Source organism: Streptomyces sp. IMTB 2501, from assembly GCF_001953885.1.
Taxonomy (GTDB): domain Bacteria; phylum Actinomycetota; class Actinomycetes; order Streptomycetales; family Streptomycetaceae; genus Streptomyces.
Window position 1 is genome coordinate 1 of the sequence record NZ_MQUS01000046.1, and the last position, 56,226, is coordinate 56,226.

Sequence of the window (56,226 nt, forward strand, 5' to 3'; positions counted from 1 at the left end):
CGATCCGATTTCCTCGGTGCTTTCCAGGCTCCCGCGTTTTTCTCACGGTTTCCTTTCCGGCGGTTCCGACTCTATCAGATCCTTTCGGCGTCTGACTCCCAGTCAGGGGGTTTGTCTTCCCGGCCGCTGGGCCGTTCCGACGAGTGAGACTTTAGCGGATTCCGCGCTCCCGAGCTAATCGGGGGCTGCGTCCTTTCGAACGCGGATTCCTCATTTCACAAAATACGTACGCCAAAGCAGCCGACGCCGCAGCATCGATTGCTGGTAGGTACTTGCGGAATGGCTGTCCGGGGACCGACCGAAGTCGGCGCTCACGTCGGACAACCCGGAGAACACTACGGATCGACGTGGGGTGTGTCAACTCTTGCCCTGGGGACGCCCCGAGGGCGTAGCCTGGTCCACATGACAACGCGTACGTGTACCCAGCTTTGGTGGGCCGCCTGACGGCGGCCGTACTCACGTATGCAACCAACGGCCGCCGCTTCGGCGGCCGTTCTCGTATCTCCTCCGGACTCCGGGGGCCGGCCGCAGGAGCGGCGGTCCCGACCAGGAGGTGGAGTGGAGATGACGCGGGTATTCAGTGGGATCCAGCCGACCGGGCACCTGACGTTGGGCAACTACCTGGGAGCCCTGCGGCGCTGGGTGGAGACGGACCAGCATCAGGCTGACGCGCTGTTCTGCGTCGTGGATCTGCACGCGCTGACCGTGGACCAGGATCCGGCGCGATTGCGCAGGCTCAGTCGGCAGACGGCGACGTTGATGCTGGCGGCCGGGCTCGATCCCGAGGTGTGCACCGTGTTCCTGCAGAGTCATGTCGACGAGCACACGAGGCTGTCGTACCTGCTGGAGTGTGTGGCGTCCGACGGTGAGATGCGGCGGATGATCCAGTACAAGGAGAAGGTCGCGCGGCAACAGGAGCGGGGCGCGAGCGTGCGGCTGTCGTTGCTGACGTATCCGGTGCTGATGGCGGCGGACATCCTGGCGTACGGCGCGGGCGAGGTGCCGGTCGGGGACGACCAGGTGCAGCATGTCGAGCTGGCGCGGGATCTGGCGGTGCGGTTCAACCAGCGGTACGGGCACACGTTCGTGGTGCCGAAGGCGACGCGGCCCGAGGTGGCGGCGCGGGTGATGAATCTCCAGAACCCGACGGCGAAGATGGGGAAGTCGGACGACTCCGGTCTGGGGGTCGTCTATCTGCTGGACGAGCCGGACGACGTGCGGAAGAAGGTCATGCGTGCCGTCACCGACAGCGGGCGGGACGTGGAGTACGACCGGGAGGCGCGGCCGGGGGTCGCCAATCTGCTGGAGATTCTCGCTGCGTGCACGGGCGGGAACCCTGAGTCACTGGCGGGCGTTTACCAGTCGTACGGCGCTTTGAAGAAGGACACCGCGGAGGCCGTGGTGGAGGTCCTCAGGCCCGTGCAGGCCAGGCACAGGGAGCTGTGCGCGGATCCTGCCTATGTGGAGGGGGTGCTGCGGGATGGTGCGGAGAAGGCGAGGGCGATGGCCCGGCCGACCGTCGATGCGGCGTATCGGGCGATCGGCCTGTTGCCGCCGGTGTTCGATACCGCGTTGAGCGCGGCCACCCGTTAGGGACTGTCCGTGCGGGCCCCGTTCGGGCGGGGCCGGGCGTGTGGGGGGGCGGCGGTCGGTGAGCCGTCGCCCCCGGCGCCGGGTCAGTCCTTCTTGCCGGAGGCGAGTTCGCGGCTGCGGTCGCGGGCGGCTTCGAGGGCGGCGATGAGGGCTGCTCGTACGCCGTGGTTCTCCAGTTCGCGGATGGCGTTGATGGTCGTGCCGGCGGGGGAGGTGACGTTCTCGCGGAGTTTGACGGGGTGTTCGCCGCTGTCGCGGAGCATCACGGCGGCGCCGATGGCGGACTGGACGATGAGGTCGTGGGCCTTGTCGCGGGGCAGGCCGAGCAGGATGCCGGCATCGGTCATGGCCTCGACGAGATAGAAGAAGTACGCGGGACCGGAGCCGGACAGGGCGGTGCAGGCGTCCTGCTGGCTCTCGGGGACGCGGAGCGTCTTGCCCACGGCACCGAAGATCTCTTCGGCGTGCGCGAGGTGCTGTTCGGTGGCGTGGCTGCCGGCGGAGATGACCGACATGGCCTCGTCGACGAGGGCCGGGGTGTTGGTCATGACCCGGACGACCGGGGTGCCTGCGGGCAGGCGCTCCTCGAAGAAGGAGGTGGGGATTCCGGCGGCGCCGCTGATGATCAGGCGGTCGGCGGGGACATGCGGGGCCAACTCGTCCAGGAGGGTGCCCATGTCCTGCGGTTTGACCGTGAGGATGAGGGTGTCGGCGGTCTTGGCTGCCTCGGGGTTGCTGACCGGGGTGACTCCATGGCGGGTGCGGAGTTCTTCGGCGCGTTCGGGGCGGCGGGCGGTGACCAGGAGGTCGGCGGGGGCCCAGCCGGCCCGGATCATTCCGCTGAGCAGGGCTTCGCCGATCTTGCCGGTGCCGAGGACTGCGACTTTCTGGCTCATGGGGTTCAGTTTCGCACCGGTGAGGAGGGGGGGCGGCTGGGTTGTCCGGTGGGCGGAACGGCGGCTAGGCCGTGCGCCGTCGTAGCGTCGCCGCCCCCACGCCCAGTACCAGCAGGGCGCAGCCGGCGACGATCAGGACGTCTCGTACGAACGTCGCCGTCATGTCGGTGTGGCGCAGGACCTCGTTCATGCCGTCGACGGCGTACGACATCGGCAGGACGTCGGAGATGGCCGTGAGGGCGGGGTGCATGTCTGACCGGGGAGTGAACAGGCCGCAGAGGAGGAGCTGGGGAAAGATCACCGCGGGCATGAACTGGACCGCCTGGAATTCCGAGGCCGCGAAGGCCGAGACGAAGAGGCCGAGGGCCGTACCGAGCAGGGCGTCGAGGAGGGCGACGAGGAGGAGCAGCCAGGGTGAGCCGGTGACGTCGAGGCCGAGCGCCCACAGCGCGAGTCCGGTGGCGAGGGCGGACTGGACGATGGCGAGGGTGCCGAAGGCGAGGGCGTAGCCGGCGATGAGGTCGGCCTTGCCGAGGGGCATGGCGAGGAGGCGTTCGAGGGTGCCGGAGGTGCGTTCGCGCAGGGTGGCGATGGAGGTGACGAGGAACATCGTGATCAGCGGGAAGATGCCGAGCAGGGATGCGCCGATGTTGTCGAAGGTGCGCGGGCTGCCGTCGAAGACGTAGCGCAGCAGGATCAGCATCAGGCACGGGACGACGATCATCAGCGCGATGGTGCGCGGGTCGTGGCGGAGTTGACGCAGGACCCGGGCCGCGGTGGCGGTGGTGCGGGAGGCGTTGAGCGCGCCGGTGGGGGCGACCGGGGCGGTCGTACTCATCGGGTCGTCTCCTGGGTGCGGTGTGCGGTGGCGGCTTCGTCGACGAGGCGGAGGAACGCTGCCTCGACGGTGTCGGTGCCGGTGCGGGTGCGCAGGGCGTCGGGGGTGTCGTCGGCAAGGATCTCGCCGTCGCGCATGAGGAGGAGGCGGTGGCAGCGCTCGGCCTCGTCCATGACATGGGAGGAGACGAGGAGGGTGGCGCCGCGGCCGGCGGCGAGGTCGTGGAAGAGGGCCCAAAGGTCGCGGCGCAGAACGGGGTCCAGGCCGACGGTGGGTTCGTCCAGGACGAGAAGTTCCGGGGTCCCGAGGAGGGCGACGGCGAGGGAGACCCGGCTGCGCTGGCCGCCGGAGAGGTTGCCGGCGAGGGCGTCGGCGTGGCTGGTGAGGTCGACGTCGGCGATGGCCCGGGTGACGTGTTCGTGGCGGCGCTCTGCAGCGGCGCGGCCGGGGTCGAGGATCGCGGCGAAGTAGTCGAGGTTCTGGCGAACGGTCAGGTCGTCGTAGACGGAGGGGGCCTGAGTGACGTAGCCGATGCGGCTGCGCAGGGTGGGGTGGCCGGCGGGGCGGCCGAGGACGTTCAGGGTGCCGGTGACCTTGGCCTGGGTGCCGACGATGGCGCGCATGAGGGTGGACTTGCCGCAGCCGGAGGGGCCGAGCAGGCCGGTGATCTGGCCGCGGGGGACGGTGAAGTGGAGGTGGTGCAGGACGGTCCGGGGGCCGCGGACGACGGTGAGGGCGTCGGCGTGGACGGCGATGGTGGCTGTGGTGGAGGGGTTGAGCGGCTCGGTCGGTGGATCCGACGGATAATTCATCACGCGCTGAATAATCCGCCGGGAGCATCGCGGACGTCAAGGGGTGCGTCCGGGTGCGCTGCCGGTGCGTGCGGGTGCCGATACGGCAGCGGCGGCCGGGAGGGCACCCGGCCGCCGCTTCGATGGAACTTCGCCCAGGTCAGGGCTTGGTGGCGACGAGGAGAAGCACGTCGTAGGTCTCCTCGACGATGCCGTCGGGGAAGACCTTGAGCAGATGGGCGCGCTCCTCTTCCAGGTGGGCGGTCCTGCGCTCCTGCGGCGCGACGAGGAAGGCCGAGTGGCTGCCGATGTTGGCGAGGTGGGTGTCGACCGGGACGCGGCGGCTCCAGCGGACGTCGCGGCGGACGAAGTTCAGGCGCCCGCTGGGGTCGGCCAGGTCGGTGCGCTCGCCGGCCTTGCGCTTCTTCGCGGCGACATCCACGCCGAGGAAGCGGCCCGTGCGGCCGGCGGCCTCGGCGATCCAGTCGACGTCGAGCGCCTCGGTGTTCCACCACACCGCCAGCGCGCCGCCCGGCCGCAGCACCCGCAGCGCCTCCGGCACCGAGCGGGCGGTGTCGGTCCAGTGCCAGGCCTGGGCGTAGGTGACGAAGTCGGCGGAGGCGTCGGCGACGGGAAGGGCGTTGCCGTCGCCGCGGACGATCGGGAGCTGCGGCAGCCCGCGGCGGAACTCGGCGGCCATACCCTCGCCGGGTTCGACGGCGAGGACATCGGCGCCGCGGTCGTGCAGGAGGGCGGTCGCGATGCCCGTACCGGCGCCGACGTCCACGACCCGGGCACCGGACAGGGACCGGCCGGCCAGTTCCTCGACGGTGTCGAAGAGGGCGGGCGGGTAGGAGGGACGGTTCGCCGCGTACTGGGCGGCGGCGGAGTTGAAGGAGTGCGCGCGGGCCGAGTCCGAGGGGGTGGGCGGGGTCGGTTGTGTCGTGGTCATACGGACATCCTGTGACGCCCTGGGACAGGACGACATCGGGATTTCCGGAGCGGGAGGCGGTTTTTCGGGGAGCGGTGCGGGCCTGAGGCCGGTGTCAGCGGTTGCGCTTCTTCTTCGACGGGTTGCCGGTGCGGCGGGAGGTTCGGCGGTCGTGGGCCTCGCGGGCCTGGTCGTACTCCTCGCGGTGGAGCTTCTCGCCGGGGGCCTCGGTGAGGGAGCGGAAGAAGTAGGCGAGGAGGGAGCCGACGAAGCCGATGGCGAGCAGGCCGCGCAGGGAGGCCTGGCGCTGCGGGTCGTGGCGCTTGCCGAAGCCCTCCCAGGTGTTGCGGAAGGCGAGCGCGCTGCAGATCGCGAACATGGCGATGATCAGCACGGTCACGAAGGAGCCGGTGTCCGCGATCTGGATGCCCTCGTAGGCGAAGCGCAGGACCAGACAGGAGGCGACGGCCGCGGCGAGCGAGCCGATGGCGACGCCGGCTCGGCGGGCGGTGTAGCCGTCTTCGTGGTTCACCCAGGTGGTGCCGAAGAAGCGGAGGGGCTCGGGGCGGGGGCCGCCGCTCGGGGCCGTGCCGCCGGAGGAGCCCGCCGGGGTGTCCGGGGTGCCGGTTTCGTCGCTCACGGAACGATTATGGCGCCGGACGGGGACGGGCTCCCGGTGGGGTCAGGCGCAGCGAGAGGCGACGTAGCCGTCGCTGCCGGTCTGGACGTAGGCGTCGGAGACGTACTCGCCGTTGTCGATGTTGTCCCAGATGTTGGAGGTGCCGTACGGGCCGGAGACCCACGTACCCGGCGTCTGGCAGAAGATCGGGACGCGGGTTCCCTCGGGCAGGACGCGCACGATGCCGTAGCCGGTGCCGGGGCCGTTGCGGACGTTCAGCCGGACGCCCGGGGCGACCGCGTACGTACGCACGTCCGCGGCGGCCGTCGTTGCCGTGGACTCGGTGCCGGTCTCGACGTCTTCGACATGGTCAACAGACATGTGATCCTCCCCCGTTGGACCCATGCGTCTCATGGGCCCCCTTGGTTCCCTGGGAACAAGTCGCGAAACACCCGTGCGCGACTCGCACGCGGAGGCTAGCAAGCCGCCTCTGTCTCGCACGAGTCATCGACTAGGCTCCGTGCGTCGCGCTCGCGGAGGAACAGCACGGGGGTGGTCGCATGACGCCACGCAGGAACACGGGAGCGGGCGCGGAAGCGGAACTTCCCGAGTACGCCGGTCACTATCGCCTGGACGCACGCCTGGGCTCGGGCGGCATGGGTGTCGTCCATCTGGCCCGGAGTACCTCGGGGATGAAGCTCGCGGTCAAGGTCGTACACGCCGAGTTCGCCAGAGACCCCGAGTTCAGGGGGCGTTTTCGGCAGGAGGTGGCCGCCGCCCGCAAGGTCAGCGGAGCCTTCACCGCGCCCGTCGTCGACGCCGATCCGGATGCCGAACGGCCCTGGATGGCCACACTGTTCATTCCCGGCCCGACCCTCTCCGACGAGGTGAAGCGGAACGGGTCCATGGCTCCTGCGCAGCTGCGCCGGCTGATGGCGGGGCTCGCCGAGGCGCTGCGCGACATCCACCGGGTCGGGGTCGTGCACCGGGATCTGAAGCCGAGCAATGTGCTGCTCGCCGAGGACGGGCCGAAAGTCATCGACTTCGGCATCTCCCGGCCGAAGGACAGCGAACTGCGCACCGAGACCGGCAAGTTGATCGGCACTCCGCCGTTCATGGCGCCGGAGCAGTTCCGGCGGCCGCGCGAAGTGGGGCCCGCCGCCGACATCTTCGCGCTCGGGTCGGTGATGGTGCACGCGGCGACCGGGCGCGGGCCGTTCGACTCCGACAGCCCGTACGTCGTGGCGTACCAGGTGGTGCATGACGAGCCGGACCTCACCGGTGTGCCGGACGATCTCGCGCCGCTGGTACTGCGGTGCCTCGCCAAGGAGCCGGACGGCCGGCCGACCCCCGATGAACTCATGCGGGAACTGCGGTCGGTGGCGGCCTCGTACGACACGCAGGCGTTCATACCGGCGCAGCGCTCCAGCGACGGGGCGGCCCAGCGGTCGGGCGACGAGCCGGCGCCGCGGCCGCGTGCCGGGCGGCCGGAGCCGTCGGCCGGGCGGCGCCTTCGCCGGAAGGCGGCGGTGAGCGCCGGAGCGCTCGGCCTCGTCGCGGCCGCCGCGCTGGTCGTCGTACAGCTGATGGGAAGCGACGGCCCCACGCCGGCCGGTACGACCCCGCACACCAAGGCCGCCGTGTTCAGCTCCTGGGAGGCCAAACCGGTATCCGGGGGGACGGGGATGCCCCAGTGTTCGTACGGGGCCGGCAGGTTGCTTTGTGCGCGGCCCGGTGCGGTCTTCGCGCTCTCCGCCGCCGACGGAAAGCTGCTGTGGCACCGCTCGGTCGCCGCCGGGCCGGTCAGCGGACCGCCGGTTCTCTCGGACTCGCTCGTGCAGCTCTCCACGAACGGCAGCTCACGGCTGGAGGCCTTCGACCTGCGCTCCGGCAACGAGGTGTGGAAGCGGCCGCTGCCACAGGGCGCGACGGACCGGTACGCCGGCGGCACGGCCCTGCTCAGCGGAGCCGACGGAACGATCAGCGGCGTGGACGGCACGTCGGGCCGGACGAAGTGGAGTCATCGGCTCCAGGGTTCCGGTACGCCGTTCCTCGCCTCGTTCGACGGGGACCCGCTGGTCTACGCGACCACCACGTCGCCGGACGGGACGCGCACCCACGTCGCCGCGGTGGATCCCGGTAGCGGCGCCGTGCGCTGGAACGCCTCGCTGAACGGGGTGTTGAAGCCGGTCGGCAGCCAGGGCGGCTCCCTGGCCTTCCTGTCCGTCGACCTGACCACCGGGGAGACGAACGCCGTGGTCCGCTACACGCCGGCCGCGAAGACGTCGCGCCGGGTGGCGCTGCCGGTCCCGCGTCTGACACCGCAGGCCACTGTGCACGGCGACACGGTCTACCTGCTGGCCACCGGCGGCTCGCTGGAGGCCGTCGACCTGAGCGCCGGCAAGCGGCTGTGGCACATCGAAACGTCCGTCAGCCGCGGTTCGGCCCCGGTCGGCGACGGTGCGCACGTCTACTTCACCGCGGCCGACGGACGCCTGCTGGCGTTCGACGCGCACGACGGACACCTCATCGGGCAGACCCGGCCGCGGCTCGGCGCCGACGCGGACAAGGTCACCGCCGAGCTGCCGGCACCGGTGGTCGTCGACGGCCATGTCTACGCCGCCGCTCCCGACGGGACGGTCTTCGGTGTCGGGGCGCGCAATCCGGCCGACTGGTGAGATGCAGAGGTGACCGACGAAGGTGGCCGACAGGGTGACCGGCAGAGGTGACTGGCAAGAGGGAATGACAAAAGGGGCCGCCCCACCGGAGGCGGCCCCTTCCATGTGCGGGTCGGGTCAGCCCAGCTTGGTCACGTCGCGGACCGCGCCCTTGTCGGCGCTGGTCGCCATCGCGGCGTAGGCGCGCAGGGCGGCCGAGACCTTGCGGTCGCGGTTCCTGGGGGCGTAGACGCCACCCAAGGCCTGCTCGCGGCGGGACAGTTCGGCCTCGTCGACCAGCAGCTCGATCGTGCGGTTCGGGATGTCGATGCGGATGCGGTCGCCGTCCTGGACCAGGGCGATGGTGCCGCCGGACGCCGCCTCGGGGGAGGCGTGGCCGATGGACAGGCCCGAGGTGCCGCCGGAGAAGCGGCCGTCGGTGATCAGGGCGCAGGTCTTGCCGAGGCCGCGGCCCTTCAGGTACGAGGTCGGGTAGAGCATCTCCTGCATGCCGGGGCCGCCCTTGGGGCCCTCGTAGCGGATGACGACGACATGGCCGTCCTTGACCTCCTGGGTGAGGATGCGCTGGACAGCCTCCTCCTGGGACTCGCAGACCACCGCCGGGCCCTCGAAGGTCCAGATGGACTCGTCGACACCGGCCGTCTTGACCACACAGCCGTCCACGGCCAGGTTGCCCTTGAGGACCGCGAGGCCGCCGTCCTTGGAGTAGGCGTGCTCGACGGAGCGGATGCAGCCGTTCTCGGCGTCGTCGTCCAGGGCCTCCCAGCGCTCGGACTGGGAGAAGGCCTCGGCGGAGCGGACACAGCCCGGGGCCGCGTGCCACAGCTCGACCGCCTCCGGGGACGGGGAGCCGCCGCGGACGTCCCAGGTCTTCAGCCAGTCGGCCAGGGACGGGCTGTGGACCGCGTGCACGTCCTCGTTGAGCAGGCCGGCGCGGTGCAGTTCGCCGAGCAGGGCCGGGATGCCGCCGGCGCGGTGCACGTCCTCCATGTAGTACGTGCGGTTCTTCGCGACGTTGGGCGCCACCTTCGCCAGGCACGGCACCCGGCGCGAGACGGCGTCGATCTGCTCCAGGCCGAAGGGGACGCCCGCCTCCTGGGCGGCGGCCAGCAAGTGCAGGATCGTGTTGGTGGAGCCGCCCATCGCGATGTCCAGGGCCATCGCGTTCTCGAAGGCCTGGAAGGTGGCGATGTTGAGCGGCAGGGCCGACTCGTCGTCCTGCTCGTAGTAGCGGCGGGTGAGGTCCATGACCGTGCGGGCCGCGTCGACGTAGAGCTGCTTGCGCGCGGTGTGGGTGGCGAGGACCGAGCCGTTGCCGGGCAGGGACAGGCCGATCGCCTCGGTCAGGCAGTTCATCGAGTTGGCCGTGAACATGCCGGAACAGCTGCCGCAGGTCGGGCAGGCGTTCTCCTCGATACGGAGGATGTCCTCGTCGGAGATCTTGTCGTTGACGGCGTCGGAGATCGCGTCGACCAGGTCGAGGGTGCGGACCGTGCCGTCCACGAGCGTGGCGCGGCCGGCCTCCATCGGGCCGCCGGAGACGAAGACCGTCGGGATGTTCAGGCGCAGCGCCGCCAGCAGCATGCCCGGCGTGATCTTGTCGCAGTTGGAGATGCAGACCAGGGCGTCGGCGCAGTGGGCCTCCACCATGTACTCCACGCTGTCCGCGATCAGGTCGCGGGAGGGCAGGGAGTAGAGCATGCCGCCGTGGCCCATGGCGATGCCGTCGTCCACGGCGATCGTGTTGAACTCGCGCGGGATGCCGCCCGCCTCCGTGATCGCCTCGCTGACGATCCGGCCGACCGGCTGCAGATGGGTGTGGCCCGGCACGAACTCGGTGAAGGAGTTCGCGACCGCGATGATCGGCTTCCGGCCGATGTCCGCACCGGGTACACCGGAGGCGCGCATAAGGGCGCGGGCGCCCGCCATGTTGCGGCCGTGGGTGACTGTGCGGGACCTCAGCTCGGGCATCGTCGCTCGCTCCTTCGAAGATCTACGAAGACCTACTGCCAAAGAGTTCTGACTGTACGGTCGAGCGTACGCCGGTGCTCCAAACGCTGGACACGGTTGTCCGGAATGCGGGACGTGCGTTTCACCTGTGCGTGGGATTTCGCCCGTCGTCGCGACCCCACCTGTCGACATCCCGTCTGCCGACATCCCGTCTGCCGACGAAACGTCATCTGTCCGTGAGGTGGTGCTGTACGACGGGGGCGACGCGCGCGATGATCTGCTCCAGGTCCGCCGACGCCAGCGGCTCCAGCTTGATCACGTAGCGCATCATCGCGGCACCCACCAACTGGGCGGCGGCCAGCTCGGCGCGCAGCTCGGGGTCCGGCAGATCCACCTGGGCCGCGATCCGGCGCAACAGCTGGGCGGCGATCAGGCGGCGGAAGACGGCGGCCGCGGTGTCGTTGTTGACCGCCGAGCGGACGATGGCCAGCAGCGGGGCACGGGTCCGGGGGTTCTCCCAGACGCCGAAGACGAAGCGGGTCATCCGCTCCCCCACCCCGTCCAGAGGGCCGTCGGCGATCGCTACCGGCGCGTCCAGCGCGGGCGCGAGGGCCACGGTGACGGCCGCCTCGAAGACCTGCTCCTTGGTGCCGAAGTAGTGGTGGACCAGCGCGGAGTCGACCCCGGCCGTCTTGGCGATGCCGCGGACGGACGCCTTGTCGTAGCCGCGCTCGGAGAACTCCTCGCGGGCCGCGGTGAGGATGCGGTCGCGGGTGTCGGCGGACTCGGTGCGCGGCGGCCTGCCCCTTCGGCGGACGGCCGGCTCGCCGGGCGACGGTGGCGTGTTCTCGGTCGGCGGCGTGTTCTTCGTCATCGGTGCTCGCTCATGGCCGGGGCACCCGGACCGCCGACGCCAGGTGCTTACGGGTGAAGGCAAGAGCCTCGGCGAGGTCGGCCTCGCGCTCCGCGGCGGACATCGCGCGCCGGGTGTTGACCTCGATGACGACATGGCCGTCGAAGCCGGAGAGGGTCAGGTGTTCCAGCAGCTCGGCGCAGGGCTGGGTGCCGCGGCCGGGCACCAGGTGCTCGTCCTTGGCCGAGCCCCGGCCGTCGGCGAGGTGCACATGGCCGAGGCGGTCGCCCATGCGGTCGATCATGTCCAGGGCGTCCGCGCGGGCGGTCGCGGTGTGGCTGAGGTCGATCGTGAAGTGCCGGTAGTCGTGCTGGGTGACGTCCCAGTCGGGGGCGTAGGCGAGCATCTCGCGGTCACGGTAGCGCCACGGGTACATGTTCTCGACCGCGAACCGTACGTCCGTCTCGTCCGCCATCCGCCAGATCCCGTCGACGAAGTCGCGCGCGTACTGCCGCTGCCAGCGGAAGGGGGGGTGTACGACGACGGTGGAGGCACCCAGCTTCTCGGCGGCCGCCCGGGCGCGCTGCAGCTTGGTCCAGGGGTCCGTCGACCAGACCCGCTGGGTGATCAGGAGGCAGGGGGCGTGAACCGCGAGGACCGGAATGCGGTGGTAGTCCGACAGGCGGCGCAGCGCCTCGATGTCCTGGCTGACCGGGTCGGTCCACACCATGACCTCGACGCCGTCGTACCCGAGGCGCGCGGCGATCTCGAAGGCCGTCGCCGTGGACTCCGGGTATACGGAGGCCGTCGACAGCGCGATACGCACGTCCGTTGGTTCAGCCACGTCCGTCACCTTACGGCGTGGGGTAGTCCCGGTGTTGGGTGCCTATTCGCCGTTGTGAGCTTTGCCATTCCGGCGGGTGCGTGATCGCTTCTCGCGCCCACGCGGCGCAGCCTCGTATCGACACAGCCCCGCGCCCCCGGGGAGTCATGCCGAGCCCATGTGATCCAGGCGCCGTAGGATCACGCCCTCACGCAGGGCCCACGGACAGATCTCCAGGTTCTCGACGCCGAACAGGTCCATCGCGCCCTCGGCCACCAGGGCGCCGGCCAGTAGCTGGCCGGCCCGGCCCTCCGAGACGCCCGGGAGCTCGGCGCACTGGTCGGCGGTCATTCCGGCGAGGCGCGGGACCCAGGCCTCCAGGGACTCACGCTTGAGTTCGCGCTGGACGTAGAGGCCGTCGGCGCTGCGCGCGGCGCCGGCGATGCGGGCGAGCTGCTTGAAGGTCTTGGAGGTGGCGACGACGTGGTCGGGGACGCCGAGGCGGCTGAATTCGCCGACCGTGCGGGCGATCTCCGTACGTACATGGCGGCGCAGCGTGCGCACGGCGTCGGGGGCGGGCGGGTCACCGGGCAGCCAGCCAGCGGTGAGCCGGCCGGCGCCGAGCGGCAGCGAGACGGCGGCGTCCGGCTCCTCGTCTATGCCGTAGGCGATCTCCAGGGAGCCCCCGCCGATGTCCAGGACCAGCAGCTTTCCGGCTGACCAGCCGAACCAGCGGCGGACCGCGAGGAAGGTCAGCCGGGCCTCCTCCGCGCCGGTGAGGACCTGGAGTCGTACGCCGGTCTCGTCGGCCACGCGCGCGAGGACGTCGTCGGCGTTGGTGGCTTCCCGGACGGCGGAGGTCGCGAACGGCAGCAGGTCCTCGACGCCCTTGTCCTCGGCGGCCTGGAGCGCGTCCCGTACGACGCCGACCAGTTTCTCCACGCCGTCGTCGCCGATGGCACCGCTGCCGTCGAGCAGTTGGGCAAGCCGAAGGTCGACCTTATGGGAATGTGCGGGCAGCGGGCGCGCGCCGGGGTGAGCGTCCACCACCAGCAGATGCACCGTGTTCGAACCCACGTCCAGGACACCGAGTCTCATATACGGAACGCTACTGCCAGATCGTCCGCCGTCGGTCCCCGGAGCGGCCCTCGGCCACTTACCCTGGACACGTGCCAAAGACGAAAAAGGCGAAGGATCACAAATCCTCCAAGGAGTTGAAGGATTCTTCGCAGGCGAAGGCGTCCGTGTCCAAGAAGTCGTCCAAGAAGTCCAAGAAGGCCCCGGAGATGAGCGACGAGAAGGGGCTCGACTTCGCGCGCGCCTGGGTGGAGTTTCCTGATCCTGCGGACGACGAGCAGGTCTTCCGCTGTGATCTGACATGGCTGACCTCTCGCTGGAACTGCATCTTCGGCAGCGGCTGCCAGGGCATTCAGGCGGGCCGCGCGGACGACGGGTGCTGCTCGCTGGGCGCGCACTTCTCGGACGAGGACGACGAGAAGCGGGTCGCCCAGCACGTGGCGCGGCTCACGCCGGAGATCTGGCAGCACCACGAGGAGGGCACGCGGAACGGCTGGGTCTCGGAGGACGACGAGGGCTCCCGTCAGACCCGGCCCTTCCAGGGCTCGTGCATCTTCCAGAACCGGCCCGGTTTCGCGGGCGGCGCGGGCTGCTCGCTGCACATCCTCGCTCTGCGGGAGGGCCGGGAGCCGCTGGAGACCAAGCCGGACGTGTGCTGGCAGCTGCCGATCCGGCGGACGTACGACTGGATCGACCGCCCCGACGACACACGGGTCCTGCAGATCTCCATCGGCGAGTACGACCGCCGGGGCTGGGGTCCCGGCGGCCACGACCTGCACTGGTGGTGTACGTCGGCGACGTCGGCGCACGGCGCGGGCGACCCGGTGTACGTGTCCTACCGGGCCGAGCTGACCGAGCTGATGGGCAAGGCGGGGTACGACCGTCTGGTCGAGCTCTGCGAAGCACGACTGGCGTCCCAGCTGCCGCTCCTCGCCCCTCACCCCGCCGACCCGGCCCCGTAACCCCACCGGCCGCACCCTTTCCCACCCACCCGTCTCGGTCGGCTGAAACGGCACCGAGGGGGCGATGCCGGGGCGCCCCCGGGGAAGGAGGGGGCCCGACTGTCGCGTGCCAGGGGCGAGAGCAGGGACCGACAGTCGCGTCCCAGGGTCGCCAGGAGGGTCCGACCGCCACCTGCCGGAGGCGAGAGCAGGGACCGACAGTCGCGTCCCAGGGTCGCCACGAGGGTCCGACCGCCACCTGCCGGAGGCGAGAGCAGGGACCGACAGTCGCGTCCCAGGGTCGCCAGGAGGGTCCGACCGCCACTTGCCGGAGGCGGCGGCAAGGCCGGGCGACCGCATGCCGGTTGCGACGGCAAGATCCGACAGCCGCATGCCGGGGCGCCACCGGACCCCCGCCAACAGCCGACGCGGACGACGACACGGACGCCGACGGGGGCGGGGACATCGCAGGGCTCCGCCCGCCGACAAACCCGGCAACCCGCTCCGTCACCCCCGGGTGGCCCGGTAACTCCCGCGCCCACGGGGCCCGGCGCGTCCGGCGTCCCGGCTCCGCTCGCCCCGCCCATGGGACCAGCACCGGCTTCGCCGAGTTCCCGACCGCTGGGATCGGCAGATCCGTTCCGCCCTCCTGCCCGCGCGTTCCGGCCACCGTCTTCGTGTCCCCGCCCGGACACCGCCTGACCTGCGACGTTCGCCCCGTGCCGTGGAACAGAGCACCCGGGGTGCCGCAAACGTCCCGGGTGCCCTGAAACAGATCTGCCCATCGCCCCATCAGCGCTCCCCCGCCTGCCCTCAGTCCAGCCCCCGCCCCAGTCCCCGCCTCGCGCCCGAACCCTCATCCCGCACCCCAGCCCCAGTCCTCGTCCGGCGCTTCAGCCCGCCCCCCGATCCCCGCCCTATGACCCAAGCCCCGCCCCCAGCTGCCAGAAAGGGTTCGGTGTCTCGGACGCCGGAAGGGGCTCAGTGTCGCGAAGCGGGCGCCCCCGCCCCGCGCCCGAACCCTCGTCCCGCACCCCAGCCCCGCCCCAGTCCTCGTCCGGCGCTTCAGCCCGACCCGCCCCCCTGACCAGTCCTCATCCCCGGCCCCGGTATCCAGGCGGCCCGGCCCGACATCCAGCCGCCCCCGGCACCAACCACTCGCACCCCATGCCCCCAAGCCCCGCCCCCAGCAGCCAGAAAGGGCTCGGTGTCTCGGACGCCGGAAGGGGCTCAGTGTCTCGAAGCAGGCGCCCCCGGTCAGCCACCCACACCCCCATGCCCCCCAAATCCCGCCCCTAGCTGCCGGAAGGACTGGGCGTCTCGGTGTTGGTCGGGGACGGAGTCGGGGGCGGGGAGTCGGAGGACGGGGGTGGGGTTGTGGGGGTGGGGGGCGGGGTCGAGGTGGTTGGGGGTGGGGACTGGGTGGTCGGTGGGGGTGTGGGGGGTTGGGTGGGAGTGGTGGGTGGGGTGGAGGACGGGGGTGGGGATGTGGGGTGGTGGGTCGGGGCCGTGCCGTAGCCGTCGATGGAGACCACCGTGCCGGCCGGGGAGATCGCCACCTGGGCGTGCCAGAGGCCGGAGGGCTCGCGGAGGTGGTCCACGTACATCTTGATCGTCAACGTTTCGCCGGGGGCGAGGGTTCCCGCGGACCGGCTGAAGTAGAGCCAGGGCGCCGAGGTGGACGCGGACCAGCGGACCGGGGCCGAGCCGGAGGCGGAGAGGGTGATCAGCGTGGTGTCACCGTCGTTCGCGGCGCTGACATCGAGCCGCCCGGAGCCCTTGTCGCCCGCCCCGGAGACGCTGACGACCTCCACGGAGACGTCCGCCTTGCCGTCCTGACCGATGTGCGCACCGGGCTTCACGCGCGCGTTCCCAGCGTTCTCGTAACCGCCGGCCGGGTCGCCGCCGAGGGCGTCGGGGCCCTCCGCCTCGTGCGCGGTGGCCGAGGGGCCGTCCCCCTCCGCCGTCGGGGCGCCCCGGTAGGCGGCCCACAGGGCCAGGACAGGGGCGGCCACCACCGTGGCCACGACCGTCGTCGTCACGGCACGCGCGCGTAGCCGGTCCCGGCGGGCCGCGCGGTCCTTGGGGTCCATCGGGAAGCCACGCCGGTCGAAGCGGGGTGCGGCCACGCCACGCGCGCGTGAGTGGTGCGCCAGAGCGATGTGCAGTGCCGCGCGAGGGGCTTCGAGGACGGGCAGCTCGGCCGGGGTGACCGTGGCGCCGGGCCAGCGGCCGGGGACGGCGCGCTCGGCGGTTCGGCGGCAGCGCGGGCAGTCGTCCACGTGCCGGACCAGCTCGCGGCGCAGGGCCGTGCTGAGGACCAGCCGGCTGTCCCCCGTGAGGTGGGCCACGCTGGGACAGCCGCCGGTCTCGACGACGGCGAGGGCCGCTCGGGTGCGCTCGACCTCGCAGGCGGCCGTGGCCAGCAGGTCACGCGCGGCGGCGGGTTCCATGCCGAGGACGGCGGCGACCTCGTGCGCGGCCAGATGGTGGCGGACGGCCAGCTCCAGGGCCTCGCGCTGCTCGGGGGTCGTACCGGCCGCTTCCGGCCAGGCCAGCAGGGACAGTTCGCGGCGGCGCTGCTCCTGGACCTCCGGGGCCAGGGTCCGCTCGGGAACCCGGCTCGCGGCCGCGGAACGGCCCGCCGCGTGGGTGGCCTGACGTTTCTGCTTGGCCTCGGCCAGCTTGCGCAGGCATGCCCAGCGGGCGAGCGCGTACAGCCAGGCCCTGCGGTCGCCGGCGGCCCCGGGGACGCGGTGTCCGCGCCGCTCGGCCAGGGCGAGGACGTCGCCGAGGGCGGCGGTGGCCGTGTCGTGGTCGCACAGAACCGACAGGCAGTAGGTGAACAGCCCGTCCAGGTACGGCTCGTAGCGCGCCGGCGGCCGCTGGGCGAGGGTGCGCCCGGGGGCGTGGTCGTGCCCCTCCCGCGCCTCTCGTGCGGCACGCGCCTCGCGGTGCGCCCAGTGTGTGCCGCTGGTGCGGGTGGTGGTCTCCGGGCTGCTGCTCATCACCTGTGCGACCGTAGGCGGCGGCGGAGTGCCCCTTCTCGCACCTTGAGCACTTTTAATCCGTACGGGTGAAACGATCCCTCATAAGGGGACAGGAACCCTTTGTTCCGTGGCTCGATCCCGACGGGTCATGGCCGATACCGGTTCACCCGCCCACCGCCCGTTCATCCCACGGATGGCCCGTTCATCCCACAGTCGGCCCGTTCATCCGACGGACGGCCCGGGGAGACCTGCCGGCGGCCGGGGAGACCCTTCGGCGAACCGGGGACCGATTGTCAGTGGCGCGGGCTACGGTTTCCGCATGGCTGCCCGTACCAAGACCACCAAGGACCGCCCGTCCTACCGCTGCACCGAGTGCGGCTGGCAGACGGCCAAGTGGCTCGGCCGCTGCCCCGAATGCCAGGCCTGGGGCACGATCGAGGAGTACGGCGCGCCCGCGGTCCGTACGACGGCACCCGGCCGTGTCACCACCTCCGCGCTCCCCATCGGCCAGGTCGACGGCCGGCAGGCCACCGCCCGCACGACCGGCGTGCCCGAACTGGACCGGGTGCTCGGCGGCGGCCTGGTGCCCGGTGCGGTCGTGCTGCTCGCCGGCGAGCCCGGCGTCGGCAAGTCCACGCTGCTGCTGGACGTGGCCGCCAAGTCCGCGAGCACGGAGCACCGCACGCTCTATGTCACCGGTGAGGAGTCCGCGAGCCAGGTCCGGCTGCGCGCGGACCGCATCGGCGCCCTGCACGACGAGCTGTATCTGGCCGCCGAGACCGACCTGTCCGCGGTCCTCGGCCACTTGGACGAGGTGAAGCCGTCCCTGCTGATCCTCGACTCGGTGCAGACGGTGGCCTCCCCGGAGATCGAGGGCGCGCCCGGCGGCATGGCGCAGGTGCGGGAGGTGGCGGGCGCGCTGATCCGCGCCTCCAAGGAGCGCGGCATGTCCACACTGCTGGTGGGCCATGTCACGAAGGACGGCGCGATCGCCGGCCCGCGCCTGCTGGAGCACCTCGTGGACGTCGTGCTCCACTTCGAGGGCGACCGGCACGCGCGTCTCCGTCTCGTCCGGGGCGTGAAGAACCGCTACGGCGCCACGGACGAGGTCGGCTGCTTCGAGCTGCACGACGAGGGCATCACGGGCCTCGCCGACCCGAGCGGACTTTTCCTGACACGTCGGGACGAACCGGTCCCCGGCACCTGCCTGACCGTCACCCTGGAGGGCCGCCGCCCGCTGGTGGCCGAGGTGCAGGCGCTGACCGTCGACTCCCAGATCCCCTCTCCGCGGCGTACGACCTCGGGCCTGGAGACCTCGCGCGTGTCGATGATGCTGGCCGTCCTGGAGCAGCGCGGCCGGATCAGCGCGCTCGGCAAGCGGGACATCTACTCCGCGACGGTGGGCGGGGTGAAGCTGTCGGAGCCGGCCGCCGACCTCGCGGTCGCGCTGGCGCTGGCCTCCGCCGCCAGTGACACCCCGCTGCCGAAGAATCTGGTGGCGATCGGCGAGGTGGGCCTCGCGGGCGAGGTCAGACGGGTCACGGGCGTGCAGCGCAGGCTCTCCGAGGCGCACCGGCTGGGCTTCACGCACGCGCTCGTGCCGACCGACCCGGGCAAGGTGCCGCCCGGTATGAAGGTCCTGGAAGTGGCCGACATGGGGGACGCGCTGCGGGTGCTGCCGCGCTCGCGTCGCCGAGAGGCCCCACGGGAGGCCGAGGAGCGCCGGTAGACTTTGCCCAGGTCTCGCCTGTCCGTACGAACCGAGTGCGGGTACGGGAGCGCGTCAGAACCTGCGACCGGAGGAGTGCAGTGGCAGCCAACGACCGGGCAGCAGCTCCCGGAAAGTCCGGTGGGAGTGCCGGTTCCGATGGCCTGATGCGCGCCTCGCTGAGCGCCGTGGCTCCCGGTACGGCCCTGCGTGACGGCCTTGAGCGCGTTCTGCGCGGCAACACCGGCGGGCTGATCGTCCTCGGCTCCGACAAGACGGTCGAGGCGATGTGCACGGGCGGTTTTGTCCTGGATGTCGAGTTCACCGCGACCCGGCTGCGGGAGCTGTGCAAGCTCGACGGCGGCATCGTGCTCTCCTCCGACCTGTCGAAGATCCTGCGCGCCGGTGTGCAGCTGGTGCCGGACCCGACGATCCCGACGGAGGAGACGGGCACCCGGCACCGCACGGCGGACCGGGTCAGCAAGCAGGTCGGCTTCCCCGTGGTCTCCGTCTCCCAGTCGATGCGGCTGATCGCCCTCTACGTCGACGGTCAGCGCCGCGTCCTGGAGGACTCGGCGGCGATCCTGTCCCGGGCGAACCAGGCGCTGGCCACGCTGGAGCGGTACAAGCTGCGCCTGGACGAGGTGGCCGGCACGCTGTCGGCGCTGGAGATCGAGGACCTGGTGACGGTGCGGGACGTGTCCGCCGTCGCACAGCGGCTGGAGATGGTCCGTCGTATCGCCACCGAAATCGCTGAATATGTGGTCGAACTGGGCACCGACGGGCGTCTTCTCGCGCTCCAGCTGGAGGAGTTGATCGCCGGTGTCGAGCCCGACCGTGAGCTGGTCGTCCGGGACTATGTCCCCGAGCCGACGGCGAAGCGGTCCCGTACGGTCGAGGAGGCGCTGTCCGAGCTGGACGCGCTGAGCCACGCGGAGCTGCTGGAACTCGGCACGGTGGCGCGTGCGCTGGGGTACACCGGATCGCCCGAGACACTGGACTCCGCGGTGTCCCCGCGGGGCTTCCGGCTGCTGGCGAAGGTTCCACGCCTTCCGGGCGCGATCATCGACCGGCTGGTCGAGCATTTCGGGGGCCTGCAGAAGCTACTCGCTGCCAGCGTGGATGATCTGCAGACCGTGGATGGTGTGGGAGAGGCGCGCGCGAGGAGCGTGCGGGAGGGTCTGTCCCGGTTGGCGGAGTCGTCCATCCTGGAGCGGTACGTCTGAGTTCTGGCCGGGCGCCCAATAGCTCGGGAGGCACGGTGGTCTTGCGACTGCGGGTCCATCGCGGCTGGTCGTGCAGTTCCCCGCGCCCCTTGGGCAGGCAAGCTGCAGCGTGCTTTCAGGAGCCCGGGGAACTGCGCGAACGCCCCCACACACCCGCACCCGACGACGAACCCGCGCTGCCCCGATCCTCAGTCCGCCGACAGCACGAACGAAGCGCGTACCTTCCCGAACCCGGGCGCCTTCGCCTCCAGCAGATACGTACCCGCCCCCGCCGAACCCCCGGAGGGAGTGGGCGTCGCGCACTGGGGCGCGCTCGGCCTGCGGTCCCACTTCACCGTGTACGTGATGCTCTGGCCCGCCGGTACGCGGAACGGCAGGCTCCCGGGGCCCTGGGGGCAGTCGGCCGAGGACCAGAACGGGGCGCTTCGGTCGGCCGACGTGATGGTCAACACCGCGCTCTTGGGCCCGAGATCGACCTTGCAGTCGGTGGGCGAGCCGTTCTTCGCGGTGAGTTCGAAGGTCGGTGTCTGGTCCGGCGAGTAGGAGTTGCGCAGGCTGCGCAGGGTCAACGTCACTGCGGAGGACGTGCAGTTGGGGAGTGAGGAGGACGCCGGGAGCGTGTCGCCCGTACCGACGTTGCCGCCTCCGGCCCCCGAACCGGAGCCGCCGCCCGAGCCGTCACCGGACCCGGAGGACCCGCTGTCGCCGCCGGAGGCGGAACCGCTCCCACTGGAGTCCCCACCGCTCGACTCGTCGCGCCCGCCCGGGTGTTGACTGATCGCGGGCCCGGACGAGGACGGCCCCGGCGTGATCGTGTGCGCGGGGTTCTTGCCGTTGGACGCCTCGGGGTTCTTCTTGCCGCCCCCGCCGCCGGCGGTCGCGATCCAGGTGACCAGCAGTGCCAACAGGGCCACCACGGACAGCAGTACGACCCTCCTTCGCCAGTAGATGGAGGAGGGAAACGGCCCGACCGGATTGCGCAGAGAACCCACGGCCCAAACCTTACGAGAGAACCCCGTGCTTGCTTGCGTCACCCGCCGCCCGGGCGGCAACTTTTCCAGATCATCATCCCGGTAACTGCCGTCAGCGGCGGGGCCCTTCACAGATCGCGACACTGAGTGACCGCGCCGTCACCCGCCACGGACGCCTCGCCGTGGGAGGATCGGAAGGCCATGACTGAGACGCTGCACACCCCCGTGATCGCCTGGTTCGACGCCCACGCCCGCGACCTCCCCTGGCGCCGCCCGGAGGCGGGCCCGTGGGGTGTGATGGTCAGCGAGTTCATGCTGCAGCAGACCCCGGTCAGCCGGGTGCTGCCCATCTATGAGGAGTGGCTGGCCCGCTGGCCCCGCCCCGCCGGCCTCGCGAAGGAGGCACCGGGCGAGGCGGTGCGCGCCTGGGGCCGGCTCGGCTACCCGCGCCGGGCGCTCAGACTGCACGGAGCCGCCGTGGCCATAACGGAACGGCACGGCGGGGACGTACCGACGGATCACTCACAGCTGCTGGCGCTGCCCGGCATCGGCGAGTACACGGCGGCCGCGGTGGCGTCGTTCGCGTACGGGCAGCGGCATGCGGTGCTGGACACGAATGTGCGCCGGGTCTTCGCGCGGGCGGTGACGGGGATGCAGTACCCGCCGAACGCGACGACGGCCGCCGAGCGGCGCCTGGCCCGTGAGCTGCTGCCGGAGGACGAGAAGACGGCCGCGCGCTGGGCCGCCGCCTCGATGGAGCTGGGCGCGCTGGTGTGTACGGCGAAGAACGAGGGGTGCGGGCGGTGCCCGATCGCCGCGCAGTGCGCCTGGCGGCTGGCCGGCAAGCCGGAGCACGCGGGGCCGCCGCGCCGGGGGCAGACGTACGCGGGTACGGACCGGCAGGTGCGCGGCAAGCTGCTGGCGGTGTTGCGGGAGGCGCACGCGCCGGTCCCGCAGGCGGCGCTGGACCGGGTGTGGCACGAGCCGGTGCAGCGCGCCCGAGCGCTCGACGGGCTTGTCACGGACGGTCTGGTGGAGCCGCTGCCGGGCGGCCTGTATCGACTGCCGCTGAGCTGACGCACAGCCAAGTCACAGCCTCAGGGGCTCTGTTACGGAGCCACTTGCCCGACAAAAGCCTACAGAAAGGGACATAACGACCAACCTGCTTACCCCGCTTCCACGGTCGTTACACAACCGACGGATAGCCGATTGCTAGCCGAAGGCTGGATCGGACAGCGCCGTGACAACCACTCCGTAGTTTCTTCTCCGTGCCCGGCAGACCACCGGACACGGGGATGCGGAACGGAACTTCAGGCACGGGCCGGAGTACACGGGGAACGGAGGCGGTTGATCATGGCGCAGGGCGAGGTGCTCGAATTCGAGGAGTACGTCCGCACCCGGCAGGACGCGCTGCTGCGCAGCGCCCGCCGACTGGTGCCGGACCCCGTCGACGCCCAGGACCTGCTGCAGACGGCGCTGGTGCGCACGTACGGCCGCTGGGAGGGCATCGCCGACAAGCGGCTCGCCGACGCCTATCTGCGCCGTGTCATGATCAACACCCGTACGGAGTGGTGGCGGGCGCGCAAGCTGGAGGAGGTCCCGACCGAGCAGCTGCCGGACGCGTCCGTGGACGACTCCACCGAGCAGCACGCCGACCGGGCTCTGCTGATGGACGTCATGAAGGTGCTCGCACCGAAGCAGCGCAGTGTCGTGGTGCTGCGACACTGGGAGCAGATGTCCACAGAGGAGACGGCCGCCGCCCTCGGCATGTCGGCCGGTACGGTCAAGAGCACGCTGCACCGGGCGCTCGCCCGGCTCCGTGAGGAGCTGGAGGCCCGCGATCTGGACGCACGCGCGCTGGAGCGTGAGGAGCGGGAGCGTTGCGCGGCCTGACCGGGGCCGGGCCTGACCGGGCCCGAGGCAGTTCACAGGCGGTGATCGCGGTGGGGGCCGTGCTCACCGCCGTCGCCCTTTTCGTCGCCGCGTGCGGCACGGGGGGCACGGGCGCCCGGGACGAGGGCCCGGCTCATGCGTCGGCGGTCGCGGGAGCGGTCGCCTCCCCCTCGCCCAGCGCGTCCGGCGGCTTCCGGCGGGTGGACGCCGTTTCGCTGATCAAGAACGACCCGAAGGTCTCCACGACGGTCAAGCGCGAGCTGGAGCCGTGCAGCGCCGACGAATACCCGGTCGAGGTGTCCTACGGCTATCTGACCGGCGGATCGGTCAACGACATCCTCGTCAACGTGTCGACCTGCGGCGACTTGGTTGGCATCGCCACGTATGTGTACCGGGACGTCGACGGTTCGTACAAGAATGTCTTCAAGGCGGAGGAGTCGCCGGTCTACGCCGAGATCGACGGCTCCGCCCTGACCGTGACCAAGCAGGTGTACGACACGGACGATCCGGTGTCGAACCCGTCAAAGGAGACGGTGACCACGTACACCTGGAAGGCGGGCCGGTTCGCCCAGAAGGACATACACGAGACCGACTACAACAAGGCCGGCTCCAGCGACGACGCGACGCCCGCGCCGGACAACTGACCCCCACACGCACACCACGAGGACTGAGAGCACCGGGATGGCAGACCAGACCCACGTTCTGTTCGTCGAGGACGACGACGTCATCCGTGAAGCCACCCAGCTCGCCCTGGAGCGGGACGGCTTCGCGGTCACCGCCATGCCCGACGGTCTGTCGGGCCTGGAGGCGTTCCGGGCCAACCGTCCCGACATCGCTCTGCTGGACGTCATGGTCCCCGGTCTGGACGGGGTCAGCCTGTGCCGTCGTATCCGGGACGAGTCGACCGTGCCGGTGATCATGCTGTCGGCGCGCGCCGACTCCATCGACGTCGTCCTCGGCCTGGAGGCGGGCGCCGACGACTATGTGACCAAGCCGTTCGACGGGGCCGTGCTGGTCGCGCGGATCCGGGCCGTGCTGCGCCGCTTCGGGCACGCGGGCGGCAGCGACCGGACCGAGACCGTCGCGGAAACGGTGACCGGTGGTGTGCTCAGCTTCGGGGACCTGGAGATCGACACCGAGGGCATGGAGGTACGCCGGGCCGGAGCCACGGTCGCGCTCACCCCGACCGAGATGCGGCTGCTGCTCGAATTCTCCTCGGCGCCGGGCACCGTGCTCTCCCGCGACAAACTGCTGGAGCGCGTGTGGGACTACGGCTGGGGCGGGGACACCCGGGTGGTCGACGTGCATGTGCAGCGACTGCGGCAGAAGATCGGCCAGGACCGGATCGAGACGGTCCGCGGCTTCGGCTACAAGCTGAAGGCCTGAGCGGGGCGGTAATGCGGGGGTTTCTTCGGTACCCGGTCCGGCGCATGGAGCGCGCGGGCCTGCACACCGGGCTCAGATGGAAGCTCAGCGCGGCGATCGCGCTGGTGGCCGGGCTGGTGGCGATCGCGCTGAGTCTGGTCGTGCACAACGCGGCCCGGGTCTCGATGCTCGACAACGCACGTGACCTGGCCAATCAGCGTGTCCAGATCGCGCAGCGCAACTACGAGCTGAACCGACGGCCGAACTTTCCCAACATCAAGCTCGACGACCCCGAGCTGCCGGCGCCGCTGCGCGAGAAGGCCGAGGAGGGCCGCAAGGCCAGCGACGTCATCGACAGCGGCGGAGTACCGGACATCTGGGCGGCCGTGCCGACCAAGGACGGGCATGTGCTCTCCCTGCACAGCCATATGCCGGACCGCTCCACCGATGTCCTGAAGGACCTCGACCAGGCGCTGGTCATCGGCTCCGTGGCGGTCGTGTTCGGCGGCAGCGCGCTCGGTGTGCTGATCGGCGGGCAGCTGTCCGGGCGGCTGCGCAAGGCGGCGGCCGCCGCGAACCAGGTCGCCAAGGGCGAGACCGACGTCCGGGTGCGGGAGGCCATCGGCGGGGTCGTACGGGACGAGACCGATGATCTCGCGCGTGCGGTGGACGCCATGGCGGACGCGCTGCGGCAGCGGCTGGAGGCCGAGCGGCGGGTGACCGCCGACATCGCGCACGAACTGCGCACCCCGGTGACAGGTCTGCTCACGGCCGCCGAGCTGCTGCCCCCGGGCCGCCCGACCGAACTCGTCCTGGACCGGGCGAAGGCGATGCGCACGCTCGTCGAGGACGTGCTGGAGGTGGCCCGCCTCGACGGCGCCTCGGAGCGGGCCGAGCTGCAGGACATCATGCTGGGCGAGTTCGTCACCCGGCGCGTGGCGGCCAAGGACCCGGAGATCGCCGTACGGGTGGTGCACGAGTCGGAGGTCACGACCGATCCGCGCCGCCTGGAGCGGGTCCTGTTCAACCTGCTCGCCAACGCCGCCCGGCACGGCCGGCCGCCGATCGAGGTGACCGTCGAGGGCCGGGTGATCCGGGTCCGCGACCACGGTCCCGGCTTCCCGGAGGAGTTGCTCGCCGAGGGGCCGAGCCGCTTCCGCACCGGCAGCATGGACCGCGCCGGTACGGGCCACGGGCTGGGCCTGACCATCGCGGCGGGCCAGGCCCGGGTGCTCGGCGCCCGGCTCACGTTCCGCAACGTACGCCCCGCCGGAGCCCCCGCCGAGATTCCCGCGGAGGGCGCGGTGGCCGTGCTGTGGCTCCCGGAACACGCCCCGACCAACACGGGCAGCCATCCGATGCTGCCGCTGTCGGGGGGCGCGTCCTGATCCGCTACCTGAGGAGCGAGTCCGTGAGGCGGTCGGCGGCGGCCTCGTCGAGCGGGGCGTGGCCGAGCAGGAAGCGGTACCAGAAGAACCCGTAGAACTGGTCGACCAGCAGGTCCAGATCCCGGTCGGCGGCCAGTTCCCCCCGCTCCCGGCCGCGTTCGAGCACCGCTCGTACTGCGGCCCTGCGGGACTCCGTGAACACCCGCATCAGCTCGGCCAGACGCGCGTCCCGGGCCGCCTCCCGGACGAGGGTGCGCAGCGCGGGCGCGGACGGCCGCCGCCGGGAGGCCTCGAAAGTGGCCACCGCCAATGCGCGCAGGTCCTCGCGGAGGTTCCCGGTGTCCGGCGCGGGCACGTCCTGGGCGGCGCGGTCGGTGAGCGCGTCCAGCAGGACCGCGCCCTTCGAGGGCCACCAGCGATAGAGGGTCTGTTTTCCGACTCCGGCCGCGCGCGCGATGGTCTCCACGCTCACCGGGGCACCGTCGGCGTCGGCCAGCAGCTCCAGCGCGGCGTCGAGGATCGCCCGGCGCGCCGCCTCGTTACGGCGGCGGCCGGTGTGCGGGCGGGGTTCGTTGCTGTCGTGCACCGGCCCATCCTCTCCGAGTCCCGGTGACTTTCGATGCCCGAAAGACCTTGACGAGACTACCGGTCTCGGTAACCCTTTAACGAGACCAACGTTCTCGACAAAGACCGGAACCCGGCGATTCCTCGGGCAAGAGCCGGAAAGACGGCAAAGAACAGGAGAGGGCCACTCATGAGCACTCCGAACAGCCCTGTGCACGCCCTCGCCGGACAGCGCGTCGTCGTCTTGGGTGGCAGCTCCGGCATCGGCGAGGCGGCGGCCGCGTTCTTCGCGGCGGACGGTGCGGAGGTGGTCATCACGGGCCGCGACCAGGACCGCCTCGACGCCGCGGCAGGCCGGATCGGCGGCAAGGTATCGACCTACCGGCTGGACGGGGCGGACCGCGCCGCGGTGGACGCCTTCTTCGCGGGCTCCGGGCCCGTCGACCACCTGGTCGTCGCGCTCAGCGGCGGCAAGGGTGGCGGCCCCTTCGCCGAGCTGGACCTGGCCGAGCTGGCGGCCGCCTTCGACGGCAAGTTCTGGCCGCACGTCCAGGTGCTCCAGGCCGCCCTGCCCGCCCTGCGCCGCGACGGCTCGGTGACGCTGGTGACCGCCGCCTCCGCCCGCGCCGCCTTGCCCGGCACCGCCGGCCTCGCCGCGATCAACGGCGCCCTGGAGGCGATGGTCCCGCCCCTCGCCGTGGAACTGGCCCCGCTCCGCGTCAACGCGGTCTCACCCGGCGTCGTCGACACACCCTGGTGGGACGGCGTACCGGCTGAACAGCGCCGGGCCCTCTTCGACGGCTTCGCCGCGATCACCCCGGTCGGCCGCGTCGGCCGCCCGGAGGACATCGCCCGCGCGATCCACATGCTGGCGGCCAACGACTTCGTGACCGGCGTGGTGCTGGAGGCGACGGGAGGCGCGACGCTGGCTACAGGGCGCTGAAGTCAGGCGGCACTGCAACTCCCCAGGGGCGCGGGGCGATATACGGCTCCGCCGCGCTGGAGGTCCCCCGGGTTCGAGCGAAGCCGAGAACTCGGGGGAGCGGCCGGCCCACCTCGGCCCGCAGCCGCGAGAGCACAACGCGCCCCGGGCCATTGGGCGTTCGGCCGACGGCGCCCGAGGCGGAAGCGCTCAACAAGCCCAGTCCCGCTCCAGATCCAGCCCGCCCGCACGGCGCTGTGTGAAGGAGAACCAGTTCCCGGAGTCGTCCCGGAACAGCGCCTCCGTGCCGTACGGCCGCTCCTGCGGCTCCTGCAGGAACTCCACCCCACGTTCCTTGAGCTTCTTGTAGTCACCGTGGATGTCATCGGTCGCCAGCACACCCGCACCGAGCGCCCCCTTGGCGACAAGCTGCCGCATCATCTCGGCGGACTCGGGGTCCATCGCCGGCGGCCCCGGCACCATGAGCGTCAGCTCCACATCGGGCTGGCCGGGGGCGCCGACGGTGAGCCAGCGCATACCGCCCTCCCCCATGGTCATGTCCGTACGGACCTCCAGGCCCAGCTTCTCGGTGTAGAACTCCTTGGCCCGGTCCTGGTCGAGGACCCAGACGGTCGTGATGGCAAGCCCCTTGATCATGGCTCCGCTCTCCTGTCGGCGTTGCTGATGACGCTGGCGGTGCTGTCCGCCGGGGCGGACGCCCCTTCGCCACCGTAGGCAGGGCCGGCCCCGGAGCGCTTCTCCGATCTTGCGGTACTGAATCCGCCGGCCCAGAGCATGGCGTAGCAGCCGGGTATCAGGGAGGCGCCGCGGCCCACATGCCGGGCGCGGTACTCGCTCGGGGTGAGACCGGTGCGGGCCTTGAAGCGGGCGGAGAACGTGCCGAGGCTGCTGAAGCCGACAAGCGTGCAGATCTCGGTCACGGTGAGGTTGGCACAGCGCAGCATCTCCTCGGCCCGCTCGATCCGCCGGTGGGTCAGATACTGGCCGGGCGTCTCGCCGTAGACGTCCTTGAAGGCGCGCAGGAAGTGATACCGCGAGTACCCGGCACACGCGGCCACCGCGTCCAGATCGAGACCGGGGTCCGCCCAGTCCCGGTCCATGGCGTCCTTGGCCAGACGCAGCCGCCGCAGTTTGTCCATGCAGCCGATGGTGACATGGAGGACTGACAACGGCTGTGAGCAACGCAAACACCCTGATACGCCGCCTCTCGACCAGGCGGGACGGGCCGGCGGTGGACGAAAAAGACCCCGGGGGCGGACACCTGCCCGGGGTCTTCGGTTCGGGCGAGCCTCAGACGGCCTCGACCACCGCCACCGGCGCCGCGTCCTCGCCGCCGTCCGCCGAAGGCTTCGGCGCCCCGCTCTTGAGCGGAACCTCCTTCACGAACAGCGCAGCGACCAGCACGATCACCGCGATCCCCGCGCCCAGCAGGAACGCCGAGTGCGTACCGGCGGACACGGCGTGCTGGTACGCCTCCCGCGCCACCGCCGGAAGCTTCGCCAGGCTCTTCGCGTCCAGCTGCGCGGACTTCTCGGTGACGCCCTTGCCGAGCGCGCCGGCCCGCTCGGCCATGACGTGCTTGACCCGGTCGTTGAACAGCGCGCCCATGATGGCGACACCGAAGGAGGAGCCGAGCGTACGGAACAGGGTCGTGGACGAGGAGGCCACGCCCATGTCCTTCATCTCCACGCTGTTCTGCGCCACCAGCATGGTGATCTGCATCAGGCAGCCCATGCCGAGGCCCAGCACCGCCATGTAGAGACCCGAGGTGAAACGGGTCGTACCCGTGTCCATCAGCGACAGCAGATACAGCCCGGCGATCATCAGCGCGCCGCCGGCGATCGGGAAGATCTTGTAGCGGCCGCTGTTGGTGGTGACCCGGCCCGCGACCATCGAGGTCACGAGCATCGCGCCGAGCATCGGCAGGAGCAGCAGACCGGAGTTGGTGGCGGAGGCGCCCTGCACCGACTGCTGGTACAGCGGCAGATAGAGCGTGGCGCCGAACATCACGAAGCCGGTGATGAAGCCGATGACCGACATCAGGGTGAAGTTGCGGCTCCTGAACATGTGCAGCGGCACCACCGGCTCGACGGCCCTGGTCTGCCAGAACACGAACCCGATCAGCGCGGCGACGCCGATGCCGATCAGTTCCATGATCCGCGCGGAGGTCCAGGCGTACTGGGTGCCGCCCCAGGTGGTGACCAGCACGATCGCGGTGATGCCGACGGTCAGCAGCAGGACACCCGGGTAGTCGATGCGCGCCCGCGCCCGCTTCTTCGGCAGGTGCAGCACCGCGCTGACCAGCGCCAGGGCCACGACGCCCAGCGGCAGGTTGATGTAGAAGGACCACCGCCAGCCCCAGTTGTCGGTGATGGTGCCGCCGACCAGCGGGCCGCCGATCATCGCCAGCGCCATGACGCCGGCCATCATGCCGGTGTACTTGCCCCGCTCCCGCGGCGGGATCAGATCGCCGATGATCGCCATGACGCCGACCATCAGACCGCCGGCGCCGAGGCCCTGCACGGCCCGGAAGCCGATGAGTTCGCCCATGTTCTGGGCCATGCCGCTGAGCGCCGAACCGATCAGGAAGATCACGATCGAGCTGAGGAAGGCGCCCTTGCGCCCGTACATGTCGCCGAGCTTGCCCCAGACCGGGGTGGAGGCCGCGGTGGCCAGGGTGTAGCCGGTGACCACCCAGGACAGGTGCTCCAGGCCGCCCAGCTCGCCCACGATCGTCGGCATCGCCGTACCCACGATCATGTTGTCCAGCATCGCGAGCATCATCGCGATCATGAGCGCGAGCAGGACCACCCGTACGCTCTTGGGCTGTTTGCCCTCTTGCTTGCTCTCCGTCGCGATGTCGACCGCGTCCGCCATCTCTACTCACTCCCCCTGCGGCTTCTACTTACTTGCCGCCCGGCTAGTTCACTACACTGGGGAAGGTAGACCTGTAACTAGCCGGGCGTCAAGTAAGTTTCCGCGCGAGCGCAAGGAGTACGAGGATGGGCGTCACCATGGACGGCACCAAGCAGCAGCGCCGCGGTAACACCCGCCAGCGCATTCAGGACGTGGCGCTCGACCTCTTCGCGGAGCAGGGCTACGAGAAGACCTCCCTGCGCGAGATCGCCGAGCGTCTCGACGTCACGAAGGCGGCCCTGTACTACCACTTCAAGACGAAGGAAGAGATCATCGTCAGCCTCTTCGAGGATCTGACGAGGCCGATCGAGGAACTCATCGAGTGGGGCCGCAGCCAGCCGCACACACTGCAGACCAAGCGGGAGATGGTACGGCGCTACAGCCGCATCCTGACCGACGCCGAGCCGTTCTTCCGCTTCATGCACGACAACCAGGGCACGGTCCGGGACCTGCGCATCGGCGACACCTTCAAGGAGCGGATGCGCGGCATGCGGGACATCTTCATCGACCCGGAGGCACCGCTCATCGATCAGGTCCGCTGCGTCAGCGCGATGTTCACGCTGCACGCGGGCATGTTCGTGATGCAGGACCTGGAAGGCGACTTCGAGGAGCGGCGCGAGGCCGTCCTCGAAGTCGCCCTGGGCCTCGTCACCCAGGCCCACGAACACGCCGGCGAGAGCTGACCCAGGACGAGGGTCGGCTCAGAGAGCGCCCTTGGCTCGCGGGAACGCGACCGGGTCGACGGTGGAGCCGTGGTGCGGGGTCGTACGGATCTCGAAGTGCAGGTGCGGGCCGCAGGAGTTGCCGGTGGAACCGGACAGGCCGACGCGCCGGCCGGTCCTGACGATCCGGCCGGTCCTGACGTCGATCTGGGAGAGGTGCGCGTACTGCGAGCAGGCGCCGTCGCCGTGCTTGATGACGACAGCGTTGCCGTACGCGGGGCCGTCGCCGGAGCCGGCCCGTATGAAGCGCCGAGAGCGTGTACTTCTTCACCGGGTCGACCCAGGAAGTGGCGGAGGGCGCCGCGGCGCGCACGACTCCGGTCCCCAGCACGGCCGAGGCCCCGGTTTGGCAGCCGAGCGCTCGGCTCGCCCCAAAGCGCCCATGCCGAGCCTTTAGCCGGCGATCTGACCCCGCCCTTCTCGCCGGGCCCCAGGCCGACGCTCACATGGATGTGACGCACACCTCTGGCCACCTACCGTCCAGTAACCCCACGGTTCCCCTCGCGCCACCCTCGCCTCAGATCATGCCCCTGACATTGCAGCCGCGTGTACGGACGTGAGAGGAACCCCCACCGATGACCAGAGGACCCTGGGCTCGCCGCATATCCGCCACCGCCGTCTCCGTGGCCGCCCTGGCCGCGCTGGCCGCCCCGGCCCAGGCCGCGACCACGAGCGACACCACCGCCGCCACCGCCACCGCCGCCACCACCTCTTCCACGAAGGTGGACTACGCGACCTGGCAGAAGGACTGCCAGGCGGTGATGGACCAGGCCCTGCCGTATCTGAAGCAGCGCATCGCCGCCGCCGAGCCCGGCGAGAAGCAGGCGATCGTCTTCGACATCGACAACACCACGCTGGAGACCGACTTCGGCTTCAGCTACCCCCAGCCGGCCAACAAGCCCGTCCTGAACGTCGCGAAGTACGCCCAGGAGCACGGCGTCTCGCTCTTCTTCGTCACGGCCCGCCCCGGCATCATCTACCTGCCGACCGAGTACAACCTCGCGCACGACGGCTACGACGTCTCCGGACTCTACGTCCGAGGGCTGTTCGACCTCTTCAAGGACGTCGCCGCCTACAAGACGGCCCAGCGCGTCGACATCGAGAACCACGGCTACAAAATCATCGCGAACATCGGCAACAGCGCCACCGACCTCTCCGGCGGCCACGCCGAGAAGACCTTCAAACTGCCGGACTACAACGGGCAGTTGTCCTGACGCGCGACTGAGGACCTGGCGTCCAGCCTGATCGGGCCGCTGGTCAAGAAGCTGTTCGTCCCGGACGGGCCGGGCGCCGGGCTGGTCGACAAGCCGGTACGGCTGTCGGCGCCCGTCTCCTTCAAGGGCGAGAAGCGGGCACTGGGCGAGAAGGACGTCCACCGGCTGGCCGAGCGCATCGTGGCTCAGGCGGTGGAGTCTCCTGGGGAGCAACCGTTCCCCGCCGGGGAACAGCCGGCCGTGGCCGCCGCCCTCGCCCGCCGGCCAACGTCAGCTGAGCCGAGGCCCTGCGCGCCCTGCCGCGCCTCGGGCACCGGCCACAGCTGACGATCACCGGGCCCTACGACCTGGGGGACATCCTGCGGGTGCTGCCCGAACGCGTGGAGAAGATCGGCCTGGCCGAAAACCCGCGCCTCCAGGACATACGGCCGCTCACCGCCTTCCGCTCGCTCGAACGCGTGGGCCTGATGGACTGCCCGGAGACGGACGATCTCGCCCCCTTGGCAGAGCTGGGCCTGAACGAACTGCACCTGAACAACGTAGGCACGATTTCCGGACTCGACCGCCTCGCCACCTTGCGGTACCTCACGGTGACGACCGAACTGCCCGTCGGCCTGAGGACACTGCCCCCGTGACGCCCCACTGACCACGCTGGGCCTGGACGCAGGGGTTCTCGCGTCGGGCGGTCCGCGGCGGCCTGCTGTGCCGGAGCCCCTGAACTGCCCGGCGTCGGCAGCCTCTTCGTGACAAGGGTTCAGGGCGACGAGGACCTGTCGCCGCCGGCCCGGCTGTGCCCGAACCTGCGCATCGTCCGGTTGTACGCGAAACAGGCCGTGTCCCTGGAGGAAGCGAGGTATGCGGCCCAGTTCCCGAACACCGATGTGCGGATCCCGCCTGTCCGGCCCTACGCCTTCTGAAAGAGCAGCCGAACACAGCGAAAGGGACCGGCACCCAAAGGCACCGACCCCTTTCAACTCGGCCAATCCGCCGGAGGCTTATGCCTCCTTGCTCAGGTTGGGACCAGCCCCACCCGCGGCCTGCTCGATCGGCGGGACGTCCGGCAGTGCCGACTTCTCCTCACCCCGGAAGGTGAAGGTGGCGGCGTCGCCCTCGCCCTCGGTGTCCACGACCACGATGTGACCGGGACGCAGCTCGCCGAAGAGGATCTTCTCGGAGAGCGTGTCCTCGACCTCGCGCTGGATCGTGCGGCGCAGCGGACGCGCGCCCAGCACCGGGTCGTAACCCTTCTTCGCCAGCAGCTCCTTGGCGGACTGGGAGAGCTCGATGCCCATGTCCCGGTCCTTCAGGCGCTCGTCCACCTTGCTGATCATCAGGTCGACGATCCGCAGGATGTCCGCCTGCGTCAGCTGCGGGAAGACGACCACGTCGTCGACGCGGTTCAGGAACTCGGGGCGGAAGTGCTGCTTCAGCTCGTCCGACACCTTGTTCTTCATGCGCTCGTAGTTGGTCTTCGTGTCGCCCGCGGCGGCGAAGCCCAGGTTGAAGCCCTTGGAGATATCCCGGGTGCCGAGGTTGGTCGTCATGATGATGACCGTGTTCTTGAAGTCCACGACCCGGCCCTGGGAGTCGGTCAGCCGACCGTCCTCCAGGATCTGCAGCAGCGAGTTGAAGATGTCCGGGTGGGCCTTCTCGACCTCGTCGAAGAGGACGACGGAGAACGGCTTGCGGCGGACCTTCTCGGTCAGCTGGCCGCCCTCTTCGTAACCCACGTATCCGGGCGGGGAACCGAAGAGCCGCGACACCGTGTGCTTCTCGCTGAACTCCGACATGTCGAGGGAGATCAGCGCGTCCTCGTCACCGAAGAGGAACTCGGCAAGCGCCTTGGACAGCTCGGTCTTACCGACACCGGACGGGCCGGCGAAGATGAACGAACCACCCGGACGCTTCGGGTCCTTCAGACCGGCGCGCGTACGACGGATCGCCTTCGACAGCGCCTTGACGGCGTCGTTCTGGCCGATGACCCGCTTGTGCAGCTCCTCCTCCATGCGGAGCAGGCGGGAGGACTCCTCCTCGGTCAGCTTGAAGACCGGGATGCCCGTGGCCGTGGCGAGGACCTCGGCGATCAGCTCGCCGTCGACCTCGGCGACGACGTCCATGTCGCCAGCCTTCCACTCCTTCTCGCGCTTGGCCTTGGCGGCCAGGAGCTGCTTCTCCTTGTCGCGCAGGGAGGCGGCCTTCTCGAAGTCCTGCGAGTCGATCGCGGACTCCTTGTCCCGGCGGACGGCGGCGATCTTCTCGTCGAACTCGCGCAGGTCCGGCGGAGCGGTCATCCGGCGGATGCGCATCCGGGAACCGGCCTCATCGATCAGGTCGATCGCCTTGTCCGGCAGGAAGCGGTCCGAGATGTAGCGGTCGGCCAGGGTGGCGGCCTGGACCAGGGCCTCGTCCGTGATGGAGACGCGGTGATGCGCCTCGTAACGGTCGCGCAGGCCCTTGAGGATCTCGATCGTGTGCGGCAGGGACGGCTCGGCGACCTGGATGGGCTGGAAGCGGCGCTCCAGGGCCGCGTCCTTCTCCAGGTGCTTGCGGTACTCGTCCAGGGTGGTCGCACCGATGGTCTGCAGCTCACCGCGGGCCAGCATCGGCTTCAGGATCGAAGCCGCGTCGATGGCGCCCTCGGCGGCACCCGCACCGACCAGCGTGTGCAGCTCGTCGATGAACAGGATGATGTCGCCCCGGGTGCGGATCTCCTTGAGCACCTTCTTCAGGCGCTCCTCGAAGTCACCGCGATAGCGGGAGCCGGCGACCAGGGCGCCGAGGTCCAGCGTGTAGAGGTGCTTGTCCTTGAGCGTCTCGGGCACCTCGCCCTTGACGATGGCCTGGGCGAGGCCCTCGACGACGGCGGTCTTGCCGACGCCGGGCTCACCGATCAGGACGGGGTTGTTCTTGGTACGGCGGGACAGCACCTGCATGACCCGCTCGATCTCCTTCTCGCGCCCGATGACCGGGTCGAGCTTGGACTCACGAGCGGCCTGGGTGAGGTTCCGGCCGAACTGGTCGAGGACGAGGGAGGTCGAGGGGGTGCCCTCGGCCGGGCCGCCGGCGGTGGCGGTCTCCTTGCCCTGGTAACCGGAGAGCAGCTGGATGACCTGCTGCCGCACCCGGTTGAGGTCTGCACCCAGCTTGACCAGGACCTGGGCCGCGACGCCCTCGCCCTCACGGATCAGGCCGAGCAGGATGTGCTCCGTGCCGATGTAGTTGTGGCCCAGCTGAAGAGCCTCACGGAGCGACAGCTCCAGGACCTTCTTGGCACGGGGGGTGAAGGGGATGTGCCCGGACGGGGCCTGCTGGCCCTGACCGATGATCTCCTCCACCTGCTGGCGGACCGCCTCAAGCGAAATGCCGAGGCTCTCCAGGGCCTTAGCGGCGACACCTTCACCCTCGTGGATGAGACCCAGGAGGATGTGCTCGGTGCCGATGTAGTTGTGGTTGAGCATCCGGGCTTCTTCCTGAGCCAGGACGACAACCCGCCGCGCGCGGTCGGTGAACCTCTCGAACATCGTTAATCGCTCCTCAGAGCGGTCAGGCAGTGGGGGGAACTTCCCCTCCCTGTCCTTCCGCAGCTTAGTCCCGCAAGCGGGGACCGCTCATTCCAACTGCCGACACCGTCCTTGGCCTCCTGACCCCGAACGCCGACATCTGCTCCAACCCGATGGTGCGAGACGATGTTCCCGCAGGCCAGGCAGTTACCCCCATCGCCAGTACGCCGATGGCGAACGTGAGACGGCCCGACCTGCGTGTCGCCCCCTCCCACTAGGCATGTCTTACCCGCTGGGACCGACACTCCATGCGGCGCGCACCGGTTCCCTCCGCTATGGGCGAACAACCTTGCGCCTCCCCGCACCCCCACGCGCCCCCCTTTGTTCGCACTCTGTGCGATCGACAGGACACCCAGCGTAACTTGCCGGTCGCATCGGCGGTTGCACTTGGCATGGTTGGCCCGGCCCCCACGACCCCCACGACTCCCCTGGACCCCACAGCCCCCACGAGGCATCAGCTCGCCGTCCACACGGTTCCCCTTCCTCGCCGACCTCTCGATCCGGAACCGGAGCCCTGCGCTCCACCGGCTTGCCCGGATGCCGGGGCCCGCCACTGGTACGAGAACGATCTGGGATGGGCGACCGTGCCCGGACGGCCGCTGCGGCTTCTCACCGGGGTGCGGTTCGACGTCCTGGACGTGCCGGCCGAGGCGGGCGCGCAGGCGCTCCGGCATCTCGCACCGGGCTCGCCGGTGGCCCTCAGGGGCGACCGGATGGAGCTGCTGGTGGCCGCGGGCAGCGCGGAGGAGCTGCCGGGGCTGCTGGACTGGCTGGAGTGGAGCGCCGTGGCCCTCGACCTGGGGGTCCTGGGCGCGGGTGACGCGCTGGCGGCTCCGGTCCCACCCGCAGGGGTGACCGTGCCGGCGCGACCCGGAGCCGCTCAGCCGCGGGCCGGGTCCGTGCAGGGGGCCGCCGTATGGCTGCGACCCCCTGGTCCTGGAAGCGAGGTCGAGGCCTCGCTGCCGGCGATGCCGGCCGTGGGGCGCGAGGGGAGCGCCCCCGATCTCGTACGCCTGGTGGACACGGTGGCAGCACAGTGCCACCGGGTCCGGCTGCGGCGCCTGCGCGCCGGACTGCCGACCGCCTGCCGGCCGGTTCAGCCGTTGGCCTTCTCGTAGGCCTCGCGAATGGACGCCGGAACACGGCCGCGGTCGTTGACCTCGTAACCGTTCTCCTTCGCCCAGGCGCGGATCGCCGCGGTGTCCTGATTGCCGCCGGAAGCGGCACGCGCCTTTCCACGTCCGCCCGAAGCACGGCCACCCGTACGACGACCGCCCTTCACATACGGCTCGAGAAGGCCGCGCAGCTTGTCCGCATTGATGGTCGTGAGATCGATCTCGTACGTCTTGCCGTCCAGCGCGAACGTCACGGTCTCGTCCGCCTCGCCGCCGTCGAGGTCGTCGACAAGAAGGACCTGAACCTTCTGTGCCACCGGATTTCCTTTCATCGATAACGTTGAGGGTCAGGGGTGTGCGGCGTCCCGCCGTTTCGCCGCCCCTGTTATATGCAGTACTGCAGTACGTCGGAAAGCAAACCGCTTTTGCCGGAAAAACACAAACCCCTGGGAGAGGACCGGTAGAGGACCGGCGGACGACCTCCGCCCGGAAACATGCGCGTTTCGGACATAGGGCACCTGGGCAAAGACGATCACAGATGCAGAAGCATCCGGCTGTTGCCCAAGGTGTTCGGTTTCACTCGTTCGAGACCGAGGAACTCGGCGACGCCCTCGTCATAGGAACGCAACAGCTCCGCGTACACATCGGTGTCGACCGGTGTCTCCCCGATCTCCACGAAGCCGTGCTTCCCGAAGAAGTCCACTTCGAAGGTCAGGCAGAAAACCCGGCGAACGCCGAGCCAGCGCGCGGTCTGCAGCAACTTCTCCAGCAACTGATGGCCGACGCCGGCGCCCTTGAGGCCGGGCTTCACCGCGAGAGTGCGGACTTCCGCGAGGTCCTCCCACATGACGTGCAGTGCGCCGCAGCCGACCACCTCGGCGTTGTCGTCGCGTTCCGCGACCCAGAACTCCTGGATGTCCTCGTAAAGCGTGACCGTGGCTTTGTCGAGCAGGATGCGGTCACGGACGTAGGCGTCGAGGAGGTGACGTACGGCCGGGACATCGCCGGTCCGGGCGCGCCGGACGGTGATGGCTTTTGCGGAGACTTCGGGACGCTCTGCTGACATGAGCGGACGCTATCGCCCGTCCGCGTCCTCTGCCGAGCCGGGGTTCTCCTCTTGCACGGCTTCCTGTTGCCTTGGTTCGGGGGCTTCCGGGGTTTCCGGTCCCTGGACGATGCGTACGGCGTCCCTGAGGGCCAGGCGCTGTTCCTCGCTCATCATCCCGAAGAAGGCGACGAGAGCGGCGGCCGGGTTGTCGCTCTGCGACCAGGCGTCGTTCATGAGGGCGGCGGCGTACGCGGCGCGCGTGGAGACGGCCTCATATCGATAGGCCCGCCCTTCCGCCTCGCGGCGCACCCAGCCCTTCTGATGGAGATTGTCCAAAACGGTCATCACGGTGGTGTACGCGATGGAGCGTTCCTGCTGCAGGTCTTCCAGGACTTCTCGAACGGTCACCGGGCGGTTCCACTTCCACACCCGCGTCATGACCGCGTCTTCGAGTTCTCCCAATGGGCGAGGCACAGCTCAGAACAATAGTGGGAGATCCCGACATTGGCCTGCCGGACGTGCGCTATCTCCATGAATAGGAACAAAAAGGGCGTACGACTCGAAGCCGCACGGGGATAGCGACAACAGCAGGCCGTCGGACCGAACTCAGGCGTCGCCGCCGGCGGAAACCTGACGCGCACCCTCAGCGCGCGCGAGGGCGGCGTCGACGGCCGCGTCCTCCTTGGCCTTGGCGGCGCCGCCCTGGGTCTTCACGATCACCCTGACCACACCGATGAAGAACACGGCCATCACGACCGGAGGCACGAGCGCGGAGACGTAGTCCATGCCTCCAGAGTAGCCGCGGCGACCGACACGAAAGGTACGGGGTACGCATACCCCCCTGCCCCCCTCCCCACCTGCGCCGCACCCCTTGCCGCCGCCCGCGCGGCGCAAATCCACCCACCCACGAACCAGCAATCCGCCGGTGGTGCTTTCGCTCCACAGGGGCCACCCGCGCCCGACGACGGGGCGGCACGGTGGTGCTGGTGGGGGAACAAGCCCGGCCGGAGGCCGGGGCGGGGCGGTCAGCCGGCGGCGAGCTGACGGGTGTCGGCCGGGTCCGCCGGAGGCGCCGGCTTGCGGCGCGGGAAGACCTCCCCCGGCGTCGGGATGGGCCGCTTCGGCGCCGCCGGCTCCGGGGCGGGCCGCTCCGCAGGCGTCGGCGCGGGCTTCGGCGCCGGCTTCTGCCCGGGCTTCGGCGACTCCTCGCCCTGCCCCGCCCCGATACCGTGTTCCGACTCTCCCGCGCCACCCGGAAGGGCCATCAGACGGGCCCGTGCGGCCGGTACGGCGGGCGCGGGGGCGGACCTGGCACCTTGCGCGAACCGGGCCCGTACGTCCTGCTCGGCGAGTGTCTGGCAGCGATCCAGCAGCGCGGCCGCCACCGGGTTCCCGCGCAGCGCACGAAGCGCCGCGAGATCGTCCGGCGTCGGCCGGTGCCCGGCGCCCAGCGCCTCCTCCAGGAGGGTGAGATAGCCGACTGCGGTACCCGGGAGCGCGGCCCGGTACCGGCCGAGGTCGGCCACCAGGAACGCGCGCAGTCTCGCCCCCTCGCGCATCGCCTCGTCGAACGACTCGGCGAGCCGGAAACAGTCCTGGACGTCGTCGGCGGACGCTTGGCCGGGGTGAAGGGCGAGGGCGAGGGCGCGGCGGAGCACACGCAGCTCCTCCACGCCGAACGCCATGCCGCCGCGGGATCCATATGGCGTGGGCATGCGGCGACGCTACCGCTAATCGGACAAAAGTGACGAATTGGGCTGTTGTTTCGCCGCGTGTCGCTCCCTGTTTCCCTCGACCGGGGCTACGTTTCCCTCGGCCGGGGCCACATCATCGCGGCACCGGCGCCCCGCACGGGCGCCGGCTCCCTCGCCGGTCCCCTCACAGACGCGACATGTTCCGCTCGTACACCAGGCGCAGCCCGATCAGCGTCAGCCACGGCTGGTGCTCGTCGATCACCGAGGACTCCCCCAGCACCATCGGCGCCAGCCCGCCCGTGGCGATCACCCGCACGTCGTCCGGATCGTCGGCGAGCTCCCGCGCCATCCGGCTGACGACCCCGTCGACCTGCCCGGCGAAGCCGTACACGATGCCGGACTGCATGGCCTCGACGGTGTTCTTGCCGATCACGCTGCGCGGCCGGGCCACCTCGATCTTGCGCAGCTGCGCGCCCTTGACGCCGAGCGCCTCCACGGAGATCTCGATGCCGGGCGCGATGACCCCGCCGACGTACTCCCCGCGCGCGGAGACCGCGTCGAACGTGGTCGCCGTACCGAAGTCGACGACGATCGCCGGGCCGCCGTACAGCTCGACGGCCGCGACCGCGTTGATGATCCGGTCCGCGCCGACCTCCTTGGGGTTGTCGGTGAGGATCGGTACGCCCGTCTTCACGCCCGGCTCCACCAGGACGGCGGGTACGTCGCCGTAGTAGCGCCGGGTGACCTCGCGCAGCTCGTGCAGCACCGACGGGACGGTCGCACAGATCGCGATGCCGTCGATGCCGTCGCCCAGCTCCTCGCCGAGCAGCGGGTGCATGCCCATCAGGCCCTGGAGCAGCACCGCCAGCTCGTCCGCCGTGCGGCGCGCGTCCGTGGAGATGCGCCAGTGCTCGACGATGTCCTCGCCGTCGAACAGGCCGAGGACGGTGTGCGTGTTGCCGACGTCGATCGTGAGGAGCATGGCCGTTACTCCGCCTCGCGCAGGTCGAGGCCGATGTCCAGGATCGGCGCGGAGTGGGTGAGCGCGCCGACTGCCAGGAAGTCCACGCCCGTGTCCGCGTAGATGCGCGCGGTGTCGAGCGTCAGCCGCCCGGAGGCCTCCAGCAGCGCCCGCCCGCCGACGATCCCGACGGCCTCCGCGCACTCGTCGGGCGTGAAGTTGTCCAGCAGGATCAGGTCCGCGCCCGCCTCGACGACCTCGCGCAGCTGGTGCAGGGTGTCGACCTCGACCTCGATGGGGATGTCCGGGAAGTTCTCCCGCACGGCCTTGAAGGCCTGCGCGACGCCACCGGCGGCGACCACGTGGTTGTCCTTCACCAGGGCCGCGTCGGACAGCGACATGCGGTGGTTGACGCCGCCGCCGCAGCGGACGGCGAACTTCTCCAGCGAGCGCAGGCCGGGGGTCGTCTTGCGGGTGTCCCGCACGCGCGTCTTGGTGCCCTCCAGGGCGTCCGCCCACGCGCGCGTGGCGGTCGCGATGCCGGACAGGCGGCACAGGATGTTCAGCGCGCTGCGCTCGGCGGTCAGCAGGTCACGCGTGCGCGTGGTGACCGACAGCAGCTTCTGCCCGGCCTCGATCCGGTCGCCGTCCTCGACGTGCCGCTCGACCTCGAACTCGTCCGTGCAGACCACGGAGAGCACGGCCTCGGCGACCCTGAGGCCCGCCACGACGCCCGCCTCGCGCGCGGTGAAGTCGCCGGTGGCCACCGCCTCCTCGGGGATGGTGGCGACGGTCGTCACGTCCACGCCGCCGTCCAGGTCCTCCTGGATGGCCACGTTGGCGACGTCCTCGACCTCGACCGGGTCGAGCCCGGCGGCGGCCAGCAGTTCGGCGAGCGCGGGGTCGAGCCCGCTCTCCAGATACTCCTCGTCACCGTCGGCGCCGCAGGCGCAGCCGTCGCCGCAACCGCCGGCGGAGGCGAGGGGAAGATCGTCGGTGCTCACTTTGGTCACTGCTCCTGGGCGCTGGGGTGTTACCGGGTAGGGGGGAAGTCTGCTGTGTCCGTGGTGCGTACGGCCAGCGACCGGTCCGGATTGAGCCGTACGACGATGTGGCGCCGCCAGTGGGCGTCGTCACGCTCGGCGGTGTCCTCGCGCCAGTGGCAGCCGCGGGTCTCCTCGCGCAGCCGCGCGGCGGCGACCAGGACGCGGGCCACGCACAGGAGGTTGGTGGCCTCCCAGGTGTCGACGCCGGGCTCGGCGGTCTTGCCGTTCTCGGCGAGGGCGTCGCGGGCGTCCGTGTGCAACTGCTGCAGCTGTTCGGCGGCCCGGGCGAGGGACTCCTCGGAGCGCAGCACGGCGGCGCCCTCGGTCATGATCCGCTGGATGGCGAAGCGGGTCTCGGGGGCGAGCAGCGGGTGCGCGGGCTTCTCGGGGTGCGGGACCGGTACGGGCACGCGCGCGTGGAGGCCGTTCCCGGCACGGGCCCCGGCGATGTCGTCGGCGATCCGCTCCGCGTAGACGAGGCCTTCGAGGAGGGAGTTGGAGGCGAGCCGGTTGGCGCCGTGCACACCGGTGCAGGCGACCTCGCCGCACGCGTACAGGCCGGGCACGGTCGTACGGCCCCGGGCGTCGGTGCGGACGCCTCCGGAGGCGTAGTGAGCGGCCGGGGCGATCGGGATGGGCTCGGTGATCGGGTCGATGCCGTTGGCGCGGCAGGCGGCCAGGATGGTCGGGAAGCGGTGCTCCCACATCTCGGCGCCGAAGTGCCGGGCGTCGAGGAACATGTGCTCGGCACCCTGCTCCAGCATCCGCCGCATGATGCCCTTGGCGACGATGTCCCGGGGCGCCAGCTCGGCCAGCTCGTGCTGTCCGACCATGAAACGCACGCCGTCGCCGTCGACCAGGTGGGCGCCCTCGCCGCGCACCGCCTCGGAGACCAGGGGCTGCTGGCCCTCGGCGTCCGGGCCGAGGAACAGCACGGTCGGATGGAACTGCACGAACTCCAGGTCGGAGACCTCGGCGCCCGCGCGCAGCGCCAGCGCCACGCCGTCACCGGTCGACACCGAGGGGTTGGTGGTCGCGGAGAACACCTGGCCCATGCCGCCGGTCGCGAGGACCACCGCGGGGGCGTGCACGGCGCCCACGCCGTCGTGCTGGCCCTCGCCCATCACGTGCAGCGTGACACCGGCCGTACGGCCCTCGGCGTCGGTCAGCAGGTCCAGCACGAGCGCGTTCTCGATGGTGCGCAGCCCACGCGCGCGCGTGGCCTCCACGAGCGCACGGGAGACCTCGGCGCCGCTCGCGTCGCCGCCCGCGTGCGCGATCCGGCGCCGGCGGTGCCCGCCCTCGCGGGTGAGGTGGATGTCGCCCCCGTCGTCGGTGTCGAAGTGCGCGCCGGTGGAGATCAGCCGCCGTACGGCGTCGGGGCCCTCGGTGACGAGGATCCGTACGGCCTCCTCGTCGCACAGGCCCACGCCGGCCACCAGGGTGTCCTCAAGGTGCTGTTCGGGCGTGTCGCCCTCGCCGAGCGCGGCGGCGATACCACCCTGCGCCCAGCGCGTGGAGCCGTCGTCGAGGCGGGCCTTGGTGACGACGACGGTCGTCAGGCCCGCGGCTTCGCAGCGCAGGGCCGCGGTCAGACCGGCCACTCCGGAACCGACGACGACCACGTCCGCGGAGATGGCCCAGCCGGGGGCGGGCGCGTGCAGTCGTATGCCTGTACTGGTGCCTGTGCTGGTGCCTGTGCTGGTCACGAGGCGGCTCCGAAGGTGAGAGGAAGGTTGTCGATCAGCCGGGTCGTGCCGACCCGCGCGGCGACGGCGAGGACGGCCTCGCCGGTGAAGCCGTCGCCGATCTCCGTGAAGTCGGACGGGTCGACGAGAGCGAGATAGTCCAGTTCGAGCGGCGGGGCGAAGCGGGCGGCCTCGTCCAGCACCTGGCGGGCGGCGGCGCGGACGGCCGCCGGGCCGCCGGGGGACGCCGTGGCGACCGCGTGCGCGTCGGCGGCCGCGCGGGACTCCCCGAGGGCGCTCAGCGCCTCGGCACGCGCGCGCGTGGAGGGCACTTCGCGGGCCCGCGCGCGCAGGGCCTCCTGCGCGGCGTGCCGGTCGCAGCCGGCGAACAGCGCGCGGGACAGAGCGAGCGCGGTCAGCCGCTCCTCCGGGGAGAGATAGCGGTTGCGGCTGGACAGGGCGAGCCCGTCCGCCTCGCGCACGGTGGGTACGGCGACGATCTCGACGCCGAAGTTCAGGTCCCGCACCATGCGCCGGATCAGGGCCAGTTGCTGGGCGTCCTTCTGCCCGAACAGGGCGACGTCGGGACGCGTGAGGTGCAGCAGCTTGGCGACGACGGTGAGCATGCCGTCGAAGTGGCCGGGCCGCGAGCCGCCCTCCAGCCGCTCGCCCATGGGGCCCGCGGTGATGCGGACCTGGGGGTCGCCGCCGGGGTAGACCTCGTCCACGGAGGGCGCGAACACCGCGTCGGCACCGGCCTGTTCGGCGATCTTCAGGTCGGCTTCGAGGGTGCGCGGATAGCGGTCCAGGTCCTCACCCGCGCCGAACTGCAGCGGGTTGACGAAGACGGTGACGACGACCTCGCCCTGCGGGCCGGCGATCTCGCGCGCGGAGCGGATCAGGGTGGCGTGGCCCTCGTGCAGGGCGCCCATGGTCATCACGACGGCGCGGCGGCCGCTCCGCACACGCGCGTGCAACTCGTCGGCGGTGTTCAGCAGGGCGGTGGTCATCGGTCGTTCCCCTCGGTGCCGTGAGTGCCTCTCGTGCCGCCGGTCCCGTCGGCCAGTACGCCGAGCAGGTCCTCGGCGAGTTCCGGCTTCAGCAGGCCGTGCGCGAGCGCCCGGTCGGCGGTCGCGCGAGCCATCGCGACATAGCCCGCGACGGTCTGCGGGGCGTGCTTGCGCAGCTCGGTGATGTGCGCGGCGACCGTGCCGGCGTCCCCGCGCGCGACGGGCCCGGTGAGCGCCGCGTCGCCCGAGCGCAGCGCGTTGTCCAGGGCGGCGCCGAGCAGCGGGCCGAGCATCCGGTCGGGCGCCTCGACGCCCGCCGTGCGCAGCAGCTCCATGGACTGGGCGACCAGGGTCACCAGGTGGTTGGCGCCGAGTGCGAGGGCCGCGTGGTAGAGCGGGCGGTTCTGCTCGCTGATCCACTCCGGTTCGCCGCCCATCTCGATCACGAGGGCCTCGGCGGCCAGGCGCAGTTCCTCCGGCGCGGTGACGCCGAAGGAGCAGCCGGCGAGGCGCTGGACGTCCACGGGGGTGCCGGTGAAGGTCATCGCCGGGTGCAGCGCCAGCGGCAGCGCGCCCACGCGCGTGGCCGGGTCGAGGACCCCCGCGCCGTAGCGGCCGGAGGTGTGCACGAGCAGCTGTCCCGGCCGTACCGCGCCGGTCTCCACGAGGCCGTCGACCAGGCCGGGCAGGACGTCGTCGGGGACGGTCAGCAGCACCAGGTCGGCGCGGTTCAGGACCTCGGCGGGCGGCACCAGCGGCACGTCCGGGAGCATGGTCTCGGCGCGCCTGCGGGAGGCGTCGGAGACGCCGGAGACGGCCACCGGGCGGTGCCCGGCGAGCTGGAGGGACGCGGCGAGCGCGGGGCCCACGCGGCCGGCGCCGACGACGCCGACGGTGAGCCGCGCGGGGCGGTCCTTGAGGTCTGGCTGGTGGACTGTACTCACGCGACGGCGGCCTTCCCGTTCCAGTCCGCTCTGGGTACCGGACGATTTCTCGTCATGTTAACGCTATCTCGGTCCCGTGCGGATCGGTCGTCCACAGGCTGTGGGTTTCACCACGCCGTCGGACCGCCGAGGCGCGGGGGGCTCCCCCGCCTCCCGGCCGGCCGCCCGGAAACCTCAGTGCCCCGCCGGCCGGGGCAGGGCATCATCGCGCGCATGAGCGACACGGCGGAACAGGACGAGAAACGGTCGGTGTACGAGCGGCGCCCGGCCGCTCTGCGGGTGGCGCGCCGCGTGTTGTGGCGCCCCGTCTTCGAGGCCACGATCCGGGAACGGCTGGACTGGCTCACGCGGACGGCTCCGCAGGTTTACGACCTGGACGAGCGGGCGGACATGTACGGCGGCCGGATCGTGGCCGCCCTGGAGGAGCGGGTCGCCGGCCTGCTCGGTACGGAGGCCGCCGCCTTCTTCCCGACCGGCACGATGGCCCAACAGGTGGCGCTGCGCTGCTGGGCGGCCCGCACCGGCAACCCCACGGTCGCCCTGCACCCCCTCGCCCACCCCGAATTGCATGAACGGAATGCGTTCAGCCAGGTCAGCGGCCTGCGCCCGGTACGTGTGACGAGCGAGCCCCGGCTGCCCACGGCCGCGGAGACACGCGACTTCGACGAGCCCTTCGGCGCGCTGATGCTGGAACTGCCGCTCCGGGACGCCGGTTATGTGCTGCCCTCGTGGGAGGAGCTGACCGAGGTCGTGGAGGCGGCACGGGAGCGCGACGCGGTGGTGCACTTCGACGGCGCGCGCCTGTGGGAGACCACCGAGCACTTCGGCCGCCCCCTGGACGAGATCGCCGGCCTCGCCGACACCGTCTACGTGTCGTTCTACAAGTCCCTCGGCGGCTTCGGCGGCGCCGCGCTCGCGGGCCCGAAGACCCTGATCGAGGAGGCAACGACCTGGCGGCACCGGTACGGCGGAATGGTCTTCCAACAGTTCCCGACGGCGCTGGCGGCGCTCGCCGGGCTGGAGACGGAACTGCCCCGGCTGCCGGACTATGTGCGGCACGCGCGCGTGGTGGCCGCCGCGCTGCGCGAGGGATTCGCCGCGGCCGGGCTGCCCTGGGCACGCGTCCAGCCGGAGGTGCCGCACACCCACGAGTTCCGGGTCTGGCTGCCGTACGACCCCGACGTGCTGGCCGAGGCAGCGGTACGGCAGATGGAGGAGACCTCGGTGGGCCTGTTCGGACGCTCCTGGGACCGCGGCGGACCGGACCTGGCGTTCACCGAGGTCACGGTCGGCGCGGCGGGCCTGGAGTGGACGGCCGACGACGTACGCGCGGCCGTCGCCGGCTTCGTGGACCGACTGCCCGCGCCGTGATCACAGGACGCGGGCGTACGTGATGACACGGGGCCGCACGTGGCTGATCACAGGGCGCGCGGGTGCAGCCACCGGCGCAGGGCGTAGCGCACGCGCCCGCGCGCAGGGCGCTCGGCGATGACCGCGTTGAAACGCCGGTAGTCGCGTACTTCGCGGACCACGCCGGCGTCGTGCCGGCCGGGCGCGGGCGGCTCCGGCTCGCCGAGTACACGGGCGCGGTAGCTGTCGAGGAGGTACTGCTGGGTGATGCTCATGGCGGATCGCCTTCTCGGAAGGTCTCGGGACGAGAACTGGCAGGTCCGGCCACCGACCGCTCGGTGACCGTTCGGGCTCCGCGGCTGCCCCGGTGCCTCCAGACTGCTCCTGACCAGGGCCGCTGTCCCGTGGATTGACGGCTGCCGTCAATCCACGGCGCCGCTGTCAGTGGCCGGGTGCACGATGGACGGCATGAGCGTGACCATCGACATCACCGGACTCGCCGCTGACGGGGGTGCCCCCGGCTTGAGCGAGGCCGAGAGGTGGGGGAGGGTCTCCGTCGTGCCCTCCCCGCTGGCGGAACTGGGGATGGCCCTGCACGCCCTCAGCGAGCCCGGTCACCACCCCGGCCTCCAGGGCTGGGCGACCGCCGTCTCGTCCCGGCTGGACCCCTGCCTGGCCGACCGGCTGTGCGAGGCGGACTTCCTGTGGCGTACGACGTTCTCGGACGTCTTCGCCCCGTTCGCGGGCATCCCCGGCGGCCGCACGCTCCCCGGCGCCACACTCGCGGAGGACCTGGACCTGCTGGACAAGCTGACGGACGAACAGTTCGTCAGCGCCGCCCTGGAGTTCAGCTGCCGGCTGCGTTACGACGTCGAGGCCCCCGGCCCGCTGGACGACCCGGAGCTGCGCCGTCGCTCCCTGGAACTGGCGGCAGCGCGCGGTGCCGTACAGGAGCGGTTCACACATCGGCTGCTGGAGGACCCGCCGGTGGTCCGCGCCTGGTTCCGGCAGCTGATGCTCGACTGCGACGAGGCGTTCTTCGCCGACACCTGGGCCCGGGTCCAGCCGCAGCTCGCCGCGGACGCCCGGCACAAGACCGAGCTGCTGCGCCGCGCGGGTCTCGCCGAAGCCCTCGCGTCCCTCTCCCAGGCCGTCTCGCTGGACGAGGAGGCCGCGCTCATCACAATCGACAAGCTGTCGGTGGGCCGCACTGCCACGGGCGACGGCGGCCTGGTCCTGATGCCGACCAGCCTCGGCTGGCCGCATCTCCTGGTCCTGCACCGGTTCGGCTGGCAGCCGTCGATCTCCTATCCCGCGAGCGGCTCCCGCCCGCAGGCCCCGTCAGTGGAACAGCTCACCCGCCGCATGGAGGCGCTGGCCCACCCGGTGCGGATGCGGCTGTGCCGCCATCTGGCCCGCGCCCCGCACACCACGAGCGAACTGGCCGAGGCCCACGGCATGTCGGCACCCGAGATATCCCGGCATCTCGCGGTGCTGAAGAAAGCGGGCCTGATCACCGACTGCCGCCGCGGCCGCTACGTCCAGCACCAGCTGGACCTGACAGCGGTGGCCCGGCTGGGCAGCGACTTCATCGAGGGCGTCTTGCGCTGACGGGTCCTTGCCGGAGCGGGCTGTGGCTGTGGTGGCGGAGGGGTGCGCCGGCACCTCGCTGCAGCGGGCCTCGGCCGTGGCGGCCGGGGGCTGCGGTGACGCCTCGGAGGGGCCGGGCCAACCGTGGCCGGGAGGGCCCGCGCCGGTGTCTCGCCGAGTCAGCCTCAGTCGTCGCCCAGGGGCAGCGAGGGCTCCTCGCCGTGGCCGGTCTCAGCCGTGGCCGGTCTCAGCCGTGGCCGCCCGCGCGGACCAGGCCCGTCTCGTAGGCCAGCACCACCACCTGCACGCGGTCGCGCAGGCCGAGCTTGGTCAGGATGCGGCCCACATGGGTCTTCACCGTCGCCTCGCTCAGCACGAGACGGGCCGCGATCTCGCCGTTGGACATGCCCTGCGCGACCAGCACCATCACCTCGCGTTCCCGGTCGGTGAGCCGCTCCAGCTCCTTGTGCTGCGGCTCCTTGCCGGCGGAGGGCAGCATCGGCGCGAAGCGGTCCAGCAGGCGCCGGGTGGTGGAGGGCGCCACGACCGCGTCGCCGCTGTGCACCGCGCGGATCGCGGCCAGCAGGTCACCGGGCGGCACGTCCTTGAGCATGAAGCCGGAGGCGCCCGCCTTCAGCCCGGAGAAGGCGTACTCGTCCAGGTCGAACGTGGTCAGGATGAGCACCTTGGGCGGGTTGGGCTCGGCGCAGATCCGCCGGGTGGTCTCCACCCCGTCCAGCTTCGGCATACGGACGTCCATCAGGACGACGTCGACGGCCGTGGACCGCAGCACCTGCAGGGCCTCGACCCCGTCGCCCGCCTCCGCGACGACCTCCATGTCCGGCTGGGCGGCGAGCACCATCCGGAACCCGGTGCGCAGCAGCACCTGGTCGTCGACGAGCATCACGCGGATCGTCATCGGGTCTCTTTCGTCGGGGGCGGGCGGTGGTGCTTCAGGACGAGGGTGTGACAGGTGTCAACAGGGGGCGTACGGCCACGTCAGTGCGCCGGTTTGAGCGGGAGCAGGGCGCTGATGCGGAATCCTCCGCCCGGACGCGGGCCGGCGTCCAGCGTGCCGCCGACCATACCGACCCGCTCGCGCATACCGATCAGGCCGTGCCCCTGGCCGTCCGCGCCGCCCTCCTCGTACAGCTCGTGCGGGGCGCCCTTGCCGTCGTCCTCGACGAGCAGGCCGAGCCCGTCGTCGAAGTAGACCAGCCGCACGCTCGCGCCCGCGTTGGGTCCGCCGTGCTTGCGGGTGTTGGTGAGCGCCTCCTGCACGATCCGGTACGCGGTCAGCTCCACTCCGCTGGGCAGCGGGCGCGGGGTTCCCTCGACCTTGAAGTCGACCGGGAGGCCGGAGCTGCGGCACTTCTCGATGAGGTCGTCGATCTGCTCGACATCGGGCTGGGGGACATACTCCCCGCTCTCCTGGTGCTCGCCGGTACGCAGCACGCCCAGCAGGCGGCGCATCTCGGCGAGTGCCTGACGACCGGTGGAGGAGATCGTCTCCAGGGCCTTCTTTGCCTGGTCGGGGGCGGTGTCGAGGACGTAGGCGGCGCCGTCGGCCTGCACCACCATCACCGACACGTTGTGCGCGACGACATCGTGCAGCTCGCGCGCGATCCGGGCGCGTTCGGCGGCCACCGCGACCTTCGACTGCGCCTCGCGCTCCTTCTCCAGGCGGGCCGCGCGCTCCTCCAGCTGGGCGAAGTAGGCGCGCCGGGTGCGCATGGAGTCGCCGAGCACCCAGGCGAGCGCGAAGGGCACGGTCTGGAAGACCGCGATGGCGATCTGCCCGGCGAAGCTGGAGTGCGGCGTCGGCCAGCGCATCTGCGCGACGGTCGCCGCGACGAGGCTGACGGCGAGGGCGAGCCGCGAGGCCCAGCGGGAACCGATCGCGGCGACGGTGTACGTGATCACCAGCATCGCGAAGTCGGCGAGGGTCGTCCCCACGTCCAGGACCAGCTGGACCAGCCCGGTCGCGCACGCGACCAGCAGCATCGGCTCCGGGTAACGGCGGCGCAGCGCGACGACGACGCCCAGGACGACGGACACGGTCATCGCCGCGACGACCGATCCGTGGTGCCCCGGCGCCCCGTTCAGATTGACCACGCTCAGGCCGGACAGCCCGAGCAGGGTGACGGCCCAGAAGGTGTCGACCCAGGTCGGGTGGCGGCGGAGGAAGTCATAGAGGCGCTGCACGTAACCCAGAGTAGGGAAACCGGGTGCGTGCAGGGGTCAACCGGAGGGCCGATCCCCACTCGGCACGCGTACTCCCCAAGGTGGAGGAAGTGATCATCTGTGCGCCTAGTCTGTTCCGGTGACGGATGAGACGGCACCGGAAGCGGAACGGCCCGGCGGCGCGGAGCACGACGCATACGCCCGACCCGGCCGACGCGACGGTACGGTCCTGCGCGGCTGGCGTGCGGCGACCGAGGCGGCGCTGTACGGGCCAGGCGGCTTCTACCGCCGCCCGGAGGGCCCGGCCGGCCACTTCCGTACGTCCGTGCACGCCTCCCCGCTGTTCGCACAGGCCGTGGCCCGGCTGCTGTGCCGGGTCGACGAGGCACTGGGACGGCCCTCGGCACTGGACTTCGTCGACATGGGAGCGGGGCGCGGCGAGCTGGTCACCGGAGTCCTGGCCGCCCTGCCGGCCGACGTGTACGCCCGCACGCGCGCGTACGCCGTCGAACTCGCCGACCGCCCGGCCGAACTGGACGAACGGATCGCCTGGCAGGACACGCCCCCGGCCGCCGTCACGGGGCTGCTGTTCGCCAACGAGTGGCTGGACAACGTGCCCGTGGACGTCGCCGAGGTCGACTCCGCGGGCGTGCCGCGGCTGGTGCTCGTCGCCGGCGACGGCACCGAGCGGCTCGGGGAGCCGGTGACCGGCACGGCGGCTGACTGGCTCGCCCGGTGGTGGCCGCTGCCGGCCGAGGAGGGGCTGCGCGCGGAGATCGGGCTGCCCCGGGACCTGGCGTGGGCGTCGGCGGTGGACCGGGTGGTGCGCGGGCTCGCGGTGGCCGTGGACTACGCGCACACCGTCGACACTCGTCCCCCGTTCGGGACGCTCACGGGCTTCAGGGAGGGGCGCGAGACGGCGCCCGTGCCGGACGGGTCGTGCGACATCACGGCGCACGTCGCGCTGGACGCGTGCGCGGCGGCTCCCACGGCGCACACGCGCTCCAGCGCGCCCTCGGACACGGCGCGCGATGTGCAGAACACGACGCGTATCCCCTCCGACGCGCGCGACCCGTCGTCAGGCAGGGCTCGCACGCCGCAGAGGGAGGCGCACACAACCTCGGGAACGGCGCAGAATCCGGCGCGCACGCCCTCCGGCGCGCCGCAGACTCCTCACGGGACGGCGCGCACCTTGCCCTCCGCGCGCCTTCTCACGCAACGCGCCGCTCTACGCGCCCTGGCCATCACCGGCGCACGCCCCCCGCTCACGCTGGCCTCCACGGACCCCTCCGCCTACGTGCGCGCCCTCGCGAGCGCCGGGGAGGCCGCCGAACTCACCGCCCCGGGGGGTCTCGGCGACTTCGGCTGGCTGGTCCAGCCGGTTGGAATTCCAAACCCGCTCGACTGAGCCGGCCTATTTGTCGATGTCACCGACCACGAAGAACATCGAGCCCAGGATCGCCACCATGTCCGCCACCAGCGTCCCGGGCAGCAGTTCGGTCAGCGCCTGGATGTTGTTGTACGACGCGGAGCGCAGCTTCAGCCGGTACGGCGTCTTCTCGCCCTTGCTGACCAGGTAGTAGCCGTTGATGCCGAGCGGGTTCTCGGTCCACGCGTACGTGTGCCCCTCAGGGGCCTTCAGCACCTTCGGCAGCCGCTGGTTGATCGGCCCGGGCGGCAGCTCGACGAGCCGGTCCAGGCAGGCGTCGGCGAGGTCGAGCGCGTTGTGGGTCTGCTCCAGGAGCACCTCGAAGCGGGCGAGGCAGTCGCCCTCGCTCCGGGTGACGACCTTCAAGGTGTCCTGGAGATCTCCGTACGCCAGATACGGCTCGTCACGGCGCAGGTCGAAGTCGACGCCCGAGGCGCGCGCGATGGGCCCGCTCACGCCGTAGGCGTGCACGGTCTCCGGCGTCATCGCGCCCACCCCGCGCGTGCGGCCCCGGAAGATCTCGTTGCCGAGCACCAGGTCGTCGAAGACGTCCATGCGCGAGCGCACGGCGGCGACGGCGGCACGCGCGCGTGCGGTCCAGCCGGCCGGCAGGTCCTCCTTGAGGCCGCCGACGCGGTTGAACATGTAGTGCATACGGCCGCCGGAGACCTCCTCCATGACGTTCTGGAGCACTTCGCGCTCGCGGAACGCATAGAACACCGGGGTGATGCCGCCCAGCTCCAGCGGGTAGGAGCCGAGGAACATCAGGTGGTTCAGGACGCGGTTCAGCTCGGCGAGCAGCGTGCGCGTCCACACCGCCCGCTCGGGCACCTCCATGCCGAGCATCCGCTCCACGGCGAGGACCACACCCAGCTCGTTCGAGAACGCCGACAGCCAGTCGTGGCGGTTGGCGAGCACGATGATCTGCCGGTAGTCGCGCGCCTCGAAGAGCTTCTCGGCGCCGCGGTGCATATAGCCGATCACCGGCTCCGCGCGCACGATGCGCTCCCCGTCCAGCACGAGCCTGAGCCGCAGCACGCCGTGCGTGGACGGATGCTGGGGCCCGATGTTGAGCACCATGTCGGTGCTCTCCGCGGCACCGCCGATCCCGACCGTGGTCTCCGTCGTAGGAGTCATGGCCCCAGTTTCCCCTACGTACGCTGGGCCCATGGAAACGGGGAGCCCGGAGGAGACCGGGATACCGGGGGAAGAACTCGTGTGGCGGGGGCTGCAGCCCGCTCTGATGCGGGTGCGCCGGCTGCTCATGGTCATGTGGGCGACGGTGCTCGCGGTCGCCACCGCACTGCTGCTGGGCCTGCTCGTGGGCCCTGTGTGGGCGGCCTTCGCGCTGCTGCCACTGGCCATCGCCGCGTGGTGCTGGAGGCTGCTGGAGCGCAACTGGCGCTCGTGGCGGTACGCCGAGCGCGCGGACGACCTGCTGATCAGCCGCGGTGTCCTGTGGCGCGAGGAGACGGTGGTGCCGTACGGGCGGATGCAGCTGGTGGAGGTCACCTCCGGGCCCATCGAGCGGCGCTTCGGGCTGGCGACCGTGCAGCTGCACACGGCGGCCGCCGCGACCGACGCCACCATCCCCGGTCTGGACCCGGCCGAGGCGGAACGGCTGCGCGACCGGCTCACCGAGCTGGGCGAGGCCCGATCGGCGGGTCTGTGACACCCCGGGACCACGGCGACGCCACGGGCGCCGCAACCGACGCGGACAGCACGGCCTGCATAGGCACCACGGACCGCGTGAGCGGCGCAGACGCCACAGCGGTGGAGGACGAAGGGGGCGCTGGGGGCTCTGAGGGGCGCGGGGCCGTCATCGAGCGCCGGCTGCATCCCGTCACGCCCTTCCGGCGGGCGTGGGCGCCGATCACCGTACTCGCCGGATGGGCCGTGCACGACCCGGACGGAACGCAGCAGCAGCTGGCGCGGCTGACCACCACCGTGCTGCTGCTCGGGCTCGCGGCACTGGTACCGGTGGCCGGCCTCTACGGCTTCCTGTCCTGGTGGTTCACGCACTACGCGGTCACCGACACCGAACTGCGCATCCGGACCGGCCTGTTGTTCCGGCGCACCGCGCACATCCGGCTGGAGCGCATCCAGGCCGTGGACGTCTCCCGTCCGCTCCTCGCGCGCATGGCGGGCGTCGCGAAGCTGCGGATCGACGTCGTGGGCGCGGACGACAAGGACGAACTCGCGTTCCTGGGCGAGCAGGAGGCACGCGCCCTGCGCGCGGAGCTGCTCGCGCGCGCCGCGGGTTTCGCACCCGAGACGGCGCGTGAAGTCGGCGAGGCTCCGGCGCACGAGCTCATACGCGTGCCCCCACGCGCGCTGGCGTTCTCCCTGGTGCTGACGGGCGCCACCTGGGGCTCGCTGTGCGCCGCGCTGGTCGTACCGACCGTGCTGTGGCTCACCACCCACAACCTGTGGACGGTCCTCGCCACCGCCCTCCCGCTGTTCGGCGCGGCCGGTGCGAGCAGCGCGGGACGGTTCGCCGGCGAGTTCGACTGGAAGGTGAGCGAGTCGCCGGACGGACTGCGCATCGACCACGGGCTGCTCGACCGTACACACGAGACGGTCCCGCCCGGGCGGGTGCAGACCGTGCGGTTCGTGGAGCCGCTGCTGTGGCGGCGGCTCGGCTGGGTGCGGGTGGAACTGGACGTGGCCGGGTCCGCCAACTCGGTTCTGGTGCCGGTCGCCCCGCGCCCGATCGCCGAGTCGGTCGTCGCGCGCGTGCTGCACGGCGTGACCGTGCCGCAGGAGCTGGCGCGGCCGCCGCGGCGGGCCCGCTGGTGCGTGCCGGTGTGGTGGCGCGGGCACGGCCTCGCGGTCACCGACACGGTGTTCGCCACCCGGCACGGCCTGCTGCGTCGCAGGCTCTCGCTGGTCCCGCACGCCAAGGTGCAGAGCGTGCGGCTGAGCCAGGACCCCTGGCAGCGCCTCTGGCGGCTCGCGGACGTCCACGTGGACACGGGGGCCGACAAGACCGTGACGGCCCGTCTGCGGGACGCCCAGGAGGCCGCACGGCTCCTGCACGCCCAGGCGGAGAGGTCCCGCACGGGCCGCCGGGACGCCCGCCCGGACCGCTGGATGACCTCGGGATGACATGAGGCCCGGCTCCCTGTGCGGGAAACCGGGCCTTGTGCCTGCCTGGTGAGGGCTCAGGAAGCCGCGCTGCGCAGCCCCTGGACGTCGATCTGCTCGGTCTCGTCGTGTGCGGTCAGGTCGATGACCTGGCTCGCGCCGTGCTCCTGCGCTCCGGCGGGCTTGAACTCGGCCTCGGCCTCGGCCTTGTGCACGGCGAGGGCCTCCGGGCCGACGACGTCGGCGAGATCCTCGTTGTGCACGGAGTCCAGCGCGGCCTTCGGTGTGCCCTTCTGGGTGCCGAAGAAGTCGAAACCGCCCTCGACCACCGGGCGCCGCGCGGGCGCTGCCGGTACGACGGCCACCGCGGTCGGCACCGTGAAGTGCCCGGCGGGCGGCCGGCCCACGGGCTTGGCGGGCTCGGCCGGGGCCGTGGGGGTGGCGGCCGCGCGCGCGTGCCCGTCGGCCGCCAGGGGCTGCCCCTGCGCCTCGTCCTCCTTCGCGGCCGGCGCACCGGCCTCGCTCCGAGGACCGCCGACGGCGTCCGTCACGGCTTCGACCGCGCCTTTTCCGGCGCCCTTCCCGGTGTCCTCCGCGGCGACGTCTCGCGCGACTCCCGCGGTGCCTTCCGGACGAGCGGCGGAATCGGCCGTACCCGCATCGGGCCCGCGGACATCGGCCTTGCCCGCCGGGACAACGCCCGCGTCGGCCACAGCCTCGTCGGCATCGGCCTCGGGAGCCACCGCCTCCGGAGCCGTATCCCCGGAAGCCACAGCCTCGGAATCCTGAGCTTCGGAAATCTCGTCGGCCTCGGGAGTCGCCGCCTCCGCGGCTTCCGGTACGGACTCGGACGGAGTCCCGCCCGCCTCGCTGTCGAAACGCGCCAGAGCCGTCAGGGCCCGCCGATACAGCCGTACGCCCTCGGGCGAGAACACGGCCTGTGCCGTCGGCTCGCCCCCGGCGTCCACCCCGGTCTCACCGGCTGCCTCGGTTGCGTCGTCCGCCACCTTCCCCACCGGCTCCGGTTCCGGCTCGGGGCGACGCGCGGGCGGCAGCGCGAGCGAGGACGACGGCACGGCCGCTTCGATCTCCAGCAGCCGGCGTCCCTCCAGGGCGCTCGCGCGCTCGGTCTCCGCCGTGGCGTACCGGCGCAGCAGAGCCGCGTGCTCGTTGCGCAGGCCCGCAAGCTCGGTGCGCTTGGCGCGCAGCCGCTGTTCGAGCTTCGTGCGCAGTTCGCGCGACTCCTCCAGGTCGGTCTCCAGTTCGGCGACCCGTTCCTCGTACCGCCATTCGTCGCCGGCACGCGCGCGTGTGAGCTCGGCGACACGCTTGCCCGCCTGTGTGTCCCAGCGGCGCATCACGACCGCGCCGACGACCGCCGTCGCGGCGGCGGCACCGGCCAGGGCGCGCAGCACCATGGCCTCGGAGAACACCCAGGGACCCAGCGCGCAGACGACGGAGACACCGGCGATCGCCGAGGCAGGCAACAGCCGGTGCAGAGGTGGGGAATGGCGGTGGCGTCCACGTGGCATGGCCAGAAACTTACCGCGCGTAGGCGAATCGTGGGCCCCCGCCCCGTAAAAACACGGCCACATCACCGGTTTTACGGGGTGCCGGTCCCAGGGGTTCA

Annotated in this window: 53 protein-coding genes and 2 pseudogenes; 22 read left to right on the plus strand and 33 right to left on the minus strand. The window is 71.3% G+C overall.

The annotated features are described in order from the left end of the window. Positions 1–564: 564 nt before the first annotated feature. The gene (gene trpS / locus AV521_RS42360; RefSeq protein ID WP_076097016.1) at positions 565–1,593 is read left to right on the plus strand and encodes a tryptophan--tRNA ligase; all 1,029 of its coding nucleotides are present in this window, start codon (positions 565–567) and stop codon (positions 1,591–1,593) included. Positions 1,594–1,676: 83 nt separating this feature from the next. On the opposite strand, the gene proC is transcribed toward trpS, so the two are convergent. The 6 genes from proC to AV521_RS42390 form a co-directional block, all read right to left on the minus strand. After that, on the minus strand, positions 1,677–2,489 hold the full coding sequence (proC, locus tag AV521_RS42365; RefSeq protein ID WP_076096924.1) for a pyrroline-5-carboxylate reductase: 813 nt from the start codon (positions 2,487–2,489) through the stop codon (positions 1,677–1,679). Positions 2,490–2,553: 64 nt separating this feature from the next. Next, positions 2,554–3,327: an ABC transporter permease gene (locus tag AV521_RS42370; protein ID WP_076096926.1), complete on the minus strand. Its 774-nt coding sequence runs from the start codon at positions 3,325–3,327 to the stop codon at positions 2,554–2,556. Next, positions 3,324–4,142: an ABC transporter ATP-binding protein gene (locus tag AV521_RS42375; RefSeq protein ID WP_076096928.1), complete on the minus strand. Its 819-nt coding sequence runs from the start codon at positions 4,140–4,142 to the stop codon at positions 3,324–3,326. The genes AV521_RS42370 and AV521_RS42375 overlap by 4 nt, the downstream gene beginning before the upstream one ends. Positions 4,143–4,278: 136 nt before the next feature. Beyond that, positions 4,279–5,070, minus strand: coding sequence for a class I SAM-dependent methyltransferase (locus AV521_RS42380; RefSeq protein ID WP_076096930.1), 792 nt, complete (start codon positions 5,068–5,070; stop codon positions 4,279–4,281). Between the two features lie 94 nt (positions 5,071–5,164). Next, positions 5,165–5,689: a hypothetical protein gene (locus tag AV521_RS42385; RefSeq protein ID WP_076096932.1), complete on the minus strand. Its 525-nt coding sequence runs from the start codon at positions 5,687–5,689 to the stop codon at positions 5,165–5,167. A 42-nt stretch (positions 5,690–5,731) separates the two neighbouring features. Next, positions 5,732–6,049 (minus strand): SH3 domain-containing protein, encoded by a 318-nt coding sequence (locus AV521_RS42390; protein ID WP_076096934.1) that lies wholly within the window; start codon positions 6,047–6,049, stop codon positions 5,732–5,734. Positions 6,050–6,228: 179 nt separating this feature from the next. On the opposite strand from AV521_RS42390, the gene AV521_RS42395 reads away from it, so the two are divergent. Beyond that, entirely contained in the window at positions 6,229–8,346 is a 2,118-nt protein-coding gene (locus AV521_RS42395) for a serine/threonine-protein kinase (protein WP_076096936.1), read from the plus strand. 117 nt (positions 8,347–8,463) lie between these two features. Here the strand turns inward: AV521_RS42395 and ilvD are convergent, their stop codons facing one another. The 4 genes from ilvD to AV521_RS42415 form a co-directional block, all read right to left on the minus strand. After that, positions 8,464–10,317: a dihydroxy-acid dehydratase gene (gene ilvD / locus AV521_RS42400; protein ID WP_076096938.1), complete on the minus strand. Its 1,854-nt coding sequence runs from the start codon at positions 10,315–10,317 to the stop codon at positions 8,464–8,466. A 205-nt stretch (positions 10,318–10,522) separates the two neighbouring features. Beyond that, complete coding sequence (locus AV521_RS42405) at positions 10,523–11,170, minus strand: TetR/AcrR family transcriptional regulator (RefSeq protein ID WP_076096940.1); 648 nt, start codon at positions 11,168–11,170, stop codon at positions 10,523–10,525. Positions 11,171–11,180: 10 nt separating this feature from the next. Next, the gene (locus AV521_RS42410; RefSeq protein ID WP_076096943.1) at positions 11,181–11,993 is read right to left on the minus strand and encodes a sugar phosphate isomerase/epimerase; all 813 of its coding nucleotides are present in this window, start codon (positions 11,991–11,993) and stop codon (positions 11,181–11,183) included. 144 nt (positions 11,994–12,137) lie between these two features. Further along, the gene (locus AV521_RS42415) at positions 12,138–13,070 is read right to left on the minus strand and encodes a Ppx/GppA phosphatase family protein (RefSeq protein ID WP_076096945.1); all 933 of its coding nucleotides are present in this window, start codon (positions 13,068–13,070) and stop codon (positions 12,138–12,140) included. A 71-nt stretch (positions 13,071–13,141) separates the two neighbouring features. Between AV521_RS42415 and AV521_RS42420 the strand changes: the two genes are divergently transcribed. Then, on the plus strand, positions 13,142–14,011 hold the full coding sequence (locus AV521_RS42420) for a hypothetical protein (protein ID WP_076096948.1): 870 nt from the start codon (positions 13,142–13,144) through the stop codon (positions 14,009–14,011). Positions 14,012–15,285: 1,274 nt separating this feature from the next. On the opposite strand, the gene AV521_RS48335 is transcribed toward AV521_RS42420, so the two are convergent. Next, on the minus strand, positions 15,286–16,998 hold the full coding sequence (locus AV521_RS48335) for a hypothetical protein (protein WP_371917111.1): 1,713 nt from the start codon (positions 16,996–16,998) through the stop codon (positions 15,286–15,288). A gap of 301 nt (positions 16,999–17,299) precedes the next feature. Between AV521_RS48335 and radA the strand changes: the two genes are divergently transcribed. Continuing rightward, on the plus strand, positions 17,300–18,709 hold the full coding sequence (gene radA / locus AV521_RS42430; protein WP_076096952.1) for a DNA repair protein RadA: 1,410 nt from the start codon (positions 17,300–17,302) through the stop codon (positions 18,707–18,709). An 80-nt stretch (positions 18,710–18,789) separates the two neighbouring features. Continuing rightward, positions 18,790–19,914 carry a DNA integrity scanning diadenylate cyclase DisA gene (gene disA / locus AV521_RS42435; protein ID WP_031225157.1) on the plus strand — a complete coding sequence of 375 codons (1,125 nt, stop codon included), beginning with the start codon at positions 18,790–18,792 and terminating at the stop codon, positions 19,912–19,914. A gap of 188 nt (positions 19,915–20,102) precedes the next feature. Here disA and AV521_RS42440 read toward each other — a convergent pair whose 3' ends face one another. Beyond that, the gene (locus AV521_RS42440) at positions 20,103–20,906 is read right to left on the minus strand and encodes a hypothetical protein (protein ID WP_179023814.1); all 804 of its coding nucleotides are present in this window, start codon (positions 20,904–20,906) and stop codon (positions 20,103–20,105) included. A gap of 180 nt (positions 20,907–21,086) precedes the next feature. Here AV521_RS42440 and AV521_RS42445 point away from each other — a divergent pair, with 180 nt between their 5' ends. The 5 genes from AV521_RS42445 (at position 21,087) to cseC (ending at position 25,531) form a co-directional block, all read left to right on the plus strand. Continuing rightward, entirely contained in the window at positions 21,087–21,962 is an 876-nt protein-coding gene (locus tag AV521_RS42445; RefSeq protein ID WP_076096956.1) for an A/G-specific adenine glycosylase, read from the plus strand. A 276-nt stretch (positions 21,963–22,238) separates the two neighbouring features. Beyond that, positions 22,239–22,778 carry a SigE family RNA polymerase sigma factor gene (locus tag AV521_RS42450; RefSeq protein WP_030751823.1) on the plus strand — a complete coding sequence of 180 codons (540 nt, stop codon included), beginning with the start codon at positions 22,239–22,241 and terminating at the stop codon, positions 22,776–22,778. Further along, positions 22,766–23,422 carry a hypothetical protein gene (locus AV521_RS42455; protein WP_256725943.1) on the plus strand — a complete coding sequence of 219 codons (657 nt, stop codon included), beginning with the start codon at positions 22,766–22,768 and terminating at the stop codon, positions 23,420–23,422. Before AV521_RS42450 ends, AV521_RS42455 begins: the two co-directional genes overlap by 13 nt. Positions 23,423–23,459: 37 nt before the next feature. Then, a complete protein-coding gene (gene cseB / locus AV521_RS42460) occupies positions 23,460–24,164 on the plus strand; it encodes a two-component system response regulator CseB (protein ID WP_076096958.1) in 705 nt (234 codons plus the stop codon). Between the two features lie 11 nt (positions 24,165–24,175). Further along, positions 24,176–25,531 carry a two-component system sensor histidine kinase CseC gene (cseC, locus tag AV521_RS42465; RefSeq protein ID WP_076096960.1) on the plus strand — a complete coding sequence of 452 codons (1,356 nt, stop codon included), beginning with the start codon at positions 24,176–24,178 and terminating at the stop codon, positions 25,529–25,531. Between the two features lie 4 nt (positions 25,532–25,535). Here cseC and AV521_RS42470 read toward each other — a convergent pair whose 3' ends face one another. After that, positions 25,536–26,117, minus strand: a complete 582-nt coding sequence (locus tag AV521_RS42470) for a TetR/AcrR family transcriptional regulator (protein ID WP_076096962.1) — start codon at positions 26,115–26,117, stop codon at positions 25,536–25,538. Between the two features lie 168 nt (positions 26,118–26,285). On the opposite strand from AV521_RS42470, the gene AV521_RS42475 reads away from it, so the two are divergent. Then, on the plus strand, positions 26,286–27,038 hold the full coding sequence (locus AV521_RS42475; protein WP_076096964.1) for an SDR family oxidoreductase: 753 nt from the start codon (positions 26,286–26,288) through the stop codon (positions 27,036–27,038). Positions 27,039–27,227: 189 nt separating this feature from the next. On the opposite strand, the gene AV521_RS42480 is transcribed toward AV521_RS42475, so the two are convergent. From AV521_RS42480 to AV521_RS42490, 3 genes are all read right to left on the minus strand, one after another. Beyond that, entirely contained in the window at positions 27,228–27,674 is a 447-nt protein-coding gene (locus AV521_RS42480) for a VOC family protein (RefSeq protein ID WP_076096966.1), read from the minus strand. Next, on the minus strand, positions 27,671–28,177 hold the full coding sequence (locus AV521_RS42485; RefSeq protein ID WP_076096968.1) for a helix-turn-helix transcriptional regulator: 507 nt from the start codon (positions 28,175–28,177) through the stop codon (positions 27,671–27,673). Before AV521_RS42485 ends, AV521_RS42480 begins: the two co-directional genes overlap by 4 nt. Before the next feature lie 151 nt (positions 28,178–28,328). Next, positions 28,329–29,915, minus strand: a complete 1,587-nt coding sequence (locus tag AV521_RS42490) for an MDR family MFS transporter (RefSeq protein ID WP_076096970.1) — start codon at positions 29,913–29,915, stop codon at positions 28,329–28,331. 125 nt (positions 29,916–30,040) lie between these two features. Here AV521_RS42490 and AV521_RS42495 point away from each other — a divergent pair, with 125 nt between their 5' ends. Further along, entirely contained in the window at positions 30,041–30,637 is a 597-nt protein-coding gene (locus tag AV521_RS42495) for a TetR/AcrR family transcriptional regulator (RefSeq protein WP_076096972.1), read from the plus strand. Positions 30,638–30,655: 18 nt separating this feature from the next. Here the strand turns inward: AV521_RS42495 and AV521_RS42500 are convergent. Continuing rightward, a pseudogene (locus tag AV521_RS42500) lies at positions 30,656–31,007 on the minus strand (M23 family metallopeptidase). Positions 31,008–31,251: 244 nt separating this feature from the next. On the opposite strand from AV521_RS42500, the gene AV521_RS42505 reads away from it, so the two are divergent. The 4 genes and pseudogenes from AV521_RS42505 to AV521_RS49865 all read left to right on the plus strand — a co-directional run bounded on the left by AV521_RS42505 (position 31,252) and on the right by AV521_RS49865 (position 32,807). Beyond that, a complete protein-coding gene (locus AV521_RS42505) occupies positions 31,252–31,890 on the plus strand; it encodes an HAD family acid phosphatase (protein WP_076096974.1) in 639 nt (212 codons plus the stop codon). 15 nt (positions 31,891–31,905) lie between these two features. Further along, a pseudogene (locus AV521_RS53070) lies at positions 31,906–32,154 on the plus strand (hypothetical protein); the annotation flags it as partial. A 101-nt stretch (positions 32,155–32,255) separates the two neighbouring features. Next, positions 32,256–32,525 carry a hypothetical protein gene (locus AV521_RS49860; RefSeq protein WP_076096977.1) on the plus strand — a complete coding sequence of 90 codons (270 nt, stop codon included), beginning with the start codon at positions 32,256–32,258 and terminating at the stop codon, positions 32,523–32,525. Positions 32,526–32,633: 108 nt separating this feature from the next. Beyond that, positions 32,634–32,807: a hypothetical protein gene (locus AV521_RS49865; protein WP_179023816.1), complete on the plus strand. Its 174-nt coding sequence runs from the start codon at positions 32,634–32,636 to the stop codon at positions 32,805–32,807. A 78-nt stretch (positions 32,808–32,885) separates the two neighbouring features. On the opposite strand, the gene AV521_RS42520 is transcribed toward AV521_RS49865, so the two are convergent. Beyond that, complete coding sequence (locus tag AV521_RS42520; RefSeq protein WP_076096980.1) at positions 32,886–35,411, minus strand: ATP-dependent Clp protease ATP-binding subunit; 2,526 nt, start codon at positions 35,409–35,411, stop codon at positions 32,886–32,888. A gap of 431 nt (positions 35,412–35,842) precedes the next feature. Here AV521_RS42520 and AV521_RS42530 point away from each other — a divergent pair, with 431 nt between their 5' ends. Further along, the gene (locus AV521_RS42530) at positions 35,843–36,568 is read left to right on the plus strand and encodes an SCO3374 family protein (RefSeq protein WP_371917112.1); all 726 of its coding nucleotides are present in this window, start codon (positions 35,843–35,845) and stop codon (positions 36,566–36,568) included. On the opposite strand, the gene AV521_RS42535 is transcribed toward AV521_RS42530, so the two are convergent. The 10 genes from AV521_RS42535 to AV521_RS42580 form a co-directional block, all read right to left on the minus strand. Further along, on the minus strand, positions 36,547–36,882 hold the full coding sequence (locus AV521_RS42535) for an Lsr2 family protein (protein WP_076096986.1): 336 nt from the start codon (positions 36,880–36,882) through the stop codon (positions 36,547–36,549). The two genes, AV521_RS42530 and AV521_RS42535, sit on opposite strands and share 22 nt — an antisense overlap. Positions 36,883–37,097: 215 nt before the next feature. Beyond that, entirely contained in the window at positions 37,098–37,631 is a 534-nt protein-coding gene (locus AV521_RS42540) for an amino-acid N-acetyltransferase (RefSeq protein WP_076096988.1), read from the minus strand. Positions 37,632–37,640: 9 nt separating this feature from the next. Continuing rightward, on the minus strand, positions 37,641–38,051 hold the full coding sequence (locus tag AV521_RS42545) for a BlaI/MecI/CopY family transcriptional regulator (RefSeq protein WP_107481173.1): 411 nt from the start codon (positions 38,049–38,051) through the stop codon (positions 37,641–37,643). A gap of 168 nt (positions 38,052–38,219) precedes the next feature. After that, a complete protein-coding gene (locus AV521_RS42550) occupies positions 38,220–38,399 on the minus strand; it encodes a hypothetical protein (RefSeq protein WP_076096993.1) in 180 nt (59 codons plus the stop codon). 239 nt (positions 38,400–38,638) lie between these two features. After that, positions 38,639–39,298: a hypothetical protein gene (locus tag AV521_RS42555; RefSeq protein WP_076096995.1), complete on the minus strand. Its 660-nt coding sequence runs from the start codon at positions 39,296–39,298 to the stop codon at positions 38,639–38,641. A gap of 193 nt (positions 39,299–39,491) precedes the next feature. Continuing rightward, positions 39,492–40,289, minus strand: coding sequence for a type III pantothenate kinase (locus AV521_RS42560; protein ID WP_076096997.1), 798 nt, complete (start codon positions 40,287–40,289; stop codon positions 39,492–39,494). Between the two features lie 5 nt (positions 40,290–40,294). After that, positions 40,295–41,272 (minus strand): carboxylating nicotinate-nucleotide diphosphorylase, encoded by a 978-nt coding sequence (gene nadC, locus AV521_RS42565; RefSeq protein WP_076096999.1) that lies wholly within the window; start codon positions 41,270–41,272, stop codon positions 40,295–40,297. 29 nt (positions 41,273–41,301) lie between these two features. Continuing rightward, positions 41,302–43,023 carry an L-aspartate oxidase gene (locus AV521_RS42570; protein ID WP_076097001.1) on the minus strand — a complete coding sequence of 574 codons (1,722 nt, stop codon included), beginning with the start codon at positions 43,021–43,023 and terminating at the stop codon, positions 41,302–41,304. After that, a complete protein-coding gene (gene panC, locus AV521_RS42575) occupies positions 43,020–44,012 on the minus strand; it encodes a pantoate--beta-alanine ligase (protein WP_076097003.1) in 993 nt (330 codons plus the stop codon). The genes AV521_RS42570 and panC overlap by 4 nt, the downstream gene beginning before the upstream one ends. Then, positions 44,009–44,956 carry a Rossmann-like and DUF2520 domain-containing protein gene (locus tag AV521_RS42580; RefSeq protein ID WP_076097005.1) on the minus strand — a complete coding sequence of 316 codons (948 nt, stop codon included), beginning with the start codon at positions 44,954–44,956 and terminating at the stop codon, positions 44,009–44,011. Before AV521_RS42580 ends, panC begins: the two co-directional genes overlap by 4 nt. Positions 44,957–45,169: 213 nt before the next feature. Here AV521_RS42580 and AV521_RS42585 point away from each other — a divergent pair, with 213 nt between their 5' ends. Beyond that, positions 45,170–46,327 (plus strand): low specificity L-threonine aldolase, encoded by a 1,158-nt coding sequence (locus tag AV521_RS42585; protein ID WP_076097019.1) that lies wholly within the window; start codon positions 45,170–45,172, stop codon positions 46,325–46,327. A gap of 47 nt (positions 46,328–46,374) precedes the next feature. On the opposite strand, the gene AV521_RS42590 is transcribed toward AV521_RS42585, so the two are convergent. Next, entirely contained in the window at positions 46,375–46,581 is a 207-nt protein-coding gene (locus AV521_RS42590) for a hypothetical protein (protein ID WP_076097007.1), read from the minus strand. A gap of 193 nt (positions 46,582–46,774) precedes the next feature. On the opposite strand from AV521_RS42590, the gene AV521_RS42595 reads away from it, so the two are divergent. Further along, positions 46,775–47,917, plus strand: a complete 1,143-nt coding sequence (locus AV521_RS42595; RefSeq protein ID WP_076097021.1) for a DUF5937 family protein — start codon at positions 46,775–46,777, stop codon at positions 47,915–47,917. 226 nt (positions 47,918–48,143) lie between these two features. Here the strand turns inward: AV521_RS42595 and AV521_RS42600 are convergent, their stop codons facing one another. Further along, positions 48,144–48,815 carry a response regulator transcription factor gene (locus AV521_RS42600; protein ID WP_076097009.1) on the minus strand — a complete coding sequence of 224 codons (672 nt, stop codon included), beginning with the start codon at positions 48,813–48,815 and terminating at the stop codon, positions 48,144–48,146. A gap of 80 nt (positions 48,816–48,895) precedes the next feature. Further along, a complete protein-coding gene (locus AV521_RS42605) occupies positions 48,896–50,101 on the minus strand; it encodes a sensor histidine kinase (protein ID WP_076097011.1) in 1,206 nt (401 codons plus the stop codon). A 208-nt stretch (positions 50,102–50,309) separates the two neighbouring features. Here AV521_RS42605 and AV521_RS47235 point away from each other — a divergent pair, with 208 nt between their 5' ends. Further along, positions 50,310–51,488, plus strand: coding sequence for an SAM-dependent methyltransferase (locus AV521_RS47235; RefSeq protein ID WP_079249684.1), 1,179 nt, complete (start codon positions 50,310–50,312; stop codon positions 51,486–51,488). 6 nt (positions 51,489–51,494) lie between these two features. Here AV521_RS47235 and AV521_RS42615 read toward each other — a convergent pair whose 3' ends face one another. Beyond that, positions 51,495–52,646, minus strand: coding sequence for an NADH-quinone oxidoreductase subunit D (locus tag AV521_RS42615; RefSeq protein ID WP_076097012.1), 1,152 nt, complete (start codon positions 52,644–52,646; stop codon positions 51,495–51,497). Between the two features lie 31 nt (positions 52,647–52,677). On the opposite strand from AV521_RS42615, the gene AV521_RS42620 reads away from it, so the two are divergent. Continuing rightward, entirely contained in the window at positions 52,678–53,181 is a 504-nt protein-coding gene (locus AV521_RS42620; protein WP_076097014.1) for a PH domain-containing protein, read from the plus strand. Positions 53,182–53,282: 101 nt separating this feature from the next. Next, complete coding sequence (locus tag AV521_RS42625; RefSeq protein ID WP_076097023.1) at positions 53,283–54,617, plus strand: PH domain-containing protein; 1,335 nt, start codon at positions 53,283–53,285, stop codon at positions 54,615–54,617. Positions 54,618–54,673: 56 nt separating this feature from the next. Here the strand turns inward: AV521_RS42625 and AV521_RS42630 are convergent, their stop codons facing one another. Beyond that, entirely contained in the window at positions 54,674–56,128 is a 1,455-nt protein-coding gene (locus tag AV521_RS42630; protein WP_179023820.1) for a hypothetical protein, read from the minus strand. Between the last annotated feature and the right edge of the window lie 98 nt (positions 56,129–56,226).

Bases quoted from the DNA above. Each gene is read 5' to 3' on its own strand.
- cseC (WP_076096960.1), top strand. From the start codon at position 24,176: ATGCGGGGGTTTCTTCGGTACCCGGTCCGGCGCATGGAGCGCGCGGGC.
- AV521_RS42495 (WP_076096972.1), top strand. From the start codon at position 30,041: ATGGGCGTCACCATGGACGGCACCAAGCAGCAGCGCCGCGGTAACACC.
- AV521_RS42490 (WP_076096970.1), bottom strand. From the start codon at position 29,915: ATGGCGGACGCGGTCGACATCGCGACGGAGAGCAAGCAAGAGGGCAAA.
- AV521_RS42405 (WP_076096940.1), bottom strand. From the start codon at position 11,170: ATGACGAAGAACACGCCGCCGACCGAGAACACGCCACCGTCGCCCGGC.
- AV521_RS42505 (WP_076096974.1), top strand. From the start codon at position 31,252: ATGACCAGAGGACCCTGGGCTCGCCGCATATCCGCCACCGCCGTCTCC.
- AV521_RS42475 (WP_076096964.1), top strand. From the start codon at position 26,286: ATGAGCACTCCGAACAGCCCTGTGCACGCCCTCGCCGGACAGCGCGTC.
- AV521_RS42555 (WP_076096995.1), bottom strand. From the start codon at position 39,298: ATGGCGTTCGGCGTGGAGGAGCTGCGTGTGCTCCGCCGCGCCCTCGCC.
- AV521_RS42550 (WP_076096993.1), bottom strand. From the start codon at position 38,399: ATGGACTACGTCTCCGCGCTCGTGCCTCCGGTCGTGATGGCCGTGTTC.
- cseB (WP_076096958.1), top strand. From the start codon at position 23,460: ATGGCAGACCAGACCCACGTTCTGTTCGTCGAGGACGACGACGTCATC.
- AV521_RS42395 (WP_076096936.1), top strand. From the start codon at position 6,229: ATGACGCCACGCAGGAACACGGGAGCGGGCGCGGAAGCGGAACTTCCC.
- AV521_RS42595 (WP_076097021.1), top strand. From the start codon at position 46,775: ATGAGCGTGACCATCGACATCACCGGACTCGCCGCTGACGGGGGTGCC.
- AV521_RS42560 (WP_076096997.1), bottom strand. From the start codon at position 40,289: ATGCTCCTCACGATCGACGTCGGCAACACGCACACCGTCCTCGGCCTG.
- AV521_RS42480 (WP_076096966.1), bottom strand. From the start codon at position 27,674: ATGATCAAGGGGCTTGCCATCACGACCGTCTGGGTCCTCGACCAGGAC.
- AV521_RS42530 (WP_371917112.1), top strand. From the start codon at position 35,843: ATGGTTGGCCCGGCCCCCACGACCCCCACGACTCCCCTGGACCCCACA.
- AV521_RS42485 (WP_076096968.1), bottom strand. From the start codon at position 28,177: ATGGACAAACTGCGGCGGCTGCGTCTGGCCAAGGACGCCATGGACCGG.
- AV521_RS42620 (WP_076097014.1), top strand. From the start codon at position 52,678: ATGGAAACGGGGAGCCCGGAGGAGACCGGGATACCGGGGGAAGAACTC.
- AV521_RS42380 (WP_076096930.1), bottom strand. From the start codon at position 5,070: ATGACCACGACACAACCGACCCCGCCCACCCCCTCGGACTCGGCCCGC.
- AV521_RS42630 (WP_179023820.1), bottom strand. From the start codon at position 56,128: ATGCCACGTGGACGCCACCGCCATTCCCCACCTCTGCACCGGCTGTTG.
- AV521_RS42450 (WP_030751823.1), top strand. From the start codon at position 22,239: ATGGCGCAGGGCGAGGTGCTCGAATTCGAGGAGTACGTCCGCACCCGG.
- radA (WP_076096952.1), top strand. From the start codon at position 17,300: ATGGCTGCCCGTACCAAGACCACCAAGGACCGCCCGTCCTACCGCTGC.
- AV521_RS42590 (WP_076097007.1), bottom strand. From the start codon at position 46,581: ATGAGCATCACCCAGCAGTACCTCCTCGACAGCTACCGCGCCCGTGTA.
- panC (WP_076097003.1), bottom strand. From the start codon at position 44,012: ATGACCACCGCCCTGCTGAACACCGCCGACGAGTTGCACGCGCGTGTG.
- AV521_RS42585 (WP_076097019.1), top strand. From the start codon at position 45,170: ATGAGCGACACGGCGGAACAGGACGAGAAACGGTCGGTGTACGAGCGG.
- AV521_RS42415 (WP_076096945.1), bottom strand. From the start codon at position 13,070: ATGAGACTCGGTGTCCTGGACGTGGGTTCGAACACGGTGCATCTGCTG.
- trpS (WP_076097016.1), top strand. From the start codon at position 565: ATGACGCGGGTATTCAGTGGGATCCAGCCGACCGGGCACCTGACGTTG.
- AV521_RS42520 (WP_076096980.1), bottom strand. From the start codon at position 35,411: ATGTTCGAGAGGTTCACCGACCGCGCGCGGCGGGTTGTCGTCCTGGCT.
- AV521_RS42390 (WP_076096934.1), bottom strand. From the start codon at position 6,049: ATGTCTGTTGACCATGTCGAAGACGTCGAGACCGGCACCGAGTCCACG.
- AV521_RS42545 (WP_107481173.1), bottom strand. From the start codon at position 38,051: ATGACGCGGGTGTGGAAGTGGAACCGCCCGGTGACCGTTCGAGAAGTC.
- AV521_RS42615 (WP_076097012.1), bottom strand. From the start codon at position 52,646: ATGACTCCTACGACGGAGACCACGGTCGGGATCGGCGGTGCCGCGGAG.
- proC (WP_076096924.1), bottom strand. From the start codon at position 2,489: ATGAGCCAGAAAGTCGCAGTCCTCGGCACCGGCAAGATCGGCGAAGCC.
- AV521_RS48335 (WP_371917111.1), bottom strand. From the start codon at position 16,998: ATGAGCAGCAGCCCGGAGACCACCACCCGCACCAGCGGCACACACTGG.
- AV521_RS42445 (WP_076096956.1), top strand. From the start codon at position 21,087: ATGACTGAGACGCTGCACACCCCCGTGATCGCCTGGTTCGACGCCCAC.
- AV521_RS42540 (WP_076096988.1), bottom strand. From the start codon at position 37,631: ATGTCAGCAGAGCGTCCCGAAGTCTCCGCAAAAGCCATCACCGTCCGG.
- AV521_RS42600 (WP_076097009.1), bottom strand. From the start codon at position 48,815: ATGACGATCCGCGTGATGCTCGTCGACGACCAGGTGCTGCTGCGCACC.
- AV521_RS42370 (WP_076096926.1), bottom strand. From the start codon at position 3,327: ATGAGTACGACCGCCCCGGTCGCCCCCACCGGCGCGCTCAACGCCTCC.
- ilvD (WP_076096938.1), bottom strand. From the start codon at position 10,317: ATGCCCGAGCTGAGGTCCCGCACAGTCACCCACGGCCGCAACATGGCG.